Origin of the sequence: Rhizobium sp. SG741 (assembly GCF_012275435.1) — a bacterium.
In the GTDB taxonomy this organism is placed as follows: domain Bacteria; phylum Pseudomonadota; class Alphaproteobacteria; order Rhizobiales; family Rhizobiaceae; genus Rhizobium; species Rhizobium lusitanum.
The window spans coordinates 1-57,671 of the sequence record NZ_JAAZQP010000002.1; the positions used below are offsets into that span (position 1 = coordinate 1).

Here is a 57,671-nt window from a genome sequence, read left to right on the forward strand (position 1 = left end):
GCGGCGGCAGAACGACAAAAATCCATGCTGTTGTCGATGGTTGCGGCCGTCCCATCGCAGTCGAAATAACCCCCGGACAACGTGGCGACGCTCCCATCGCCGCCAACCTGCTTGCACCCCTGCCGCCCAGCCGTTTATGCGCAGCCGATACTGCCTATGACAGCGATGCCTTTCGCCGCTTCCTCATTCAGCGAGGAACCTGCCCCGTCATCCCAAACAATCCAACCCGCAAACGCATCCAGCCTTTCGATCCGCAGGCCTATAAGCGAAGAAATATCATCGAACGCATGTTCTGCCGTCTCAAGGACTGGCGCCGCGTCGCAACACGATATGACAAGCTCGCCATCAACTTCGCAGCTACATGCTATATCGCTGCCACCATCATATGGTGGGTTTGATTGAGTCTCCACCCTAACCCACGGGAATGGCGACCAGCGCCGGGTCGTCGGCCGGCGGCAAGGGCGTCAGCGGAAAACACGGCTCACCGATTACCTGAACGCCGATCCCGAGCACGCTCACCTGTTCGACATTCGACTTGCTCACAGTCGTGGTCTGTGGAGCCTGCATCAGAAGAGGTCCCAGGAATGCGTCGTTGCGGCTTTTACGCCTGTGGCAAACATTCAATTTACAGCCGCTTCATTTGCGGATATATATTGTCCTTAATAAGGAGCATCGGCGCCCCGCCGGCATCAAGTGAGCTAGAATGATCCTCAAAAGCCAGGTCGAGTGGGCGTTGCATTGCTGCGCTATTCTCGCAGGTCTGCCGCAAGGGCGGTATCTTTCCACGAAAGCCTTGGCCGAGCTCCATGGCCTGCCGAAGGAATATCTTTCCAAGGCGTTGCAGAGCCTATCCCAGGCATCGCTGGTCGAGACGACGCTTGGGCCGAGCGGCGGTTATCGCCTGGCAAGACCGACTTCGGAGATCAATTTTCTCGATATCGTCGAGGCGGTGGAAGGGAAGTCGCGCACCTTCACCTGCTCCAATATCCGGGCAAACAACCCCTGCCGTCCGAAAGATTTCTGCGACAGCAAGCCCTGCTCGGTTGCACGCGTCATGTGGCAGGCCGACGAGGCTTGGCGCAACACGTTGAAGAGCGTTAGCCTCGCAGACCTCGTTGAGACCCTGTCGGAAGACGTCCCGGCCGACATCTGGAAAAACACCTTCGAGTGGGTTTTGCAGCGCGCCGGGTAAGACATCCATGGCCTGTTTCAACGGCCGAAGATCATTCGCATCGCCTTCAGCATCCTCAGCGTGCGTCGCTCCCGCTCATGCGGCAGCGCGTGCTCTGGCAGATGTCCGGTGTGCCGCGAAAGATGGGCGGCGATCTCCTCGGCAAGAGCGGGGCGCGCTGCAAACAGCGGTTCGAAGGCTGGCTGGCCGATGTCGTAGACCGTCACCCGCGTCAGCGCCTCCAGCGTGAAGGCCTCTTCCATGCCGGCTAACAGGCCAGTTTCGCCGAAGTAGTCGCCAGGCGAAAGCCGTTTCAGCTCCCGCCCCTCCTCGCGCATCACCACTATTCCTGCGCGGATCATCATCAGCGACGGCAGCGTCTGCCCCTCCTGCGCGATCACATCGCCCTTTTGGAATTCGCGCGTGACTGCCGCGTCCGCCAGGCTCTCCTGTTCTTGCGGTGTCAGGCTTGTAAAGATCGGGATCGCCCGGATGAGATCGAGTGGCGCCACTTCCGGCGGCTTCGCCGCCTCCTCGCTCGGAAGTGCCGCCACCACGGCGGTGACGGCCGGCGGCATGGCAAGCAGCAACCCGGCCGACTTGCAATGACGATAGAAGAGATCGATGACCTCGTTTCTCGCCCGGATGCGCACGGACGAACTCGTCACGCGAAACTGCAGCTCGATCTCCAGCGCGGTCGCATCCACGCTCTTCAGCGCCACGAGGGGCGGCGGCTCGCGGAGGATGGTGTTGCAGCCGGCAAGAACCGTGCACATCACATCCTCGACGATCGAAGGCATTTTGGTCGGGGCGACGCGGAACGTCATGGTGACGAGATGCGTCTCGTCGGGCTGGCTGACATTGGTGAGCGCAAGCTTGGCCAGCAGACTGTTCGGAAGGATGGCGATATTGTTGGCGCCGGTCAGGATGTGGGTGGAGCGCCATGTGCTGGCGATCACCCGCCCTTCAATTCCGTCGCCAAGCGCGATCCAATCTCCGAGTGAATAGGGCCGGCCGATTGTCAGCGCAATGCCGGAGAAGACGTCGCCGAGCGTATTCTGCAGGGCAAGGCCGAGGACGATCGCTACCACGCCCGAGGTCGCGACCAGCGTTCCGATCGGCACACCGAAGACGAAGGCGAGAACGGAAAGGGCGACGCAGAGATAGACCAGGCCGACGACAATATCCTGTAGCAGGCGAGCTTCGCGCGGGCGCCCCTCCAGCACCAGATAGATGCGTACGAAACCGATCAGCGCCCACGAGAGATGCAGCCACCAGAGGGATTTCGCCAGGATGACGTTGAGCGAACGGGCATCGTCGGTGCCATAGCCCTCGAAACTGTTGGGGGCGATCTTGCCGTTGAGAAGAATGGCAGTCATGACGCCGAAGAAGATGATCTGCACCACGAGCCGGGTATAGGCCGAAGCGCGCGGGATCAGATGCCAGACGAGGATTCCCGCAAGGCCCACGCCGATCAGCGAGGTAAGAGGTGAATTGGCTACCACATCGGGAAGCAATTGCGACACAGCGAGCTCCTCTCCTGCGCTTCAAAGAACGCCGCACCCACGCAGAGCCAGTGCGGCGCGCTTTCAGCACTCACTTCTTAAGGGGATAGGTGAGCTCTTTCTGACTGGTATCGACGACGAAGACGGCCAGCAGCTTGGCGGGCGCGGTCTTGCTGTCATTGGCGCTGACGCCGTGGCGGTCGCCCGGCATTTCGGAAAAGCTTTCGCCAGCCTTATAGACTTTCACCGGGCCGTCATTGACCTGGCTTTTGATCGCTCCTTCAAGAACCGTGGCATAGATGAAGGCCGAGCTCGGATGGGTATGACCCTCGGAAAAGCCGCCCGGCCCGTATTCCACGAGGATGCCCTTGATGCTCTTGCCGGGAACGTTCGGCAGTTCGTGCTCGTAGACGAGGCTGACTTTGGCGGCGTGGTTGTCGTCTGCCTTCGCAGCGCCTGCGGCGGCGAGCAGCATGCTGAGTGCGATAAGTTGCGTTCTGAACATCTCGATCTCCTTTTGGTGAATAGCATGCCAGGCAGCTAAACCGCCGGGCACGCGGGGTTACATCAAAGATTGCAGTTCACTTCGGCTGGCCGGCCTTGGCGAACCATTGCTCGAAGGTGATGTGGCCGAGGCGCGGATTGTTGTCGGAAACGAGCGAGCCATCGTTCAGTTTGGCGCCGAAGTAGCGAGCCTCCGGATCTGCCTCAACCTTACGGGCATCGCCCATTGCTTTCAGATAGCGGGCAACAAGCTTGTTCAGCCGGACGCGCTCAGGCCCCGAGATCTCCAAAATCCCATTGATCGGCTCGGCTGTCGCAACGGCGGCCATATTGTCGGCCACATCGTCCGAGGCGATCGGCTGGACGTAGGCTGGCGACAGATGCACGGTGTCTCCGATCGTGCCGGACTGGGCGATGCCACTGAGGAATTCCATGAATTGCGTCGAGTGGACGATCGTATAGGGAATGCCGGCCCCCCGGACGATCTTTTCCTGAGCGACCTTGGCCCGCATATAGCCGCTGTCAGGTATGCGATCGACGCCGACGATGGAAAGCGCGATGTGATGCTTGACGCCGGCGGTCTTCTCGGCGGCAAGCAGGTTGCGGCCCGAGGTCTCGAAGAATTCGAGCACGGCCTTGTCCTCGAAGGACGGCGAGTTTGCGAGGTCGATGACGACGGAGGCTCCGGCAAGCGCTTCAGCTAGTCCCTCGCCGGTGATCGTATTGACGCCGGTGTTTGGAGCGGCGGCAATGACTTCATGGCCTTGCTTGCGAAGGCGGTCGGCTGTCTTTGAACCGATCAGGCCGGTTCCGCCAATGATAACGATTTTCATAAGCTTCTCCATTCGCGGCCGCTCAGCGCGCCGCATTGTCCATTCGTTTCTGGATGGTGGTTGTGGATTCAGGCCGCGTAGATCTTATCGGCCAACAAGCGTCAGTAGTCCCAGAAGGCCGGTACCCAGCGAAAGGCGTCGCCATCGACCGCCACCCGACCAACGGAGGGGAATGGCAGGTGAGTGGCTACCAGCTGCTCGCCAGTCGCCGCCAGTTCCTGCAAGAGACGGATCCGAACGCGAGCCGCCTCTTCGGGGTCGTGTTCGAAACCGTTAAACCAGTCGGGGTGGTCGAACCCGACCGTGAACACGGCGTCGCCGGCAAACGTCAGCCGATCGCCGCCGGATGCCAGGCGGACCACGCTGTGTCCGGGGGTGTGGCCGCCGGTGCGATGGACAACCACCCCAGGCGCCACCTCGTACTCATCATCGAACAACCGCAGTTGGCTGCCGTACTCTTTCGCGAACCGCTTGGCGGCCAACCGAAGCGCATCCGGGAAGCCTGGCGGCATGGAGACATGGGTGAAGTCGGGCGCCTCCCAGAATTTGACCTCGGCGGCCGCGACGTGAATCCGCAGGTCCGGACGCAGCCGGTCCTTTACCCCGTCGACGAGCAGCCCGCCAATGTGGTCCATGTGCATGTGGGTAAGCACCACGTCGGTTACGGACGCAAGATCGATACCGGCGGCCTCCAGTCGCTTGATCAACTGCCCGGCCCGCGGCAAGTTCAGGTTCGGGTCCAATCCCAGTCCAGCATCGATGAGTATGGTCTGCTCGCCGCTGTGCACCACGACCACGTTCAGCGACCAGTCGAAAGCGTCCGGCGGCAAGAACATGTCGTTCAGCCAGGCCGCCCGGACGGCCGGGTCGGCGTTGTGCGCCAACATCGTGGTGGGGAGCGGCAGCACTCCATCGCTGATCACCAGCACCTCGATTTCGCCGACGCGCACCGCGTAGCGTGATGGAACCAGCTCGTCCTTGGCTGGCTTACCGGGATGGGAGATAGTGTCTACGGTCATGTCTGTCTCCTGTGGAACACGGTCTTGGAACCGGGCAGGCCGGTTACACCGATAATGACGGTTGTCGTAAGATGTCTTCTGTCGCAGCTGCCCATACGGACAGGCATCGTTTGATGGGTCCTCGGGCGAGAGGCTTAGTTCAGGCCGGCCTTGTCGAGACCATAGGCCTTGTCGGCCGAACCGGGCACGGCCTTGAAGGCGATGCTGGCACGGTTCCAGGCGTTGATCGCCATCACGAGGAAAGTGAGATCGGAAATCTCCTTTTCCGAAAGCTGGCCGCGCACACGCTCATAGATTTCGTCCGGCACGCCGCCTTCCGGCAGCTTCGTCAGCGCTTCCGTCCATGCAAGTGCCGCGCGCTCGCGGGGCACGAACAGGTTGGATTCGCGCCAGATGGCGATGTGGTAGAGGCGCAGTTCGGTCTCACCGTGGATCTTGGCTTCCTTGACATGCATATCGAGGCAGAAGGCGCAGCCATTGATCTGCGAAGCGCGGATCTGCACGAGATCGTGAATCCTGTCCTCGATCACGCTGTTCTTCAGCGCCATGCTGAATTCCATGAATTTCTTGAACAATTCGGGGGACTGTTGGGCATAGTTCAAACGCTGGGTCATCGTCTCTCTCCTATTAAGGATATTCTCTATCCTTATGGATACAAAATATCCGTAATTGCTGGACTGTAAAGCCTTCCCGGCCTATGCTGCGTGCATAAGGCTTATGTCGAAAAGTATGGGGGACAGCGAAATGGATATCGTTTCGGCGTTGCGCACATTTCTGCGGGTAGCGGAAACCGGCTCGTTTTCCGCCGCAGCCGCCGATCTCAATCTGACGCAGCCGGCGGTATCGCGGCAGGTTGCGGCGCTGGAAAAACACTTCAATACGAGGCTTCTGCACCGCACGACGAGCGGCCTGTCTCCGACGGCGGAAGGCGAGCGCGTACTGCCGATCGCGCTGCGGATCTTGGGCAATGTCGACGATCTTGGCGACGCCCTATGCCCGGATGGCACGCGCACATCAGGCAAGGTGAAGCTCGCCCTGCCCGCTCCCCTCGGCCTTCTCCTCAGCGACCGGCTGGTGGACCTGCTCAGCGCGCACCCGAACCTGTCGCTCGAACTCGCCTTCCGGGAGCAGGCCTCCGCTCTCATTGAAGAGGGTATCGATCTCGAAGTACGCATCGGCGCCGTGGCCGACAGCAGCCTCATCTGCCGCCGTATCGGCTGGACGACGGCATTCCTCGTCGCAGCTCCGTCCTACATCGCTCGGCGCTCGCCGCCGAAGGTCCCTGCCGATATCTCAGCCCATGACTGCATCTGCTACGCCAGGGGCGGCCACGGCCGCGCCTGGCTTTTCTCCGATGGATCCGAGGATATCGCGGTGCCGATATCGCCGCGGCTGGTGGCGGACAATGCCCTCTCCATTCACCGCGCCGCCCTTGCGGGTGCCGGCCTTGCCATCCTTTCCCACATCATCGCCGTGCCGGATATATACGCCGGCCGGCTGATCCACTTGATGGAGGACTTCCCCCCGGCAAGGCTGCCGATCTACCTCGTCTACCCCTCGCGCCGGAACATTCCCCAACGCGTCAAGATCGTCCTCGATTTCCTGACCGCCCTCATCGATGCCGATCCCTCCATGTCGGAGCGAACCACCACGACGCCCTGCGAGACGCCGCATATGCCGGCGGCATGACTGCACCGTGGAAGGGCTCGCCTGGCCATCGGAAAGAAGGACTTGGCGTTTGCGTTCATGACGCTGTCCCACTCGTCCTCGGAGGTTTCGTGGACTGACCTCGAAATGATGAAGCCTGCGTTGCTGACCAGACCGTCGACAGGCCCAAACTTGCTCTCTGCGAAATCATAGATGGTGTTCACATGGTCCGATTTCGTGACATCGCCAGCGATCGAGGCCACCTCGTCTGCACCACTCGCCGCGAGCTCCAGAACGTTGGCGACAGATCCGTTACGCAGACGCGCGCGCCCGTTGCTGCGAGCTTGCTGACGACCGAGCGACCCACGCCGCCGGCAGCGCCCGAGACCACGATTGTCCTGCCAGCCAGATCCAATGGCATGATGCTTCCTTCTCCCACCTAAACGCCTGTATTTGCCGCGGCAAGTCGCTGCGGATTTGGTCGAAAATCAACACACGTCTCGTCCGTATGTTCTGACAGGCGTTTCGCATTTTTGCGCCGCCATTGTTCAGGCGTCTGTCAGGCTCTTGCGGCATGTCATGGAAACTTCACAGAAGGACGGGCTGAAAGAGCAATGACTGTATTTCGCAAGGTGGCCCTCGCCGCCCTTGGCGCCATCGGAATTCTGGGCGCGAGTTGCGCGGCTTATGCTGGCCTCCTGCAGGCCACCGGTAACTTTCATTCGGTGATTGATGGCCAATTTTACCGCTCGGCTCAGCCAACGTCCGATGAGCTCATCTCCTACATACGGACACACGGAATCAAGACAGTCATCAATCTGCGCGGAACACATCCAGGTGCTGCGTGGTATGACGATGAAGTCACGACGGCTCGTGGCCTTGGCATAACGCATATCGATTTTGGTATGTCGGCTTCGAAAATTATCTCGCCTGAAAAGGCGCAGCGGCTTGTCGAGTTGATGGCCTCGGCCCCGAAACCCATCCTTATTCACTGCCTCTCGGGTTCTGATCGCAGCGGTTTGGCCGCAGCACTTTATGTCAGGAAGATTGCCGGGTTGGATGAGGCCAGAGCTGAAGAGCAACTATCCTTCTATTATGGGCATGTGGGCATACCCGTAGTTTCAGCGGCCTACGCAATGGACAGGAGCTGGGAAGATGTCGAGGCTCAAGACAAAAAGCAGGCGCAGGCCGAGCTTGTAAACGGTGCCACTGTGCGATAGCGACGGAAGCTGAGCGGCGACTTTTTTGAAGTGAATGCGTCCAGCAGGGCGTCGATGGTAGCTCGCAGGCCTTCGGCACGACCGAGAGACGCATCAGGCTGGTCTTGTCCGCTGCCCATCCAGCAACGTCGCTGGCTAGAGATACCCCTCGGGCACGCTGGATCATCGGCAACAAGAGAAAATTGAGATCGGATAATATCGTGCGACAGGTTCAGGCTCTTGGGGCCACACACAAGCACACTGTCATGCGCCTTTTTGTCGTTGGCATGATATGCGCGCTTCTCGATTTTATGGCTTTCGTGGTGCTGATCCGAGTTGGCATCGACCCGATGAAAGCTCACGTTCTGAGCTTCGTCTGTGGTGTTCTCTTATATTTTGTCTGCATCGCGACCGGGATCTTGGCGCGGATCGATCCCGCTGTGGACAGCAATTCCAGTTCGCAGCAGCTGGCAATTTTCCTCTTCCTGAGGCTTTTGACGCTCAGTCTGAGAGGCGGAATCTTCGTTGTCGCAATGACAACCCTCAATCTTCCGGTCGTTCTTTCCGGCGCCTCCGTGGTGCTTGCAAGTGCTGCCATTGGTTTGCTGGGCGACACGCTTTTCTTATGGCCGACCATATCCATTGAAAGGCGAAAGCTGTTCGCGGCGGTTGGCCTCATCATCTATCTTCTTTCACTTCGCCTCGTATTTCTCGGTTTCGCCAACCTTCTGCCTGAAGAGGCCTACTATTGGAATTATGCGCAGCATCTGGACATCGGTTATCTTGATCATCCGCCGATGGTCGCGTGGTTGATCTGGCTGGGAACCATGCTCTTTGGAGATAACGAGTTCGGTGTTCGCGTCGGCGCATATATCTGTTGGCTGTTGACCGCCGGTTTTTCCTTCTATCTCGCGCGGAATCTCTTCGATAAGGCGACGGCAATAGCGTGCGCTCTGCTGGTTGCCGTGCTCCCATTTTATTTTTCAACCGGCTTTCTGATGATGCCAGACGCGCCGCTGGCTGCAGCCTGGGTGGCCACGCTGTATTTTCTGGAGCGAGCTCTCCTTGGTGAGAAGCGTCTTGCCTGGTTCGGGGCTGGCCTGTCGTTTGGTATAGGCCTGCTGTCGAAGTATACGATACTGCTATTGGGGCCGGCAGCGTTGCTGTTCGTTTTGATCAACCCGAGATCGCGCCGCTGGCTTGGTCGAAGAGAGCCATATCTTGCCGCTGCAATCTCGGCCCTGTTATTTTCGCCAGTGGTTTACTGGAATGCAACGCACCAATGGATGTCCTTCGCATTCCAGGGGTCGAGACGCGTGGGTGAGGCATTTCAATTCACTTTGCCATCTCTCATCGTCAGCGCCGCTGTTCTATTGACCCCCACCGGCCTCATCGCCGCGGCCGCCAGCCTGAAGGAAAATGTCTCTGCACTCCGATCGCGACCAGGCACGACCAGAGCGCTTTTCATTCTCCTCTTCACGCTTATCCCGCTTAGTGTGTTTGTTCTCTTCAGCCTTTTCCATGAGAACAAGCCGAATTGGACCGGCCCTCTGTGGCTCGCGGTCCTTCCCTTCGTCGCATCCGTGCTTGCCCGAGCGGCAGGAGAAGAGCGGTGGCTGGGACGGCGCCTGAGACGCGCATGGATACCGACGATCGGAATCACAACGGCTGTTTATGCGGTGCTTTTTCATTACGTGGTTCTGGGTTTACCCGGGATCGGCTACATTCATAACATCCGCACACTACCGGTCGCGTGGAGCGAATTCGGCGAGGCGGTCGGCGCAATTGAGGCCACGGTAGCCAAGGAGAATGCAGCTCCCGTCGTGCTGATCGGTACGGACAACTACTTCCTTGCCAGCGAAATGGCCTTCTATGCGCGCCAAGCACAACGCATTCGAGACAATTCAATAGGGCTGAGCGCCATTGGCGGCAGCAGTCTGATGTATGACGTCTGGCATCCGGCCAAAACAGTGCGAGGAAGTACAGCAGTGCTCGTTTCCCTGAAACGAAACGAGTTGGAGCAAGACGACATCCCTCGATACTTCTCGCGTCTGACCGACATTCAAGAGCAGGTCGTGCGAAAGAACGGCGTCATCGTCGGGAGCTTCTATTATCGCGTGGGTTATAATCTTGGTGGTTGCGAGAATGCAGGCATGCAGTGCGCCTCGTCGTCGGGAGGCTAAACATTTCCTGCGCCGGCTACATGTGCTATGGGTGGGTAGGTCCCAAACTTCGACGCGAATTCAGAGTATTGTCAGGTGATCGTGGCATATAGGCGATATCGAAGTCGCTCCGGCGTCATGGCGGGCCAATGGGCGAGGAAGATTCGTGGGAGCAAATTGGCTTCATGAGCCGCTGAAGCGGTCGCATGTGTTCGGCTCGAACCTTCCGCGAATTCGTCGACAGGACTCGCTCTTCCCTCCAAGGAATATTAGACCCATATGACTTCATCTCGTTTGGCTCCCATCAGCGCATGGCCTGGGGATTTGGCAATCTTAAAGGGCGAAATCCCACGGCAGGAGGGCTTTGAGCTCTCCATCGTCATACCGACCTTCAATGAACGTGAAAACATCGTCCCGCTCATCGAACGCCTTCGGGCTGCGCTTGTCGGTATCGCATGGGAGGTGATTTTCGTTGATGACGATTCAAGCGACAAGACCGTCGATGTTGTGCGAAGCCTGTCTCTAACCGATCGGCGTATCCGAGGGATCCGGCGGATTCATCGGCGCGGGCTTGCCGGTGCTTGCCTAGAGGGCATTCTCTCGACATCGGCGCCTATAGTTGCCGTCATGGATGCTGATCTGCAGCACGATGAAACACGGCTGGTAGCCATGCTTGCCATGATGCGCAGCAATCGGACCGATCTGGTGGTTGCAACGAGATATGGCGGGGAAGGCTCGTCGGCTGAGGGGTTCACTGGCGTCCGCCAAGTGGGAAGTCAGATGGCCATCCGGATTGCAAGGCGTCTGTTGAGAATCGAGACGTCCGATCCGATGAGCGGATTTTTCATGGTCAAACGCGCGCTGATCGACGAGCTTGCTCCGAAGCTCTCGCAGCAAGGCTTCAAGATCCTGCTGGATATTATTGCGTCATCGCCCGTTCCCTTGAAAATTGGGGAGATTTCATACGTGTTTCGGCCGCGGATTCACGGCGAGAGCAAACTGGATGCATTGGTGGTATTCGAATATCTTGGGCTCCTCGTCGCAAAATGGTCGGGCGATATTATTTCCTCGCGAATGCTATTGTTCGGCTTGGTCGGCCTTAGCGGTGTTGTCGTTCACCTGACTATCTTGCGGCTGCTGCTGCTGGGGGGGCTGGAGTTTCCAGTCAGCCAGGCTGCCGCCATGTTGGCCGCAGTCGTCTCGAATTACACGTTCAACAATGCCCTCACATATAGAGATCGACGCCGCCGCGGCGTGCGATTCCTGACAGGCTTGATGTTGTTCTCGGCATTTTGCAGCATTGGAGTTCTCGCAGGGACCGGTGTGTCGTCACTTTTTTACAGTCGGGAGCCGCAATGGTGGCTCGCCGGCCTGGCGGGAGCCGTCATTGGTGCAGGCTGGAATTATATTACCAGCTCCATGATTACCTGGCGGCGAGCAGGCTGATTGGAGGCTTCGGCTTAATCCGGACAGGGACACAGAACGAGCGGAGTTGTGGACCTACCTATGAGAGCAATCGACAACGCGATTTCGTGCCGGGTTGCCACAGCGGCGGTACGACATTGACGATGGTCGGAAGCGCCAAGTGTTTGCGGTGCAGATGAAACAGGTGAGCGATCGGGCCTATTGATTGCTAACCCCGGGTCATCTCTGAGGTTCTAGGAATAGGCCGCATCATGGAAATCGATCTCCAGGCGTTGCACCAGGCCGAAAATCATGCTCAGACGTTTGCGCTCGGCGGCATCCAGCGTCTCGCCGGCTTCGTCCAGCACGGTCTTCAACCATCGCGCCTGCGCCTCGAATGCCGGTTCGGCGTGGAGCGCAACCCATTCCTTCAGAAGCGGATCGTTGATCGTGCATCTGCTGGCGGTCTTCGACCAGGTCCAGTACATCCATTCGGCGGCAAACATCGCCGCAATCGTATCGAGGAAGCCGCCATTGCGCGCGATCGCCAGCATCCCGTCGCGGAAAGCGGCGACATCCTCGCGGCTGGTGTCATAGCTGGCCGGATCAATGCCACGGACGACGAAGGTCTTTTCGAAATAGGCGATCTGCTGATTGGCTAAAGCGTCGAGCACGCCGATCAGCCAGCGCTTCTGCGCCATCGTCTCCGCTTTGGCGGTGGCATAGGCGAAGATCGCGATCGCGGTATCGACAAAGGCGCCTTCGAAAACCAGATAGCGCTCGAAAGCTGCGACTGGCAGTCGATCAGCCTTGATGTCCTCGACAAATCGATGATGAACCATGGCATCGAATATATCGCGGTTTTCTTCGAGCATCTGGTCGGAGAGGCTTTGCGTCATGATTGCTCACGCCTCCAGGCCGGGCGCAGCAGCGGCCACAAAAGCTGCGACGCGGGCTGGATCGACTGGGTTCCACCAGACACCCCCCTCTTTCAGCGAGGAGGCGACAATGACGCCGTTCGTACGCTTGAGGATTTCAACGATATTGTCCTTGGTGACGCCGGATCCGACGAGCAGCGGCAGATGCGTTGCCGCGCCGATTTCCTCGATCTCTTCAATCGTCGCGCTATTGCCCGTTCGCTGGCCGGTGGCAATCACCACGTCGGCATCGAAGAAGGCAAGATCGCGCGTCAATTCATCGATCGTCCGGTCTGCGGTGATGGCATGCGCGCCATGCTTCACGTGGCTGTCGGCAAAAACCCTTATATGCTCGGCGCGCAGCAGCGACCGATAACGCATCGCCTCGGCAGCCCGGCCCTCCATAAAGCCCTCATTGGCGACATAGGCATTGGCCCATTGATTGACGCGGATGAAGCGCGCGCCTCCGGCCATGGCAATCGCGAAGGCGGGGATAGGCGCATTGGCAAGCACATTGATGCCAAGCGGCACACCGACGGCACGGGCAATGCGATCCGTGATAACAGACATGAAGGCGGCCGTCTCGTGTCCGATGTCTTCGGGCTTGGAGAAGGGAATATCACCGTGGTTTTCAATGATCAGCCCATGCATGCCACCTTTGACAAGCGCTTCCGCATCGCGCATGCAGGCGTCATAGATGGTGTCCATCGCGGCACTGCGATAACGCGGCGCGCCCGGAAAGGCCGGGCAATGAATCATGCCGATCAGCGCCTTGTCAGTCCCGAATATTTCCCTTATGGCGCTTGAAGCTCTGTCCGATATCAGTTGCATTTCTCTTTCCCTTCCGAAGGTGTGCCATGCGTGCCTATGTCATCGGTAACGTCGCCATCGACGAAACCATATCCGTATTATCGATGCCCGAAGCGGGCGCCTCTATCCTTGGTCGGGAGGAAACCCGCGACCTAGGTGGCAAGGGCGCCAACCAGGCAGTCGTGATGAGCCGGACCGGCCTCTCCACGACGCTCGTCGCAGCTGTCGGCGAGGATTTTCGCGCCCAGACGATCCGCGACCAGCTTGCCGGAGAAACCCTGCATGCCCGGCTGTCGGGCAGTCCTGCCCGCTCCAGCGACTTTTCCATCATCTTCACCACTCCCGACGGCGAAAACGCCATCGTAACCACCACGGCTTCCGCCGAAGCGCTGTCCCTTTCCGAGGCTCTTGCGCCGCTGGACGACGCCGCAGCCGGCGACCTCGTCGTGTTGCAAGGCAACCTCAGCCAGGATGTCACTCGAGGCATCCTTACCGAAGCAAGGCGCCGCGGGCTCACCACGGCCTTCAACCCCTCGCCGCTTCGACCCTACTTCACCGACCTCTGGCCGCTGATCGACATTGCCTTCCTCAACAAAGGCGAGGCGGAAAGCTTGACCGGATCCTCGGGCGAGAACGCCATTCGCCACCTTGCCGAAGCCGGTGTTGCCCAGACCGTTCTGACGCTCGGCGGCGAAGGTGCGATCCTTGCACATGCAAAGCAAATCGTCGCAACCGTCCCCGCGCTTACCACTGACGTCGTGGACACGACCGGTGCCGGCGATACATTCATGGCCATCGCCCTCGCCTCGGCGGCGCTCAGAGACGCCGCGCTCGACATCAGGGCTATCGGCCATGCGACGGCGGCTGCGGCCATTACCGTCAGCCGGCGGGGAACAAGATCCGCATTCCCCAGCCGCCAGGAGCTTGCCGATATTCTTGCCGGCGGCTGAGCCTACGACCTCTCGGTCAGCCAACCGAGAATGTTCTTCCAAAGGCGTCCGTAACCCTCCCATTCGCAGAAGGCCGGCGATAGCCAGTGCGGCCCGATATCCGACGTCCACGCAGCCGTGCGGCCCTTGCCGAATTTGCCTGTGACGAGCAGCGGATGACCGCCTTGGTCGTCCGGCAGGCGGGCAATGACTTCGATGTCGGCCCGTTCCCGCACCTCGACCTCATTGACACCCAGGAGCAGAGGCCATTCCTTCGGCATGCCGGTGACGGTCGCATGATCCGGCTTTTCGATGACGGCCGTGGTCCCTTCCGGGATTTCGACGCGGTCGTCATAAGGCAGGCATGTGACCGGCAGCACATCCTCGACGGCGGTGCGACGCCAGCGGGCCTTGCCGTCAATCCCCTGGAACGAAAAGTAGCCGCCGACCATCAGCAGGCCGCCGCCCTTCTCGACCCAGGCCTTGAGCAGCTTCAGGCGGTTCGGCACGGTCTTGGAATGCAGCCAGACATCCGGTGGCAGAAGAAGAGAATTCGCACCGATATCGGAAAGAATGATGGCATCATAGACATCAAGTCCCGCCATCTCGAAGGGCAGCTTTTCGACCGCTTCGTGGGCGGGCATATAGGTCAACTCATACTCGCTGCCTGCGAGAGCCTTGACGAGCGGCTCGGCGCCGAGATGAAAAGTGACGCTTCCGAATTGGTCGAACCCTTTGTAGTGCGTCGCCGAACTGACCCAGCTTTCGCCGACCAGAAGAACCTTCTTCGTCATGATGTTTCCATTTCTGTCTTTTCTTGATGGTTAGATCGTCGCTTCGAAGACCGAGCGTGGATTGGCGCGCATGAAAATGTCGAGCATCTTGTCATCCAAGCCGTGGCGTTTCAGTCGGGGCAGGAAGTGGCGCAGGATATAGGCATAGCCATTGCCGCCATAGTGCTTGAGCATCATCTTCAGGAAGACGTCGTGCGACAGCAGTATCCGGCCGGCATGGCCCATCTCGACCAATTTGACGATCGCGCGGGCCACCTCCTCATCGCTCGGGCACTGCACCTGCTGGTCGGCATAGAAGAAATCCATGCCGATCATGTCGTATTCGAGGAAGGCGCCGCGGGCGGCCAGCTCCGACTGATAGATGAGATCGTCATGCGACGGGTTCATGTGGCAAAGGACGGTATGCCTGAGATCAGCGCCCTCGGACGAGACGATGTCGAGGACCTTGTGACCCAAACGAAACCAGCCGGGCAAATGCACCATGAGGGGCAGGCCGGTGCGTGTCTGCGCCTGCGCTGCGCCACGCAGCGACTTTTCCTCCTGCGCGGTAAAGTCGGAAGAGACGCCGATCTCGCCGATGAGGCCGATCCTGACATCGGTATTGTCCGCCCCGACCGTGGCTTCAAGGACGATTTCGTCGGCGATATCACCGATCGACATGTCGGCGACCCTTGCCGGATGCGAGGAGCCGAGATAGAAGCCGGCCCCCATGACAATGTTCAATCCCGTCGCCTTCGATATGCGCCGCATCGCCAGCGGATCCCGTCCGATGCCCTGGCAGGTAGGTTCGACGACGGTCTGGCCGCCAAGCCCCGCGAAATCCTGAAGCTCGGTGACAGCAAGCTTTTCATCATCGAGCGTAATATTATGCTTGTTGACGAAGGGATCCTGCCGAAGCTCACTCAAGATTTCCATGCAGACGAAGCCTTCGGCAAGGTATTGCCGTTCGGGCGTCTTCGGCGCATGCCACCAGCAGCGGCAATCGTTGAGGATATGCTCGTGCATCAGCGTGACGCCGAGGTCGGATACCGGAATTGGTCCGTCCACGGTCATTACCATGCCGGAGCGCACATGACCTGGTGAAAGCTCGTCGATCTTCATGTCAGGCTTTCCTCTTGCGGGCGAACCGGAAATTGGTGGTGAAGATGCGAGTGTTGAGCCAGATGGCGACGAGGATGATCGCGCCGGTGACGATCTGGGTGAAGAAGGGCGAAATATGCATCAGGATCAGGCCGTTGCCGATGACGGCGATGGTCATGGTCCCGAGCACCGTGCCGATCATCGTCCCACGCCCGCCCATCAATGACGTGCCCCCGAGGACGACCGCCGCAATCACCTGCAGTTCGAAACCGACGGCGGCATTCGACGAGCCGGAACCGAGACGCGCCGCGATCAACAATCCGGCCAGCGCGGACGCAAGGCCCGATACCAGATAGACCGAGGCAACGATCCATTTGGCGGGCATGCCGACACGGCGAGCCGCCTCCATGTTGGAACCGACCGCCACGATCTGCCGGCCGTATTTCGTGGCCGCAATGACGACATAGCCGACGACCGCAATGACGATTGCGATCAGCGCCGGCACCGGAAAGCCCGCCAGTTCGCCGCGCCCCATGTAGAAGAAGCCCGGGACGTCATTGATGGGGATCGAATATCCCTGCGTCAGATAGAGCGCCACGCCGCGCAGGATGGAGAGCCCGGCCAGGGTGACGATGAAGGCCGGAATGTCCTGATAGGCAATGAACCAGCCCTGCAGCAGGCCAATAATACCGCCGAACAGAAGCATGCCGAGCGACACGATGGGCCAGGGCAGGCCCGTGGCGAGCGTGATCGCGGCAACCGCATTTATGAGCGCCAGCATGGAGCCGACCGACAGGTCGATGCCCCCGGTGACGATAACCATGGTCATCGCGATCGCCACGATGAGAATGGGGGCGGCCTGACGCACGATGTTGAGAATATTGCCGGCGGTCATGAAGGTGGTGGTCGTCAGCGAAAAGAAGACGAGGCAGGCCAGGAAGAAAAAGGCGATGGATAGAACCTGGGCATGCTCGCCGAAGAAATCGGCCAGCGGCGAACCCTTGGCGCGTTCGGTATAGAGGGTCAATGTCCTTCTCCCCCGACGATGAGCTTAACGAGATCCTCGAGATTGGTCTTACCGATATCGCGCTCGGCGACCTTGGTGCCCTCGTACATGACCGCGATCCTGTCACAGACCCTGAAGAGATCCTGCAGGCGATGGGTGATGAGGACGACGGAAACGCCTTTGGCCTTGACCCGATTGATCAGGGAAAGGACCGCCTCGACCTCAGCCACTGCCAGAGCCGATGTTGGCTCATCCATGATCAGAACCTGCGGATTGAAAGAGGCAGCGCGCGCAATCGCGATCGCCTGGCGCTGGCCGCCGGACAGTTTCTCGACCTTGGCCGAAAGGCGCGGAATGCGGATTTCCAAGGCATCCAACATCCCGCGAGCCTCGACCAACATTCTCTTGCGGTCAAGAAACGGCCCCCTGGTCAGCTCGCGCCCGAGGAAGAGATTGCCGACGACATCGATATGATCGCAGAGGCTTAAGTCCTGGAAAACCATCTCGATATGGCGGTCGCGAGCGTCCGCCGGACCGGAAAGGCGGACCTCTTCGCCGTTCAATGAAATCGTCCCCTCATCCGGCAGATAAGTGCCGGAGATAATCTTGGTAAGCGTTGACTTGCCTGCGGCGTTATCGCCCACAAGGCCGAGGCACTCGCCGGGAAAAAGATCAAGATCAACGCCGCGGAGCGCCTGATGCGAGCCGAAAGTCTTTCGGATGCCCCGCAAGGAGACGGCCGGCCTCGGCATCGATCGGCCGGGAGGCTGCGAGGAGGCTTGCGCCTCCCCGGCTCCGGCATGAACAGGCCGATTCTCTGTGATCATTTGAAAACAGCCCGGTACGGCTCGACATTCTCCTTCGTCACGATCGTGATCGGCACGGAGATGCTTTTTTGGACGCTGCCGCCGGACGTCAGCTTGGCAAGCGCTTCGACAGCCGCCTTGCCTTCGCCTGCCGGATCCTGCTGAACCACGGCAACAACATAGCCCGCATCGAGGCCGGCGATGGCCTGCGCGGTGAGATCCCAGCCAAACACCTTGATGCTTCCTTGCTTGCCTTGGCTTTGGACGGCGGCGATCGCTCCAAGAAGAGCCGGTTCGCCGGTCGCGTAGATTGCCGTCATGTCGGGATTGCCGGTGATGAGATTTTCGGCGGCAGCCAGCGCGTTATCCTGGATATTCTGGCCATCGACAACGCCAACCGTCTCGATCCCATCACCCTTGATGGCGTCTTCAAAGCCTTTCTGACGAACGTTCTGGATATAGGAGTTCAAGGCGCCGACAATTCCGACCTTTGCCTTGCCGCCCATGTTTTTCTTCACGTAGTCGAGGAAATGGGCGCCGATGTCGGCACCTGCCTTGCCGTTGTCGACGCCGATCTGCGATTTCTGTGGGCCTTCCGGCAGGATAGCGTCAATCGCGACGGTTGGAATACCTGCGTCGGAGGCCAGTTTGACGGCCGGCATGATGCCGTTCACGTCGATGGCGACAACGATCAGGCCGTCCACTTTCTGCTGGATATAAGTCTCGATGGCGCTGTTTTGCGCCGCGGCGTCATTGTTGGCGTTGAAGATGACCAGCTTGTCGCCCGATGCATCGGCCGCCTTCTGCGCACCTTCGTTGATCTGGTTGAAAAAGAGGGCCTGCTGGTTGATCTGCACAAGCGCATAGGTCTTGCCCGCGGCATGAGCAAGCGATGCGCTCATGGCGACACCGGCAAGGGCTGTGAAAGCGAGCGCGGTATTGAACGCCCGACGTCTGATCTGTTTCATCATGTTCTCATCCTCTGGTTTCGTTATCTTTGCTTATTGTTACCGTTGCTTATTATGGGTCGACGGCGGTGCAACGGAGTTCCGCACGACGATTTCGACCGGCACCAGTTCCTCGGTGGCAAGCACCTCGCTCTCTTGCCAGTTTGTTTCTAGAAGAAGGGATAGGGCACGCCGGCCGATGGCACGCACCGGCTGGCGGATCGCCGTCAAAGGCGGTGCAAAGAGATGCAAGGGGCTGACATCGTCGAAACCGATGATCGACAGATCATTGGGAATGGAGATGCCGTGTTCGCGCAGCACTTCGATCATGCCGATCGCGATTTCGTCCGAGCTGGCAAAAATGGCCGTCGCAGGGGATCCTTCCTCAAGGAAGCGCCGTGCCATCTCCCGGCCGCAAGCGACCGTATATTCGCCGCTATAGCGCCGGATCGAAAATGCCTCGCCAAACCGTTCCTGCAGACCGCTGCGCAATCCATTGAAGCGGCGCTGCGTGCTGATCATCGCGTCGGGGCCTCCGACAAAAAGCACGTTACGATGACCGAATTCGGCTAGGTGACGGCCCGCGAGATAACCACCCTGCAAGTTGTCGGAAAAAAGCTTGGGCACCATCGCGAGCGGCACGTCTTCGTCGACAACGATGACCTTCCCGGTTCGATTGATGAGTGCCGCCAGTTCGCCGTCGTCCGGATGGTTGGTCACGAAAACAAGGCCGTCGACATGATTATGCTCAAGCAGCCGAAGATAGGCGACTTCACGCCCGGTGCGATTGAGGGTCGCATATAGCGAGACCGCAAGGCCCAGATCATTGGCTGCCTCCTCGACGGCGGCAACCATGGTGGCAAAAAAGGGATTCGCGATGTCGGGGACGACGAGCCCGATCGTATCGGAACGGCCACGGCTCAAACGACGCGCATGAGGGTTGGGCTGATATTTTAGCGCGGAGATCGCTTCGTCGATGCGTTGCTTGGTTGCGGCCGGCAGATCGAGTGACCCATTCAGCATGCGCGAGACGGTTGTCACCGATACCCCGGCGGCTTTCGCCACATCTTTCAAACCGGGAGCTCGTTCATGCGCCATTGTCTTGTAAACCGCTTTAGTAAATCGCTTTACTAATCCTGTTTGACAATCGCGGATCTGTCAAGCGCCGCACTGCGTGTTCATTCGTTGACAAACACGGCGTGTCCGTCGGCCAAGCATTCCAACTAATGGATTCATTGACTTAGGTGTTCGCTCCACGCCGCTCGACGGATGCAGCATAAGCATCAAGGAACTCACCTATTGAGGGTCGAACACCTTGCTCACCAATTTGAAGGGGCTGGCGACCGTGGCTCCCGCCGCGTCGAAAATGAAGGCGCCGACCTGTCCAGCGGATCTGCGGTTGGCCGGCTCATCGAGCGATGCCAGTTGCGGATAAAGTTTGGCAAGGCTCACAAAACGATCATGGCCGAGCCCATCGGATCCTTTGACGGATGTGATGTCGATGACCTTAACCCCGAACCTAACTGCCGCTTCCCTGACTTGCGGATCATCGATATCCAGACGTCCTACCCTCGGATGGTTGGCATCAAGAAAGCTGGACGCGGCAAGCGCACGGTCGTCTTTCGAAACTAGCAGGTTTAGCGGTATCTTCAGTTTGCCGATCACATCCATCTGCCGGCGAAAGACGTCGGCATCGATGTCAGGTGCGGCAAGCACGATGCGCAGCTTCGACAGGACATCGTCCCGGCCTTCGAGCTTGAGCTGCCGCACGGTTTCCATGATCAAAAATCCACCCATGCTGTGCCCAAACAGGATGATATCCCCGCTGTTTCGATCAGCCGAGATCGAGACCAGAAGCGAGGCGAGATAATCTCGGGAATAGAGTACGGATTCGCGATCGGCGACGTAGCCCGTCAATGCCCCTTGCGACGGCCATGCGAATAGAATCGGAACCACGTCCATCTTTGCGTCGGCCGCCATTTGCGCCAACCGGAAGAGCGATTCCTGAAATGTATAGTTATAGCCATGGACAAATATGGCGACGGGCCGGTGCCGCATCTGTTGGGTGGCCACATCCTTGTCAAAGACCGGTGCCGTCAGTGTGCTTTGAGAGGTGACAACGAAATCGGTTTTTGCATTCGGCGCACCCTTTGGCCATTCGATCGTCGAAGCCTTGTGAGCCGGCGGGATCGATATCGTATATTTGGTGTAATTCAGATCATCAGCGCGTCCCACGGAAAACCCGTTGTCGTTTCCCTCGTCCTTTGTCCTCGTCGTCGCTGCGTAGAGGGTAACTTCTTGTGTACCGGCGCTCTTTGCCGAGACGACCTTGAGAACCTCAGGCCCAGGACGTCCGGCACATGCACCGAGGATGAGAAGGATGCCAAGCGGGAAAAGCAACCGTGGGAAACGACGAAAGGAGGCGAGAAACTGCATTGTGCTGAAATCCGATAAAATCACTATTTCGTGGATTGTACCGATGTCGGCTGCTCAACAGCTTTGCCGACACCGTTCTCGCTTAGCTTCAGCCCTCTGCTTGGATCAAATCCCATGCCGATGAGCCCGAGTTAGGCCGAGCGACATGGAATTTCCAGCGCACCGCCGTCCGGACCGGCGATGCGCTATGCCTCATCAAGTGTGTGGCACGCCTTCACTCCCATGGGGTGACGTGCGCTTGATCCTGAACCACGCGACATAGAGCGCCGGCAGGAAGAGCAGCGTCAGGACGGTGCCGACCACGATGCCGCCCATCATGGCGTAGGCCATCGGTCCCCAGAACACTTCCCTCGATATCGGGATCAGCGCGAGCGTGGCGGCCGCTGCAGTCAAAAGGATCGGCCGCATTCGATGCTCTGTCGCCTCGATGACGGCTTGCCAGGGGGGCACGCCGCTCTCTCTTAGATGCTCGATCTGCACGATCAGGATGACTGAGTTGCGGATCAGAATGCCGATCAGTGCGAGAATGCCGAGGATCGCCACGAACCCCATGGGCGCATTGCTCGACAGTAGCGCGATGACGACGCCGATCAGTGCCAGCGGGGCAACGGCGAAGACCAGAAACAGGCGGTGGAAGCTCTGAAGCTGGATCATCAGGATGGTCGCCATTGCGAACAACATCATCGGCGCCACCGCTGCGATCGGGCCTTGCGCCTTGCCGCTTTCCTCGACGGCGCCGCCCACGGCGACCGAGTATCCGACAGGGAGGGTCTTTTCGAACTCGGCCACCTTCGGCTCCAGCTGCGTGACGATCGTTGCCGGCTGGATCGCGCCGACGACGCCGGCCTTGATCGTGATCGTGGGCACCCTGTTACGCCGCCAGACAACCGGCTGCTCGAGCTCGTAGCGGAATGTCGCGACCGCTGACAGCGGCACCGATTTGCCATTGGAGCCAGGCAATTGCAGGTTCTGCAACGTATCGATCGATCCGCGTTCCGATCCCTGGGCGCGGCCGATCACATCGACGAGATAGATGTCGTCACGGACTTGCGTGGTGCTGGAGCCCTCGACAATACCGTTGAGCGCCGTTGAGATGTCCTCTGACGTCACCCCAAGCTGCCGTGCCTTGTCCTGAAGAACATCGACCTTGACGACACGTGCGGGCTCATTCCAATCGAAGGTCAGGGCCGCGAGAGAGGGGTTCGTGCCGACGATGCCCGCAAGCTTCTGCGCAAGATCGCGGACGGTCTGAATGTCCGGGCCACTCACTCTGTACTGCACGGGCTTGCCGACCGGCGGGCCGATATCGAGAAGCTTTACGAACGCGTCCGTTCCGGGGAAGGTCTTGTTGAGATAGGCCTGAAGATCGGCCCGAACCTTGTCACGGACGTCCAGTCCCTTGGTGACGATGACCGTCTGGCCGAAGCTGACGTCGGCGGGCTGAACATCGAACGACAACAGGAAGCGCGGGGCGCCCTGGCCGACATAACTGGACCAATGGTCGATCGACTGATTTCCGACCAGCATGTCCTTTTCGAACTGCGCCATCTGGCGATTCGTCTCGCCGATCGAGCTGTTTTGCGGCAGATTCCAGTCGACTACGAGCTCGGGCCGGTCGGAAGACGGAAAGAACTGCTGCTGGACGAAGCCCATTCCGGCGACGGAAAGCCCAAAAGCGGCAACCGTGATGATGATCGTGACGTAGCGGAAGCGCATGGCAAGATCGAGCGCGGCCGCAAAGATCGACGCGAACCTGCCCTTCTTCTCGTGATGCTGCTTCATCGTTTTCGGCAGGATGCTGACACCGAGCAGCGGCGTGAACAGGACCGCCACGATCCAGGAGACGAGGAGCGAGACAGCAATGACGACGAATAGCGTAAAGGTGAATTCACCGGCGGCGCTGTCGTTGAGGCCGATCGGAATGAAGCCGGCGACCGTGACCAGCGTGCCGGTCAGCATCGGAAAGGCGGTGGAGGTATAGACGTAAGTGGCTGCCTTGCGCAGGTCGTCTCCCAATTCCAGCCGCGCCACCATCATTTCCACCGCGATCATGGCATCGTCGACGAGAAGGCCAAGCGCGATGATAAGCGCGCCCAAGGAGATACGCTGCAGCGATATTCCCGAATAGGCCATGACCAGGAAGGTAATCGCCAGCACCAAGGGGATCGAGATCGCCACCACGAGACCGGCGCGAAGCCCGAGGCTGATAAAGCTGATGGCGAGAACGATGACTATCGCTTCGAACAGTGCGCGCGTGAAGCCCGACACCGCCTCATCGACCACGGCCGGCTGATCGGACACTTGATGGACGTCGACGCCGATAGGCAAATCGCCGACGATGACGCCCATCTCCTTTTCGAGGGCCTTGCCGAATTCCAGCAGGTTCGATCCGTCCTTCATGCCGATCGCCAGACCGATTGCCGGCTGGCCGTTGAAACGGAAGAGCGAAGACGGCGGATCGACATAGCCGCGTTTGATCGTCGCGATATCCGTCAGCGGGAAGAAGCGATCGTTGACGCGAAGGTTGATGGCGCGCAGGCTCTCCTCGGACGTGAACTGCCCTCCGACGCGCAAAGCGATGCGCTCGGGGCCCGCTTCCACAAAGCCCGACGCCGTCACTGCGTTCTGCGCTTGCAACGTCGAAATCACAGCTTGCCGATCGATGCCGAGAGCTGCGATCTTGCGGGTCGAGAATTCCAGGTAGATTGCCTCGTCCTGAGCGCCGATGACGTCGACTTTACCGACATTGGGCACAGTCAGGATCTTCGAACGGGCGTCCTCGACCCGGTCGCGCAGCTGTCGCTGCGAGAGGCCGTCGCTGGTGAAGGCAAAGATGTTACCGAAGACATCACCGAACCGGTCGTTGAAGAACGGGCCGACGACGCCGGACGGGAAGTCGCCCTTGATATCGGCGATCATGTTGCGGATGCGCACCCAGGTTCCGGCGACATCCTTCGCTTTCGTTGTTGCCAGGAGGTCGACAAAGACAATCGTCTGTCCGGCGGTCGTGATACTGCGCGTCACATCGAGCGACGGCAGTTCCTGGAGCTTCTTTTCGATGCGATCGGTGACCTGCTTCGTCACATCCTCGGCGGATGCGCCCGGCCATTGGGCCTGGATGACCATCGTCTTGATCGTGAAATTCGGATCTTCCTCGCGTCCCAGGCTGACGTAGGAGAAAACCCCGGCGATGATGAAGACGATCATGAAATACCAGACGAGGGAGCGATGCTCGAGCGCCCAATCGGAGAGGTTAAACGTCTTCAAGGGGTCGTCTCCTGATTAATTCTGACTTGCTGGCCTTCGGAGAGGTGATTGACACCGGCTATCGCGATACGGTCGCCGGGCTTCAGCCCCGACAGAACGGTGACCGGGCTTTCGTCGCCATCCGGTTTTGCGATTTCCACCGAGTGCAGCGAAACCGTTTTTTTCTCCGGATCGACGACCCAGACGCTCGCCTTGCCATCTTTCTGCAGAATTGCCGGTGGCGGGACGGAGATCGTCGGCGAGGCATCGGTCGTTGCCGTGACGGTGACGACCGAGCCGAGCCGGAAGGCCGACGGCGGATTGTTCAGACCGATCTTGATACGCTGCGTGCGGGTTGCCGCCTCGGCTTCCGGAGCGATCTCGCGAACCGTGCCGCTGGCGCGAATGGTGGTGTCGAGCTGAAGGGCGATCTCGAACGGCGAGCCCATCTTCAGACCCTGCATGTCGGCTTCCGGAATATCAACGACCACGTCGCGGAGGTCCGGCTGGGCGACCGTCAGAACGGTATCGCCCGCGGACACCACCTGTCCGACTTCCGCCGATGTCGCCGTGACGACACCATCGAACTCGGCTTTCAACTGCGCATATCCAAGCTGTTCTTCTGCCTTTGCAAGATTAGCCTGCGCCTTGGCAACGGCGGCGCTGGCGGTTTTCTCGGCCTGCTGTGCGCTCTCGAGAGCTGCCTCGCTGCCGGATTTCGCGTCCGCAAGCGCCTGCTGCCGTTGCGCGGTCGTGGAGGCGTTGGCCAATTGCGCCTGGCTGTTCGAAAGATCGGCCTGCGCGCTGCGAACCGCGAGCTGCAGCGACAATGGGTCGATGGCGGCGACGACTTGTCCCTTGGTGACGACGTCTCCAACCCCGACCTCTCTGGCAATGAGGCGGCCGAGTACCCGGAAGCCGAGATCGGTTTGAATGCGGGGCTGTACGACGCCTGCCAGCTTCAGAGTGGCGGCCGCTTGCGGCTGTACCACGACCGACAACAGTGGACGGATTTTCTCCGGTGGAGCATCGGTTTTCTGCCCGCAGGAGGCAAGGGCGACGGCTATTGCGGAGATCGCAATGATCGAGCGTCTATTCATTATTTCGTCTCCGGTGTGGCCGATACCTGCTGCCCGGGCCGGAGGAACTTGCCTCCTTCAACGACGACCAGCTCCTTTGGCTCAAGGCCGCTGCTGACGGCGAACTTGCCCGTTTGATACTCGGCGACATCGATCTTCTTCATCGAGACCGTCTGCTTGGATGGATCGACAACCCAGACGGCAGGTGTGCCGCCGCTCGAGGTCATTGCACTCCATGGCAGCAGGATCGCCTGGCGTGGCTGCGCCGTGAACGTGCCGACGACCACCGCACCGAGCGGCATGCCGTCGCCGCTTTTATCGAGGCCCACTTTCACGCGGATCGTGCCCGTGGCGGAATCGATTGTGGGAGACACCTCGCGAACGGGCACCGATATCCGTTTTTCGGGGCTCGACAGAAGGCTTACCTGAACATCCGCTTTGGACTTTTGAAGGAACAGCGATTCGAATACGTTAAAGACCGCATCGCGCGGTCCGTCATGGGCAAGCGTAAACACCGACTGGGCGGCTTGTGCCACCTGCCCCACCTCGGCATTGCGCGCCGTAATCACACCATCGGCATCTGCCCGCAACTCCGTGAACGAAAGCGCATCCCTGGCGGTCCCGAGCTGAGCCTGCGCCGCGTCGAGCGTGCCTTGCGCGGTCAGAAGCGCTTCCTGCGCCGCGTCATAGCTGGCGCGGGTCGTCACTTGATTTGCGAAAAGACTTTTCTGGCGATCCGAGGCAAGTTTGGCCTGCATCAGCTGAGCTTCGGCCGAATGGAGGCTCGCCGTTGCGACATCGACATCCGCTTGCTGCTCCTGGGGATCGATCTTCGCCAGAACCTGACCGGCCTTGACCTTGGAACCGACGTCCACCGATCGCTCAATGATCCGGCCGCTGACGCGGAAAGACAATTCCGATTGAATCCGCGCCCTGACTTCGCCGGTCACCGCCGTATTGGGGGCATAGCTGGAGAGCTCGGCGCTCACGGTGCGCACTTCCCGGCTGACAGCGGAGTGATCACCGCTTTTTTCGCTACATGACGAAAGAATGGCTGCCGACATCGCCAGCCACATTAGATTTCTGGAAATTCCCATGAAGGCCCCGATCGAACACCGAACCACTTTACGTTTTCGGACAGATAAACTTGACTAACCGATTAGTCAATGAGATGGTTTCTCGTCAGCATTGGAATGCCTGTCGGAGGGATAATGGCGGAGAAAAAAAAGCTCGGGGTGCGTGCGCAGCGAAAGGCTGCCAGGCCGTTGGAGATCTTGGACGCCGCTTTTGAGGAATTCGTTGCTCATGGCTATGTGGCAACCCGCGTCGAAGATATCGCTGCTCGGGTCGGAGTGACCAAAGGAACAGTGTATTTCTATTTTGAGACGAAAGAGGTTCTTTTCGAGGCAATGTTCAAGCACATGGCGGTCCCGTTTGCCGATATAAGAGCTCAGCTGAAGACGCTCACCGGCCCCTACCCGGACCGCATCAAGGCATTCTTCTATTTCTTTTACGAACGGATCGTCCTCGACCGCAGATCGAGAGAAATGCTGCGCTTCATCATATCAGAAGGGTCGCGGTTTCCGCAGGTGGTTGATCGCCACTATGAGGAAACCATCGCGCCAATGTTCGATGCAGCAAGGGAGCTCTTCGAAGAGGGAGTAGCCGCAGGCGAACTGCGGGCTTCTGCCGCTTTGCAAATCCCCGAACTTACCCTCAGTCCTGCGATAATGCTGAGCTTTTGGTACATGTTGTTCGCCGATCGAAAACCTCGCGACGTAAAAGCCTTCATCGACGGACACGTTGACCTGCTTCTCAACGGGATGGTGACACGAGCCGAACGCACAATAAAATAGGGTTCACAGGGTGCCGATTACGCCGCCCGCCACGAGCGCTGAAGGTCGGCAAATGGGATAAGCACGGCCGGTTCCGGAGCTTCTTGAACAAACCCATAGCCCAGCCGGAACGAGAAGCGCCATAAAAGTCCGTTGCAAGTATCCAGCACCAAGCAACCTGCTCCTAGCTTTTCAGCCCAAAGCGCTTTTCAAGCTGTTCCCAGCTTTCGTCCATCGCATAGGTGGACGAAAGATAGGGGATCCCTAAGTGACCATAGAGGATCGATAGCTGCCCTTCCGCCTTTTTCTCGTCAACACCCGCGATTTGCTGAAGATAAATGGCCGACACGAGGCCGGTAGGGTCGGCACCGGTTTCACAATGAACAAGGATCGGCTTTGGTGAATCGCGCAGAATGGCGACTAGCCGGTTGGCCTGCGCTGGTGTTACTTCCTTAGATGGTGGCAACGCAAAATCAATATGGGAGATACCGGCATGCTGTGAGGCACCGATCTCGTCCTTATACCAAAGGGCGTCGCTCCTGCCTCTAAGGTTGATGATGGTCCGGATACCATAGTGCTTCACATAATTGTCAATATCGGCCTGGGAAGGCTGCGCGGAACGATAGAGCTGACCCGGCACCACCTCGTCGAAATTATCCGTAAGCTGGATCGCACTCAGATGCGAGCCGAGAAGCACCATCGAGATACCGGCGATCCAAATAGATGTCTTTAGTAGTTTGATCATGGTCTCATTCTCGTTTCTGCGGAAAATCCAGTATGACGCCGCCCGATGCTGAGGCGAACCGATGCCGGTACTCTTTCTTGATCTTCGCTGCTTGCATCGGCTCTTGCCGTCGAAAGATGCAGGACATCGAAAGTCCGCAAGCTTCGCAGATCATTATGTCCTCAAGGCGGTAATATTCTTACATTTTCGTAAGTATAGCTTGGAGCTCAAGCGCTATCGTAGCCAGTGGTGTCCGCACGGGAACGGCGACGGAAGGAAGAAAGCCGCTGTTTGCGTCTTGCAATATGCGCTTGCGATGATTTTGGGTTCGTATTCGGTCAACGCGTGATGAGATGAATGCGCGATCCCGCAGGTCACTGGTCGATGGCCAGATCCATGTTGTGAAGTCACGCGATTGCCGCAACCAGACTGAGGCCCGGCCCGTTACCCGGAGAGTGCCTGCTGCGTTCTGCTCTATAAAATCGCCTTAGAACCGCTTCGGATTCCTCCGGCCGGATGCCGGGACGTGTGTCTTCGACAAGCACAGTTCCTTGGCCGTCTTGCGCAGGTTGCGACGCTTTTTACGCAAGTCAGCCAATATCACGTCGTCATGGAACTCGACCCGCGCTTTGTCCTCTCCGCTGACGCGCTCTCGCATTTGTACTCGAAGTCGTCGACCGCCGACAAGCTCGTGCCGCTCAGCATGCTGGGCACCCTGCAAACAGGCGTGCCGCCGGTCTCCATCAATCACCAGGGCGATTGAGCGAGGATATCACGGTTGACCCGCACGCCGACGATCATGGTCGCAAGATCTGTCCCGCCGGGATCGGAGATGAAATATTTTGGATCGATCGCCGGATATTCCGTCGGGTCCGCCAAGCGCAGCATGATCTCGCCCCGGCTGTTCGGTCGCTGGAGCACCCAACTGGCGTTCAAGCCCGATCGGCTGCTCCACCGCGCCAAAAATAACACGACATCACCGTCATACAGTTTTCAAGCTTTGCCCATTGACAGACGGCCACCCCGCGGCAATCATTCGTATACAAACGAAGGGCGGCCAAGACCCTTGGGAACAGAGCCTATGAGAATCCTGACAACGCGCGGCTGCGACCGCCCGATTTCGCGTGGCGTCCTGCCATCCTCTGCGGTTGGCGGGATTGTTCCGGGACGGCAGGGAACGACGAGCCCTTCCATTGCTTTCGCGTCAGGAAGGGAGCTGCGGTGAAGACTCGTCCGATCGCTCTTACTGTCAATGGCCACTGCCACACGCTCGACCTGCCTCCCGAAACGCCTCTCCTCTATATCCTGCGCAACGATCTCGGTCTCAACGGGCCGAAATTCGGATGCGGCCTCGGCGAATGCGGCGCCTGTGCGGTGCTGATCGGCAAGCGCGCCGTGCGGGCCTGCACGATATCGGTTGCCGCCGCCGAGGGACGCGCCATCGTCACCCTCGAGGGTCTTGGCACAAAGGACAAGCCGCATCCGGTGCAACAGGCCTTCATCGAGCAACAGGCCGCGCAATGCGGCTATTGCCTGAACGGCATGATTATCGCGACCACGGCCCTGCTCCTGCGCGACGCGCAGCCGGACGAAAGTGCCATTCGCGCAGCCCTCAGCCGCCACCTCTGTCGCTGCGGCACGCATATCGAGATTCTCGCAGCGGCCCGGCGGGCCAGCGAACTGATGGCTGCCCTCCCCTTGTGGGTGATCGCGGAGGATGCGCCATGACCGCACTGCAAGAGACGCCCCGCACCCGCTATCTCGAAGCGGATGAAATCCTGCTGGTGGTCAAGCCTGGAGACGCGCTTCAGCCCGACATTTTCCTTGCCCTTCATCGCGATGGGACCGCAAGCGCCTTCAACGGCCATGTCGATCTTGGCACAGGCATCCGGACGGCTCTGGCGCAGATCGTCGCGGAAGAGCTCGATCTGCCTTTCGAGCGGGTCCGGATGGTGCTCGGCAGCACGACGGCGGCACCCGATCAGGGTGCGACGATCGCCAGCGAAACGATCCAGGTCACGGCGATACCGCTGCGCCAGGCGGCGGCAACCGCGCGGCAATGGCTTCTCGAACAAGCTGCCCTTCGATATGGCGAAGTACCGCAGACACTCACGGTCGAAGAAGGCATCATTCACCCCGAAGCACCGGCCAATTGGTCGATCACCTTCGGCGAGCTGATCGCCGGGCGCCATGAGCGGATCGCCATCGACGTTACCGCGCCATTGAAGCGGGTGGAAAACTACAGGATCGTCGGCAAGCCGCAGCCACGCAACGACATCGCCGCCAAGGCGACGGGGCAATGGACCTATGTCCATGATGTCCGCGTGCCGGACATGTTGCATGGCCGCGTCGTCCGCCCGCCCTATGTCGGCTTCGACCAAGGCCCGCATGTTGGCCATAGCCTGATCTCCGTCAACGAGGCCTCGATCTCGGATATTCCCGGCTTGGTCGGCGTCGTGGCGATCGGCGATTTCGTCGGCATCATCGCCACGCGCGAGGAAAACGCTGCCGAGGCCGCGCGCCGGCTCGAGGTCGTATGGCGCGATCCGCCACTTCTGCCCGACCTCAACAATCCCGAGCAGGCGCTGCGCGACAATCCGGCCAAGAAGCGCATTCTAGCCGATCAGGGCGATGTCGAGCGCGCACTCGAAGGCGCGTCGCCGCGTTTTGATCGCAGCTACGTCTGGCCCTATCAGATGCACGGCTCTATCGGCCCATCCTGCGCCGTTGCCGATTGGCGCCCGGAGCGATTGGTCGTCTGGTCCGGAACGCAAAACCCATATCCGATGCGCCGTGATCTGGCGCTTCTTCTTGACATGCCGGAAGAGGCTGTTCTCGTCGAGCGGCTGGAGGCGGCCGGCTGCTACGGCCGCAATTGCGCTGACGACGTGACCGCCGATGCCGCCCTTTTGTCGCGCGCAGTCGGCCGGCCGGTGCGCGTGCAGCTCACCCGCGAACAGGAGCATGGCTGGGAACCGAAGGGCGCCGCGCAGGTGATCGATGTGCGCGGCGGGCTCGATTTCGAAGGCGGGCCGGCGGCCTATGATTTCGAGACGCGCTATCCGTCGAACCTGTCGCCGACGCTTGCCCTGATCCTGACCGGCAAAGCCTCGAACATCGCGGCAACATCGGACATGGGCGACCGCACGGCGATCCCGCCCTATGCTTTCAGCAATATGCGCATCGCCGTGCAGGACATGCCGCCGATCGCGCGGGCGTCGTGGTTTCGCGGCGTCTCAGCCATGCCGAACAGCTTCGCGCATGAAAGCTATATCGACGAACTCGCCTTCGCGGCCAAAGTCGATCCAATCGAATACCGGCTGCGCTACCTGAAGGATCCAAGAGCGGTCGATCTGGTCCATGCGGTGAGCGCGCGCGCCGGCTGGACGCCGCGCACTGAGCCGGGAACGATGGGCGGCGAAGGCGACCTGCTCTATGGCCGGGGCTTTGCTTACGCGCTCTATGTCCACGGCAAGTTTCCGGGAACGCCGGCCGCCTGGTCGGCCTGGGTCGCCGATGTCGCCGTCAACCGCAAGACCGGCGAAATCGCGGTCACGCGCGTGACGGTCGGCCAGGATTCCGGCATGATGATCAATCCGGATGGCGTGCGTCACCAGATCCACGGCAATGTCATCCAGTCCACCAGCCGCGTGCTGAAGGAGAAGGTGGATTTCTCCAGCACCGCGGTCGAGAGCGCGGAGTGGGGCGGCTATCCGATCATCACCTTCCCGGAAGTGCCTGAGATCGACGTGCTGATGCTTTTGCGGCAGGACGAAGAACCGCGTGGCGCCGGTGAATCCGCGTCGGTCCCATCGGCTGCAGCCATCGTCAACGCCGTCTTCGACGCCACCGGCATTCGGTTCCGCGAACTGCCGCTGACACCCGAACGCGTGCTAGCAGCCCTTGGCGAAACACCTCCCGCACTCGCTCCGCCGACACCGGTCAAGAAACCATGGTGGCGGCGCGGATCGACGCTCGCAGGCGCAGGCGGCATCGTCGCAGGCGTGCTTGCCGGCGGCATTCTCGCCGCCTCGCCCTGGCGCGGGGCCTATCCCGAGATCACGCGACCGGACGCCGGCACCTACAGCGCCGCCACGATCGAACGCGGACGGCTGGCGGCGGCGGTCGGTGCCTGCAATGTCTGTCACACCGGACCGGACGGAACACCCTTTGCCGGCGGCCGCGCCTTCGACACGCCGTTTGGCGTGATCCATGCCACGAACATCACGCCCGACGCCAAAAGCGGCATCGGCGCCTGGTCCTATCCAGCCTTCGAACGGGCGATGCGACAAGGCGTGCGCCGTGATGGAAAACATCTCTATCCCGTGCATCCCTATCCGTCCTTTGCCGGTGCCACCGATGCGGATCTTCAGGCGCTCTATGCCTTCCTGATGACGCAGGCACCTTCTGCCACAAAGACCAAGGACAACGCCTTGCGCTTTCCCTTCAACATCCGGCCATTGCTGGCCGGCTGGAACATGCTCTTTCCCGGCGGAATGACAGTGCCGGCGGACGCAACGAAAGGTGAAGCCTGGAGCCGCGGCGCCTATCTCGTCGAAACCCTCGGCCATTGCGGCGCCTGCCATACGCCGCGCAACGTGCTCGGCGCCGAGAAGAAGGGCGAGTTCCATCTTGCGGGCGGTGTCGCGGAGGGCTGGAATGCACCGGCGCTGAACGGTGCCGGTCTTGCCCCCGTCGGCTGGAGCCAAACCGCTCTCTACGACTATCTGCGCACCGGCACCGCCAAGGGCCATGGCAGCGCCGGCGGGCCGATGGGCGCGGTCGTCAAGGCGCTTGCTCCCCTTCCCGACAGCGATATCCAGGCCATGGCGACGTATCTGGCAAGTTTCTCTGGCCAAACCGAAGACGGTGCGGCCGCGCAGCAAACGACCGCGCTCGCTGCCACAAAGGCGGCCGAGGCGATGGCGGCACGCATCGCGCCGGTGGGAGCAAGGCTATTCGAGGGTGCCTGTTCAGCCTGTCACACCGAAACTTCACCGCTCGGATCGCTCACCTTCAATAGCAACCTGCACGCTGACCGACCCGACAATGTCCTGCTGACGATGATGCACGGGGCGGAAGCTCCGGCGCTGCTTGCCCAGAAGGCAGGTGCCGATGCCGCCGAGATCATGTCCATGCCGGCTTATGGCGAAAGCCTGAGTGATCGCCAACTGACCGACCTCGCCACCTATCTACGCGCCCGCTTCGCCCCCGATAGACCCTCCTGGCAGGAGCTTGGTGCCGCCATCGAACGCGCTCGCGCCGCCCAGCCGATGGATTGAGGTGGGAGCGAATGCGCACGATGGAGGAGGCCGGAAAAATGGAAAGGACTGAGCAGACAGCGCCGGACTGGTTTGCAGCTCCGCAATCCCGTTTCCGTCCAGCCGCCTACTGGTTCTGGCACAGTCTGCCGTCTCCAGACGAGATGAGGGCGCAACTGACGGACTTTCGCGACAAGGGTTACGGCACGATCCTCATCCAGGCGCGCCTTGCACTCCCGCGCTCGGTCTACCTCTCGCCTGCCTTTCTGCAGGCCTATGCGCAGGCAGTCGCGATTATGGGCGACCTCGGCCTCACCGCCGGGCTGTACGATGACTACAACTGGACGAGCGGTCAGGCCGGCGGGCGCACGGTCGAAGGCGCGGACCACTTGCGCGAACGGCATCTCTTCTGGGCAGCCGAAGAGACGCCCACAGGCGAAATCGACGGGATCGAGGCGCCATTCGCGGCCGCATTAGGCCCGGATATTGCCGATTGGCTATATGACGGCGGTGTGCCGCGCTTCGGTGACTGGCAACGCGTCGCCGCCTTGCTGCATCCCGTCGATGCGCCGTCTCCGGACCTGATCCTGGACGTGAGCGATCGGGTTCGCATTGTGGGGACAGACGAGGGCTGCCGCTTCTCTTACGATGGCCAAATTCCGAAGGGATGGAGGCTGACGGTGTTCGCCTCGGCGCGCTGCCTAACCTCTCGGCTCATCAACTATCTTCTGCCGGAAGCCGGCCAACGGTTCGTGGACGTCGGCCTCCAACCCTATGCGGATGCGCTCGGCAGACTGATGCCGAAGCCGCTTGAATTCCTGTTCTTCGACCAGCCGGGTCCCGGCTTCTATCGCTGGCGACAGCAGACCGGCAACCTTGGCAACAGCCCGCTCTATGCGCCGCTGCTGGAAGCCGCGGTCGAGACGGCAAGCGGAACCGCGTTCGGCACTGTGTTGCTGTCGTTGGTGACGGACCTGGGTCCGTCGACCGCACGGCTGCGCTGTCTCTTCTACGGAACCTATACCCGGCTAATGTATGATGGCTTTTTCCAGCCGCTGAAGGCGTTTGCGCGAAGGCATGGCCTGTCCCTGACCGGACATGAGATCCTGCCACATGTCGGCAGCTTCGCGCTCAATGGCGGCTTCTCCTCGATCGACCCGCGGGTCACCCCTGCTGTCGACTTTTTCGGCCTCGACGCATTGCGTGACGAGACTGCCGTCGATGCCAATAATTTCGCGGCACAACTCGCGCCGAAGCTCGGCGATTCCGTTGCTCGCGCCCACGGACGTTCGCGGACGATCGTCGAACTCTACACGACCGCCACCCGCACCGAGCGACGCGGTGCCGGGCAATGGGAGCTGACGCCAGCAACGCTGCGCGCGCAATCGATACGGCTGCATCTGCTAGGCGCCCGCCAGGTGCTGATGCACGCGCTCTACCAGACCGACGGCGACGATGATGACGACAGGCTGTTCGTCAATCCGCGTTTCGACTTCGCGCCCGGCCTGAATTTCGAGCCCTGGTGGCCGCATCATGCCACCATTGCTGATGAGACCGCACGGCTCTCGGCTTTCCTCGAGGATACGGCACCGCTTGCGCCCATTGCACTCTTCTACCCGCTCCACACGGCATGGGCGGAAGGGCCGCGCCATGCACACGCCCGGCATTTCGGCAGATGGTGCGAGGCTCTTGCCGAAAACGGCTGCGACTACATGGTGATCGACGAAAAGAGCCTGATAGATGCCGAGATCCGTGACGGGCGGCTGCATGTCAACGGTCTCCGTTTTGCAGCCCTCGCCCTGCCGGCGGTCAGAATTCTCGGGAGCGTTCGGACCACCCGCATACTCGGCGAGTTTGTTGCCGCGGGTGGCGAGCTGTGGACTTCGGGCGACGCTCCGGAAGGCGCATGCGACGGAAGCTTGTCAATCAGCTCGACAGCCCATCTCGACACCGAACCGGACGCGCAGATGATCACCCAACTGCTGAACAGGTTGCCGGCGCAAGGTCCGACAATATCCTTCTCCGGCAAAATAGGCCGCCACATCGCGAGTGATCGCGAGGATTTTTTGCGCGTTGTGCTCTTCAACGAAGGAAACGACGCGGACGACCTGCTGATATCGCTTGGCGCTGGCATGGAATACGAAATCTGGGACGCGGTTAAGGGGACGCACACGCCGATCGCAACGGCAACATCCTTGAGCATCACCCTCGAGCCGCAACAACTCGTGTGTCTTCGCCTACGCGAAAGTCCGGCAGCATCCGGAGCAATCGCGCCCCTGTTCAAACAACCGAATCCATCGCGTGCGGTGGCTCTCGATCGCGGCTGGACGTTCAGGACATCGGAAGGCGGCGATGCCCTCGCGATCAATGTCGATGAAGGCTGGCAGGTGCAGGGTTTTGCGAATTTCTCCGGCATCGGCCTCTATCGCCTTACATTCGATCTCGACGCCGCCGCCGATATTATCCTGGATCTCCCCTCGGTGGCGACGGCCGTCACGGTTCGCATCGATGGGCGTGATGCTGGCATGCGCTGCTTTCCGCCCTTTCGGATTGCTCTCGGCTGCCTGTCCGCGGGGCCGCACGATCTTGAACTTGCGGTCAGCAACACGGCTGCCAATCGCTATTATGCCGGAACGCCCTATGCCGGCTCGGTCTGGCCCGATGAAAGCGGCTTGACGGCAGCGCCGAGGCTGCTCTTCTACGACCCGTTCAGTGTGAAGGAATGAATGTAATGCCCGGCCATGTCACGATCCCACTTGCCCGCGCCTGGAACAGCTGGTCGTCCCGCCCGGCGGAATTGACCTTCCTTCCGCTTGGCCTGCGCATTACGCCGGTGCTCTATTCGACCCGCGCGCGACGGGCGAGCGCCATCGAACCGCGCCACGATCCCGTCCGTTTCGGCCGCCACACGATCGACAATAGTCTGATCGAGCTCGAAACGGAGCTTGGCGGAACGTCGATACGGTTTCAGGCGAGTGCGTCGGATCCTTTCGCCGTCCGGGGACAATGGGAAGCGCCTCAGCTCGGTGAGTGGGGGACGCGGTTCTGGTTGACGCTGGCCATATCGTCCGATGGCGGCGAAGTGGTTCGCTACGACGCGGAAAAGGGCGCCGCCATCATCAAGATCGACCGCCGCTTCGCGGCCATCGTCACCCGCGCACCGGCAATCCAGGTGACAGGTCACGACAGCATCGATGCCCTGCGCGCCGACTTCGAGACCAACGGCTATTTCTATACCGCGACCCGCAGCGACAGCGCACCGGTACTCGGTCTTCGCTTCAACATGGAAATGATGCGCGAAGGCGCCTACGCCGCTGCGGTCGCCGACAGCGAGGACCTGGCGGTCCTGAATGCGCGCGCCTGCCTCGAAGCGGCCTCCCGACCGGCGCCTTCTCTGCATGACGGACAATTTGCCGGCGCGCTCGATGCCGTGCGCGATGTCGTCGGCTGGAACACGATCTGGGACAAGGTCAACCATCGCCCCTACACCGCCGTCACCCGGATCTGGAACCTCGGCGAGTTCGCCGTCTGGTACAATGATCAGACATTCGCGGCCTTGCTGGCCGGCGTTTTCGACACCGATATCGCCCGCGAGAACATGGCTGCGGCGCTCGCCGGCGCCACACCGCAGGGCAATATCGCCTGCATCGTCACCTCGAACGACGCCTGGGTCGACCGCAGCCAGCCGCCGCATGGCAGCCTTGTTGCCTGGCTGCTGTATCTGAGAAATGGCGAGCGCTCGATGATCGAGGCGAGCTATGAGGCGCTCGCGAGAAATCAGCGCTGGTGGCGAAGCCATCGCGATCCCGATGATTTCGGACTTATCTCCTGCGGCACCAGCGATGTCGGTGAAGGGCTCTATAAAGGGACGATTTTCGGCGCCCGCAACGAGACTGGAATGGACAATTCCGCGACGCATGACGAGGCCGTCTACGATCCCGTCACCCGAACCCTCTCGACCTACGATCTCGGATTGAACTGCGCCCTGGCGCTCGACGCGGAAATGTTGTCGCACATGGCCGCCCTTCTCGGCCGCGCCGAAGAGGCCGATGAGTTCGCGGCACTCGCAGACCGGAGCCGGCGATTGATCCGAGAGCATCTCTGGGATGCCGATCGCGGCATCTTCGCCAATCGCCAGCGCAAGGGCGGCTTCGTCCGCTCGCTGTCGCCGACAAGTTTCTATCCCCTGATGTGCGGCGCGGCGAACGCTGAACAGGCCTCGCACCTCCTGGCATATCTTGCAGATCCCGCGACCTTCGGCGGTGCCTTCGTGCTGCCGAATGCCACGCGCAACGATCCGGCCTTTGCCGAAAACGTCTATTGGCGCGGCCGCATCTGGCCGAATGTCAACTTCATGGTATGGCTTGGGCTCAAGCGTTATCGCTTCGATGCCGAGGCCAGCCATCTGGCGAAGCAAAGCTATGATCTCTTCATGCAGTCCTGGCGGGACCGACGCATCGCCGCCGAGAACTACAATGCCACGACCGGCGAGGCGATGGACCAGGGCGATACCGATCCTTTCTACATCTGGGCGGCGCTGCTTCCCTTGATGGCGGTCGAGGAGCTCTGCGGCTTCGACCCATGGAACGGCTGGAGCCTTTGCAACAACGGTGCTGACGCAAATTTCGGTCCGCTGTTGTCACCCGCAGGACGTATCCATGTCAGCTCGGAAAACGGCGTGCTGACGGTGACGCGCGATGGTGTGCCGTTCCTGTCGACAAATAATCTTGGGCGGTTCACCCATCTCGTCGTCGGGGATGGCTACATTTCCTGCCGCATCGAAAGCGCATCGCAGAGTGCGGCGGAACTGCATCTCGCCGGGATCGATGCAGGCGAGGTCGTGGCGGTGAAACTTGGCGAGATGGATGCCCAATGGCGCGCGGCCGACATCGGTATTGTCGTTGCTCTTCCCACAGCGGACAAGACCCGGGAATTTCACCTATGGCATCGCCGGCAAGTAAAATGAAGCCTAGATCACATCAACTCGTTGCCCGTGCTTGACAAGACAATATCTCCGCATTAATCGTTTGTGTACAAACAAAAAAGAATAGGGAACGACCGAAGAACTTATTTCGCGCCAGATGCGAAAACCTTGGAATTGGCGATCAATTCCGGGATGTATTCTTTCGCTCAAGAAACTATACGGAAATAGGCCGCGTTCCGAGAAAGCCGGCGATTTCCACTTCACTGATACGTATCCATTTCGATATCCGCTAGGACTGCAAGCAAGACGAAGCCTTCACCACCATCGGCAAATGGACCAAAAATCAGACAAAAGGGGAACATCAGGATGAACACCACACGACGTCAAACTCTGGGCCTGATCGGCGCCGGCGCCCTCGCCGCCGCCACATCGTCCCTGTTGTCGCGCCAGGCGCGCGCCGCCACCAAGATCACCGTTCTCAACTGGCAGGGCTACGGCACCGACGAAGCCTGGGCTCTCAAAGCCTTCACCGAAAAGACCGGCATCGAGGTCGTTCACGACTATTTCAGCTCTGAGCCGGAAATGCTGACGAAGCTCAGGACCAATCCCGGCGTCTACGATGTGGTGCTGATCAACAGCGCCCGTTCGCAGCAAGCGGCGAGCGAAGGTCTCATCTCTCCCATCGACTTCTCCAAGGTGCCGAATGCAACGGGCCTGTCGCCCGAACTGAAGAACCATGCGAACCTCCAGCTTGACGGCAAGACCAACGGCGTCTCCTGGGTCTGGGGCATCACTTCGCTTGCCATCACCGAGGGGTCGCCCAAGCCGGACAGCTATGCAGCGCTTGGCGATCCCGCCCATAAGGGCCGAGTCGCCCTGTTCGACGATGCCGTCACCGGCGTTGCGATCGGCGCACTGTTGTCCGGCCAGGACATGAACAATCCGAAGGACCTCGCCGTCGTCACCGAGAAGCTGAAGGCATTCAAGCCGAACATCAAGCTGCTCTGGTCGAGCGAAGACGAATGGAACAAGGCATTCGCCGCCAAGGAATTCGACCTTTCGATCTTCTGGTCGGGTGCGGCCGTCCGCTCCAAGCGCAACAGCAAGCTGCCGGTCGAATTCGTGGTTCCGAAGGAAGGCGGCATCGGCTGGCTGGACAGCCTGTCTGTCCCGGCGACGAGCACCAATCCGGATGCTGGCCTTGCCTTCATCAACTACATGATCGACCCTGACTTCTATTTCCAATGGGCAACCAAGGTCGGGGCGCCGGCTTCGGCCAATGCTGCCGCCATGGAAAAACTGCCGGCCGACGATCTCAACCGGGTGATCCACAAGCCGGAATATCTGAAGACGATGACGATTCAGTCGGCCCTGCCCGACGATCGCCGCGAAGCTTTCAATAACCTCTGGCAGGAAGTGAAAGCCTTCTATGCAGCCTGAGGCAGTTTCTGCATCGACGACGCGCGGACCGGAAGGTTCGCGCGCCCGGCCAGGCATCCCCGGTTGGCTCGCGACGCTGGTGCTGCTGCTGCCCACCTATGGATGGCTCTTCATCGCGGTTCTCCTGCCGCTTTGCACGATGTTCGTGTTCAGCTTCATGAATGCGACACCGATGGGCAAGGCCCCCATCGTCTTCACGCTCAGGCAATACCAGGTCTTCTCCACACAGCCCTATCTCCTGGGCATCGCCTGGACGTCGCTGCTGATGGGTTTCTGGACGACATTTGCCTGTGCTGTCCTTGGTTTCTTCGCGGCGCTGGCGCTGGCGCGCGCCACCATCGGCCGTACGCGCGAAACCCTGCTGATCCTCATCCTGCTGCCGTTCTGGACGAATGGTCTCGTGCGCATCTTCTCCTGGACGATGGTGCTGCGCGAAGGCGGCTTTCTCGACGATGTGCTGCACTGGGTCTGGCCGGGAGCCGGTTCGATCGGCTTTCTCTACACCAGATCGGCAATCGTGGTCGGCCTCGTGCACGGTTATCTGCCCTACATGATCCTGACCTGCTACATAGCACTGGTCACGATCGACGATGCGATCATCGAGGCCGCCGCAAGCCTCGGCGCCCGCTGGTGGACGATCCTCTTCCGCATCCTCATACCGATGGCGGCACCCGGCCTGATCTCCGGCGCCGTGCTGACTTTCGTGCCGGTGCTGGGCTCCTTCATGGAGCCGCGCATTCTTGGCGGCCGTGTCGGCGTCACCATGGGTACGGTCATCGAGGACCAGTTCACCCAAGCCTTCAACTGGCCGCTGGGTGCAGCACTATCCTTCACGATGCTCGCCGTCGTGCTTGCGATCTTCGCGACGTTTTCGGGCGTGCTTCGGCGCGGCAGCGGGGCCGTCGCATGATCGGTCTTGCGCGCTTCTATCTCGCTGCCATCCTGGTCTTCCTCTATCTGCCGATCGTGGTGATGATGGCTATGGGCTTCAACGAGTCCTCGCTCTATGAGCTGCCGTTTCACTTCTCGACCAAATGGTATGTGGCTCTTGCAGGCAACGACCAGCTGATTTCAGCCGGGATCAACAGCATCGTCATTGCCGTCATCACCGCTGTCGTCTCGACAATCCTCGGAACGATGGCCTCGGTGGCGCTTGCCCGGCGAACATTCAAGGGGAAAACGCTGTTACAGCTCATGCTGCTGCCGCCGATCGCCATTCCCTGGCTGATCACCGGAACGGCCATGCTCGTCTTCTTCTTCTGGACCGGTATCGGACGCGGCATGCATGCACTGCTGATCGGCCATGTGGCGCTCGCCATTCCCTACGTGGTTCTCGTCGTCGGAACCGGCTTCCAGACGATCCGGGCCGATCTTGAAGAGGCGGCCATGAGCCTGGGTTCGACACCGATCCATGCATTCTTTTCGGTGACGCTGCCGCTTCTCGCCCCGAGCATCCTTGGCGCGGCCCTCTTTGCTTTCGCCGTTTCGCTCGACCAATTCGTCATTTCCTATTTCCTCGCAACGCCCGGCTTCACCACCTTGCCGGTGCAAATCTATTCGGCGATCCGCAAGGGCTTCACGCCAGAGATCAACGCCATCTCGACGATCCTCTTGATCGGTTCGATGGCCGCCATCCTCGTCTTTGCGATCTTTGCCAGGCCCGGAGGCGTCAGTGACAAACGTTGAAGTATCATCGGTCGCCAAGACCTACGGCCGGACACCGGTGCTGGCCGACATCTCGACGGATTTCACGGAAGGATCCTTCACCAGCCTGCTCGGTCCCTCCGGCTCCGGCAAGACGACGCTTCTGCGCATCATCGCCGGCTTCATCACACCCGACAGCGGCAAGGTCGCGATCGGCGGCCAGGACGTGACAGAGACACCGGTCTGGGCGCGCAATATCGGCATGGTCTTCCAGTCCTATGCGTTGTTCCCGCATATGACGGTCGCCGAAAACGTCGCCTTCGGCCTGGCGCGGCGCGGTATTCGCGGTGCGGAGGCCAGGCAACAGGTCGATCGCGCCCTGGAAATGGTACGCCTGCCGGGCTTCGGCGATCGCAAACCGAAGCAGCTCTCCGGCGGGCAGCAGCAACGCGTGGCGCTTGCCCGTGCCATGGTCATCAAGCCGAGCGTCCTGCTGCTGGATGAACCGCTCTCGGCGCTCGACCGGCGACTGCGGCAGGAGATGCAGGTCGAACTGCTTCGCATCCAGCGCGAGACCGGGCTGACAACGATCTTCGTCACCCATGACCAGGAAGAGGCGCTGACGCTCTCCGACAAGGTCGCGATCCTCGATCGTGGTCGTATTGTCCAGATCGGCGCTCCTGCGGAGGTCTATGAGCGCCCGAAAACGCGCTTTGCAGCGCAGTTCCTCGGCGATTCCAATTTTCTGAACGGCACGATTGCCAATGGTGGTGTCAGGCTTGCGGATGGCACGCTGGTGCGCTGCCATGGCCCGCTTTCGTCCACAGGCAACAGCGCGACGCTCGCCGTGCGGCCGGAAAAGATGTCGATCCTCCCAGCAGGTACATCGCCCGAAGCGGGCCTCAACGCCTTGGCGGCTCGCATCGAGACTGTGATCTATGCCGGCCCGGCGCTCACCTATGTGCTGGTAACGCCGGATGGAACTTCGCTGAAACTCTTCGCGCAAAATCGCGATGGCACCGTGCTCGCAAGCGGAACGGACGTGACCCTCGCCTGGTCGCCGGACCACACCATTGCCGTCGAGGATTGAAGATGACAGCGCCGTCGCTCACCAATTCCCGCCATATCGTCATCGACATGCAGCGGCTTTTTGCCGAAGAAACGGTCTGGCACACGCCGGCGGTGACCGAGATCCTACCGAACGTGCTTGATCTGACGCACGCCTTTGCCGACCGGACGCTGTTTGCCAAATTCATGGTGCCTGCCGCACCAAGCCACGCAACGGGGCGGTGGCGAACCTATTACGAGCGCTGGTCGATGCTGACGACGGGAACGATGGATCCGGCGATGCAGGATCTGGTCGCCCCGCTCGCGGCCTTGGCTGAGCCTCGGAACGTGATCGAGAAGACCACCTATTCCATTTTCGGCGCGCCGGGTTTTCATGAGCGGATGATCGCAGAGGGTGTCGATACGCTAATTTTCAGCGGCGTGGAGACGGATGTCTGCGTTCTGGCGAGCCTGTTTCACGCGATCGATGCCGGCTTTCATGTCATCGTCGCGAGCGATGCGATCGGCAGTTCGACGCCGCTGTCACATGCGGCAACCCTCGAACATATATTGTCGCGCATGCCCGAGCAGGTCGAATTTCGGACCACGGCCGAGCTGGTCACTGCCGCATCCCACGCTTGAATAGGAAATACTCGAAACCGCTTCTACGGTTTCGAGCCTGATCGATGCGCTCAGCCGACGAAGGCGCGCTCGATGACGAAGGTGGCCGGGGCATTGTTGGCGCCTTCAACGAGACCGAAGGATTCCAGAACAGCCTTGGTATCCTTCAGCATCGCCGCCGAGCCGCAGATCATGCCGCGATCCTCGTCTGGATTGATGCGCGGCAGGCCAGTCTGTTCGAAGAATTCGCCGCTGGTCAGAAGGTCGGTGATGCGGCCCATGCGCGCAAAGGGCTCACGCGTCGTCGTCGTATGCAGACGAAGGCGATCGCCGACGAGTTCGCCGATCAGCGGATCGTCCTTCAGCGCCTCGACCATCTCCGTGATGTAAGTGAGTTCGTCTACGTCCCGGCAGGTCTGGACGAGAACAATCTCCTCGAATTTCTCGTAGGTCTCCGGATCGCGGATCAGGCTTGCGAAAGGCGCGACACCGGTACCGGTCGACAGGAGGTAGAGCCGCTTGCCTGGGATCAGCGCGTCGAGCACCAGCGTGCCGGTCGGCTTCTTGCGCATCAGCACGGTGTCGCCGGGCACGATCTTCTGCAGATGCTCCGTCAGCGGGCCGCCCGGAACCTTGATGGAATAGAATTCGATCTCCTCGTCCCAGAAGGGGCTGGCGATCGAGTAGGCACGGAAAACAGGACGCTCGGCATTCGGCAGGCCGATCATGATGAATTCGCCGGAACGGAAACGGAATTCCGCCGGGCGCGTGATGCGGAACTTGAAGAGCCGGTCGGTGAAATGCCGTACCTCGGTCACCGTCTGCACAAAGACATTGGCGGGCACCGGAAAGGCCGGCGCGGTACTCGCCTGCTGACTGTCGGTGATGACTGCTTCTTCCGCTGACAAGCTCATCCGTTTTCCCTCGTCTTATTTATTTATTTCATTTGTACACGAATGAATTTTATCGCGCAATCCATTCCTTCCACCGAGAACGCGATGTTTTGTCATAATCGAAGACGTAAGGATGGAATCGAGGGTTTGACGGCAGCCGCTCAGCAGATTTTCTGCAGCAGTTCGAGGAACATCATCCGCTCGCCGGAGGTCAGCGGCGCCAATGTCTCCTCGGTCGCCGCGACCGCCGCGCCGACATTCGCGGCGATGACCGCGAGGCCATCTTCGGTCAGCGACAGGACGACCCGGCGCCCATCATTTTGGTCCGGCGCGGTGGCAACGAAACCGCGCTTCACCAGGCGGTCTACGACCCCTTTGACGGTCGCGACATCCATCGCCGTTTCGCGCCCGAGCTGGTTCTGCGAGCAGGGTTGGATTTCCTTAAGCTTCGAAAGCGCCGACCATTGCGTCGTCGTCAACTTGTCGCCGATGGCATTGGCGAAGATCGCGACATGCCGCTGGTTCGCCTGCCGGAGAAAGAACCCGACCTGCCGATCGACATGGTATGCGGGTGCGGCGGATTGTCTGTCTTCATGAGATTTCTGCATTTGTCCCGCCCCGGATCTGCGCATATGGTTGCGATGTGGATAAGCTGTTCCAGATTCAAAAGATTAGAGCGTCATTGTCGGTTGATGTAAACGCTCGAGGTCCCAAGCCTCTACTTTGAACACCATATTTGTCAACGCCATAGCCCGACCGATAACAGGGCTGGTCGCAGGCGGCGGCAAAGTCCATCCAGGCCGACGGCAGCATTTTTGCCAGGGCTCCCCACCGTCGCTTGACAGGACGGAAAGACCGGCTGATACTCATTCGCATACAAATGAAAAATTGGGAACAATGACGGTCAAATATCCGTCCATGGGCTAATGGCAGCACCACCGGACAAGCGGCCGTGTTAAAAGGAGAGTGCCATGGTCAAGCAACGCGTGGAAAGCGTCGCAAACGGCAAGATACGCTGCGATGCCTGTCCCGTCATGTGCTACATCTCCGACGGCCGGTCCGGCGCCTGCGATCGCTATGCCAATGTCGGCGGCGAGCTGATCCGCGTCGATCCGCTGACGATCATCGAGAACACCATTTCCGAAGGCGGCAATGTCGTGCCGTTCCTGGCCCAGCCGGGCGAGAGCGAATGGGACGGCGATATCGTCCACGCCACCAGAAGCTTCATCACCGCCGTCGGCGCCGGAACGACCTATCCCGATTATAAGCCGGCACCCTTCATCGTGTCGCAGCAGGAAAGCGGCGTCGACATGGTGACCGTCGTCACCGAAGGCATCTTCAGCTATTGCGGCGCCAAGGTGAAGATCGACACCGACCGCTTTCTCGGCCCCGAAGCCGCAACCGTGTTGGTCGACGGCGAAGCCATCGGTCACGTCACAACAGGCGAATACGGCTCGCAGATGCTGTCGCTCGGCGGTGTGCACCACCTGACCGGCGGTTCGAAGAAGGAAGGCCGCGTTACCTGCGACGCGCTCTTGAAGCTCTGTAATGGTGAAGCCGTCGACATGCAGGTCGACGGCGGGGTCAGCCTGACCATCAAGGCAGGCGCTGCTCCCGTTATCAACGACGTCGAGGAAAGCCGCATGCGCGTCGGCTGCGGCTCGGCGACCATTGGCATGTTCGCCAAGCAGTGGATGGGCCATGTCGATGAGGTGGTCGTTGTCGACGACCATATCACCGGCGTGCTCTCCGAACACCAGGCGGGACGCCTGCTCGACGTGCCAGCCACCGGCATTCGCATCAAGGGCCGGCGCTCGACGCCCGGCCGTTACTTCCAGGTCGCCGAGCCCGGCATCGGCTGGGGCGGCACCAACATCTCCGACCCCCTGACGATCCTCGGCGATTTCGACCCCAAGACGGCCTGGCCGGGCATGCGCATGCTGATGGTATCGACCACCGGCGAGCAGTACGGCTATTATATTCTCGACGACAATCTGCGACCGGAACTGCAGACAATTCTTCCCGCAGCCTTGCAGGAATCGGTCGAGATCATTGCCGAAAATTGCGAACCGGCACTCACCTCGGTCCTGTTCATCGGCGGTGCCGGCGGCAGCCTGCGGGCTGGTGTCACCACGAACCCTGTCCGCCTGACGCGCTCCGTCAAGGAAGCGCTGACCCATGTTTCCTGCGGCGGCGTTCCGGCCTACGTTTGGCCGGGCGGCGGCATCACCGTCATGGCCGATGTGACGCAGATGCCGAGCAATGCCTTCGGCTACGTGCCGACGCCCGCGCTCGTCGCGCCGATCGAATTCACCATGCGGCTCGATGATTACCGCGCGCTCGGCGGCCATATGGACGCCGTCATCCCGATCGAGCAGGCGCTGGAAATGGCCGAGCGTAGGGTCACACCGATCGGACGCGGCCCCTGGCCGACGGAAAGCAGAAATTTCCGGTGGGGCGGCTGACGACAAAGGGAGCGATAGCATGTCGCGGCCTGTTGCCCGATATCTCGATGGCGATCCAAACGGCCGGCTGCATTTGCAGCACGGACCGATCGACCTCGTCATTGGCGTCGATGACGGCAGTGCTGAACGCAAGGACGAAGCCGAACGGCGCGCCCGTGCCTTCACTGCTGCCATCGCCCGTTTCCAGACCGTCCTTGACGAACTGGTGAGCGAACTGCCCCTGCTTCGCACGGCAGCCGAACTTGCCGGCCCGATGCCCGAGGGCTCGGTTGCCCAACGCATGGTCACCGCGGTCCGGCCGTTTGCTGCTGACCATTTCATCACGCCGATGGCGGCAGTTGCCGGTGCCGTCGCGGACGAAATCCTGGCGGCGATGTTGGCCGCGTTCGACAAGGAAGACCGCCCTGCCCGCGCCTATGTCAACAATGGCGGCGACATTGCCGTGCATCTTGAAAGTGACGCGGAGTTTCATGTCCGTATGGCGCGCGAAGACGGAATTTCGCTCGGCGATTTCGCGCTCCATGCTTCCAGCCCCACACGCGGCATCGCCACCAGCGGACGCGGCGGACGCAGCCTGTCGATGGGCATTGCCGACTCGGCGACCGTATTGGCAGCGAATGCGGCGGCGGCCGACGCGGCGGTCACGATTGTTGCCAATGCCGTCGATCTCCCCGGCCATGCCGCCATCAGCCGGGCACGCGCCATCGATGTCGTCGACGACAGCGATCTCGGCGAGCGCCTGGTCGTCACCGGCTGCGGCCCCCTGACCGATGCGGAAATCGACATGGCACTTTCCTGTGGCCTTGCCAGAGCAGAGCGCTTCATCGCACTCGGCCTCATCGATCGCGCCGGCCTCTTTCTCGGGAACCAGGGCCTGCTCGCCATGCCGACCGCGGCCCGGCCATTTACAGCCTCACCTCTTTCAATCGATCAATCCATGGAGCGGTTTTCCAATGCCTGACGTCAAGATCCGCAAGTTCCTCACCATCGTGGAGGAGATTTATCACGAAGGCGGCAAGCCCGTCGCAAAGCCGCTGAAGCGGGGGGCGATCGTCGCGGTCATCGAGAACCCCTTCGCGGGCAGCTATCATGAGGAAATCACCGGTTTCATGAAGGATCTGGAGCCGCTCGGCCTCGATATGGCAAAACGGCTGGTCGCCGCGCTCGGCGGAAATGTTGCTGACGTCGAAGGATACGGCAAGGGCATCATCGTCGGTCAGGCCGGCGAACTGGAGCACGGCGCCCTCTGGCACGCGCCGGGCGGCTACGCCATGCGCGAAGTGCTCGGCGGCGCCAAGGCGATCGTGCCTTCCTCGAAGAAGGTCGGCGGGCCCGGCACGCGGCTCGACGTACCGGTTACCCATATCAACGCCTCCTATGTGCGAAGCCATTTCGACTCGATAGAAGTCGGCGTGCCGGACGGCCCGCGCGCTAATGAGATGGCGGTCGTGCTTGTCATGACCACCGGTCCGCGCGTCCATGCCCGCAGCGGCGGCCTTAAGGCCGAGGACATCAAGGGCGAGGACGGCCTGCGTTGAGCGCTGAGATCCGCAAGATCACCGTCTTCGTCGAGGAGACACTGACCGAGATGGGTCAAACCATCTCGCCATCCACGCGCAAGGCTGCTGCGGTCGCCGTCATCGCCAATCCCTTCGCCGGCCGTTATGTCGAGGATCTGACGCCGCTGATCGAGATCGGCGCGGAACTCGGCGGCCTGCTTGGCCGCAAATGCGTCGAGGTGCTCGGAATTTCGCCGGCGCAGGTCGAAAGCTATGGCAAGGCGGCGCTGGTCGGTGAGGATGGCGAGCTGGAACATGCGGCCGCCCTGCTGCATCCATCGCTCGGCAAGCCGCTGCGCGAGGCGGTGGAAAAAGGCGCCGCACTTGTGCCCTCCTCGAAAAAGCGCGGCGGCCCCGGCCGGCCCCTCGATATTCCGCTCGGGCACAAGGATGCCGCCTATGTGCGGTCGCATTTCGACGGGATGGAGGTGAGCCTCGCCGACGCGCCGCGTCCGGCGGAAATCATGGTGGCCGTCGCCCTTACCGATAGCGGCCGGCCGCTTGCCCGCGTCGGTGGGCTGAAGGCGTCGGATATCGAAGGCAAGGATGGTCTGCGCTAGGGGCATGCTCGAAGATCGCGCCGCTTGACAGCGGTTCGATCTCGTCCATAAATTCATTTGTATACAAACAATAATGGGAACAGTCGTGACTCAGTCTTTTCCGAATGAACCGTCGGGCCCGACACCTGAACAATCGCAGGTCGCGGGCATCGATGTCGGCGGCACGTTCACCGATCTCGTGCTCTTCGACACGGTCTCCGGCAAGGTCCGTCTCGCCAAGACGCCGACCACGCTCGACAATCAGGCTTTCGGCGTTCTCAACGCACTGGATGCGGCTGAGGCCGATATAGCGGCGCTCGACCTCATCGTGCACGGCACCACCACCACCACGAATGCCGTTCTGGAGCGCAACCTCTGCCGAACAGGTCTCATCACCACACGCGGCTTTCGCGACGTGCTGGAGCTCGGCCGGCGCACGCGCCCGAACCCCTACGGCATGAAGGGCGAGTTTCGCCCGATCATCCCGCGCGACCTCAGGCTCGAAGTTCCCGAACGCATGGATGCCGCCGGCAACGTGCTGATTCCCCTCGACGAGGAAGCGCTCCGCATTGCGCTCAAAGCCCTGGTGGATACAGGTTGCGAGTCGTTGGTCATTCACTTCCTGCATGCCTATGCCAATCCGGCGCATGAGTTGCGCGCCGGCGAGATCGCCGGCGAGATCTGGCCGAACGGCAATATCACGCTCGGCCATGCGCTTCTGTCCGAAAGCCGTGAGTTCGAGCGCGGCGTCACGGCGGCCGTCAATGCATCCGTGCAGCCGCTCCTGGCGCGCTACATCGAGCGCCTCGCCGATCAACTCGCCACCAAGGGTTACAGGCACGACGTTCTCGTCATGAACGGCAATGGCGGCATGGTGTCTGCGCGCCACGTCGCCAAGGAGGCCGCAAAGACCGTCATGTCCGGTCCCGCCTCCGGCGTCATGGCAGCGGCCTATACCGGCCGGCGCGCCGGCATCCCCAACCTCATCACCTATGATATGGGCGGCACGTCGACCGATGTTGCCCTGATCCGTAACGCCGAACCGGCTGTTTCCAACGAGATCGAGATCGAATATGCCATGCCGATCCATGTGCCGATGGTCGACGTGCGCACCGTCGGCGCCGGCGGCGGTTCGATCGCCAAGATCACCGCCGCGGGCCTGCTCCAGGTCGGCCCGGAAAGCGCCGGCGCCATGCCGGGGCCGATCTGCTACGGCCGCGGCGGCACGACGCCGACCATCTCCGATGCCAACCTGCTGCTCGGCCGCCTCAACCCTTCCAGGCTCAACTCGGTTCCCGGCAGCATTTCCATTGACGACATTCGTAACCTGTTCGAGGAAAAGCTCGGCCGTCCGCTCGGGCTCGACGCCACGGCGGCGGCGGCGGCCGTCATCCGCATCGCCAATGCCCGCATGGCGGACGCCGTGCGCATGGTCTCGGTCAGCCTCGGCGAGGATCCACGCGATTTCGCACTGTTCTCCTTCGGCGGAGCAGGCCCGCTGCACGCGACCGCGATCGCGCGGGAGCTCGGCATTCCAAGGGTGCTGACACCGTCCCGTCCGGGGATCACCAACGCGCTCGGCTGCGTCGTCGCCGATCTCCGGCACGATTTCGTCAATACGGTCAACCGCCCGCTCGATGTCGCCGATATGGACGCGGTGCACGCCCTCTTCGAAAAACAGTCGGCGGAAGGGCGTCGGCTGATCGGTAAGGAAGCGGTCGCCATTCGCGAGATCCGCGAGATTTACTCCGTCGATATGCAATTCATCGGCCAGACGCATCTGCTGCGCGTGCCGCTGCCGAGCGCAATGCCGACCAGGGCCGAACTGCAGGCACGGTTCGAGGAGGCTTATTTCAACCGCTTCCATGTCGAACTTCCCGAAATCCGCGCCAGCCTCGTCAACGTCAACACCTCGGTCATCGGCCGGCGCACCGAGATCGATCTGTCAATGCTGATCGATGCGGCCGGACGCAAGGCGACGCTCAGCGAAGCGCAGACCGGCATGCGGCCGGTCTGGTTCGACGGCTGGCGGGAAACTCCGATCTACTGGCGCGATCACCTGCCGCTCAAGGCAACCATATCCGGACCGGCGATCATCGAGCAGATGGACACGACCATCATCCTCGAGCCCGGCGACGTCGCCGCACAGGACGACGACGGCAATATCATCATCACGATCGGAGCCGGCCAATGAGCATCGACCCCATCACGCTGAGCGTCATCCAATCCGGCCTGCAGCAGGTCTGCGATGAGATGGACCTGACCTTCTCCCGAGCCGCCTTCTCGCCTGTCATCGCCGAGGCCAACGACCGTTCGGACGGCATCTATTCGGCCGAGGACGGCTCGCTGATCGCCCAGGGGGCCGGCGGCCTGCCGGTCTTTGTCGGCACCATGCAATATTCGACCCGCACGCTGATCGAGATGATCGCCTCCGGCAAGGCAGCGGCGCCGAAGCCGGGTGACATCTATATCGTCAACGACCCCTATCTCGGCGGCACGCATCTGATGGATGTGCGTTTTGCGATGCCCGTTTGTCGCGATGGCAAGATCTTTTGCTGGTTATCGAACACCGGTCACTGGCCGGATACGGGCGGCGCTGTCCCCGGCGGTTTCTCGGCGTCGGCCACCTCCGTCGAACAGGAGGGCCTGCGCCTGCCGCCGGTCCGGCTTTTCAAGGAAGGCAAGCTCGACACCGAGATCTATGCGATCATCTGCTCGAACATCCGTGTCTCCGAACAACGCATCGGTGACGTAAAGGCACAGGCGGCCGCCCTTCTTGTGGGGCAGGAACGGCTGGTGCGCATTCTCGAACGCTACGGCGACGATACGGTCGCCCAAGCGATCGGCGAGTTGCGCCGCCGCGCGGCCGAGCAGATGCGCGCCAATATCCGGCTGATCCCGGAAGGCACTTATCGTTCCGTCGCCTATATCGACAGTGACGGCGTCGTCAACGAGCCACTCGAAATCCGTCTGACGATCATCGCGACAGGCGATGAACTCTCCTTCGATTTCGAGGGATCGTCGAAGCCCTGCGCCGGACCGATGAACTCGGTGCTGGCGACGACGCTATCCTCCGTCTACCTCGCCATGCGCCATATCTTTCCTGATGTCCCGATCAGCGCCGGTGCCTTCGAGCCGTTGAAGGTGAAGACGCCAGAGGGAACCTTCCTCGACGCCCATTATCCGCGCCCGGTTTCCGGCTGTGCTGCGGAAGTCAGCCAGCGGATCGCCGAGGCGGTCTTTGCGGCATTGGTCGAGGCACTGCCCGATCGTGTGACGGCCTCGCCCGCCGGAAGTTCGGGCAATTTCGCGCTCGGTGGCCACGATCCAGAGCGCGGGCGCGGCTACGTCATGTACCAGATTTCCGGCGGCGGCTATGGCGGCAACAGCGATCACGACGGGCTTGCCAACGGCTGTTCGACCATCGGCATTTCCAAGGCACCGCCGGTCGAGATCATGGAACAGCAATTCCCCGTCCTCTACCATCGCTATGCCCTTCGCGAGGGGTCCGGCGGTGCCGGCAAGCATCGTGGCGGCTTCGGTCTCGACTACGAGATCGAACTCAGGCGCGGTGCTGCCACCGCAAGCTTCGTCATGGATCACGGTCGTTTCGGGCCGCAGGGCGCACTCGGTGGCAGCGACGGGCGGACGAACAGCGTCACGGTCTGGCGCGACGGCGAAGCGATGACGCCGGAGCATCTGTCGAAGGCGCAGGATATCGCGCTGAAACCCGGCGATCGCGTTCGCGTCGGCACACCGGGCGGCGGCGGCTACGGCGATCCGCTGACACGCGATCCGAAAGCGGTGAGCGAGGATGTGCGGCTCGGTCGTTATACGACGGCTGAAGCGCTCGATCTCTTCGGCGTTGTCGTGACGGCGGATTGCCATTCGGATACGACCGCCACCGAACGAGCCCGCGCCAGCCGCAAGGCGTAGACTGACAGCGATCGAGAAAAGAAAGATCTGGGAGACGACAGCATGAGCCGCGAGATTTTCGACTGGGCCGATCCGTTCCGGCTGGTGGAGCAACTGAGCGATGAAGAACGCATGGTGCTGGATACCGCGCATTCCTATGCGCAGGAGAAGCTTGCCCCCCGCGTGCTCGAAGCCTTCCGCCATGAAAAGACCGATCCGACGATCTTCCGCGAGATGGGCGAACTCGGCCTGCTCGGACCGACGATTGCGCCGGAATATGGCGGCGCCGGCCTCGGCTATGTCGCCTATGGCCTGATCGCCCGCGAGGTCGAGCGCGTCGACAGCGGCTATCGCTCGATGATGAGCGTGCAGTCCTCGCTGGTCATGGTGCCGATCGATGCTTTCGGCTCCGAGGCCCAGAAGCAGAAATACCTGCCGAAGCTTGCCACTGGCGAATGGATCGGCTGCTTCGGCCTCACCGAACCGAACCATGGCTCCGATCCAGGCTCGATGGTGACGCGGGCAAAGAAGGTCGATGGCGGCTATAGCCTGACCGGCGCCAAGACCTGGATCTCCAACGCACCGATCGCCGATGTCTTCGTCGTCTGGGCAAAGACCGAGGACGGCATCATCCGCGGCTTCATCCTCGAAAAGGGCTGGAAGGGACTGTCGGCACCCGCCATCCACGGCAAGGTGGGCCTGCGCGCCTCGATCACGGGCGAAGTGGTCATGGACAATGTCTTCGTGCCGGAGGAAAACCTGCTGCCGAATGTTTCCGGCCTCAAGGGTCCGTTCACCTGCCTCAACTCCGCCCGCTTCGGCATTGCCTGGGGTGCATTGGGTGCGGCCGAGGATTGCTATGCCAAGGCGCGGCAATATGTGCTCGACCGCAAGCAGTTCGACCGGCCGCTTGCCGCCAACCAGCTGATCCAGAAGAAGCTCGCCGACATGGTGACCGAGATCACCCTTGGCCTGCAGGGCTGCCTGCGTCTCGGACGCATGAAGGAAGACGGCCATCCGCCTGTGGAACTGACGTCGATCCTCAAGCGCAACAGCTGCGGCAAGGCGCTGGATATTGCCCGCGCCGCGCGCGACATGCTCGGCGGCAACGGCATTTCCGACGAGTTCGGCATTGCCCGCCACCTCGTCAACCTCGAGGTGGTCAACACCTACGAGGGAACCCATGACATCCACGCCCTCATCCTCGGCCGCGCCATCACAGGCATCGCCGCTTTTGCGAATTGAGGCCGGCTTTGCGGTCACGATTGACCTGAAAAAGGAGATGCTGTCCAGCGATGGCATTTCCTGCCGGTCTATTTCTCCGTCGCGTTCGATGATTTGTCATCATGATAGTTCAGGATGCGGCGCAACAGATAAAGCAGGGCCACTCGTTCGGCGGGATTGAGGTCAGCCATCGTCAACTCGCTGATGAGGCGGGCGGCCGGTATCATTTCCTCCAACAGGTGCTCGGCGGCCGGCGTCAGGGACATGATGATCTTGCGTCCGTCCTGCTCATCCCCGGAAGTCGTGATTAGGCCTCGTGCGGACAGTCGTTCGATGATGCCCCTGATCGTGCCCTGATCGACGGCCGTGGCCTTGACGAGTTCGGTCTGGGAACTTGGCCCATGATCGCGCAGCGCGCAGAGGGTGACGAACTGCACGGAGGTCAGATTGGGATCGGAGGCGTTTTCCTGGAAGATGGAGAGATGACGTTGATACACTCTGCGCAACAGGTGGCCCACCTGCTGCGTGACATCATAGTCGTCCGAATCCGGCCTATCGTGCTTCACATCAGCCATCCGCTGCCAAGATTAGTGTGTACACGCGAATTTCCACATTCTTCGAACGATTGGCAAGCTGGAAATACGGGATTTTCGCGCAATTTGCCTAAAAAATGCACAGAGAAAGATCTTGCATTTATAGTGAACACACCAGATCATACCTTCAGGCGACAAGCTATGGATCGCGATTGCACGCGCTCGAAATTCGATGCCGCCGATGACGTGCCGTAATAACAAGAATCAAAACAGATCAATCCAGAGAGGACGGAAATGAGAGGACTTTTTGCGATTATGGGTACGGCCCTTTGTCTGGCGGCCGGGACACAAGCGATGGCCGGTGAGATCAAGGTCGGCGAGATCAACAGCTATTCCGCGCTACCTGCGTTTACCGACCCTTACAAGAAGGGCTGGCAACTGGCGCTTGACGAGGTCAATGCGGCGGGCGGCATCAACGGCGACAAGCTCGTAATCATTTCCAAGGATGATGGTGGCAAGCCCGGCGACGCGCTGACGGCCGCAAACGAATTGGTCGCAAAGGAAGGGGTGGTGATGATCTCCGGCTCCTTCTTCTCGAATGTCGGCATGGCGGTTGCCGATTTCGCCAAGCAGAAGAAGGTCTTTTACCTGGCCGGAGAGCCTCTGACCGACGCGATGATCTGGTCGAAGGGGAACGACTATACTTTCCGGCTGCGCCCGCCAAACTACGTGCAGGCCGCCATGCTGGCGCAGGAAGCCGCCAAGCTGCCGGCGAAGCGCTGGGCGACCATCGCGCCGAACTATGAATACGGACAAAGCGCCGTGGCTGTGTTCAAGGAATTGCTCCAGAAGGCCCGACCCGATGTGGAGTTCGTCGGCGAGCAATGGCCGCCGCAAGGCAAGATCGATGCCGGCTCCGTGGCGCAGGCCATCGAGGCCGCCAAGCCGGATGCGATCCTCAATGTCGAGTTCGGCGCCGATCTGGTGAAGCTGGTGCGCGAGGGCACGACCCGCGATCTCTTCAAGGGCCGCTCGGTCGTTTCCTTCCTGACCGGCGAGCCGGAATATCTCGATCCGCTGAAGACAGATACGCCGGAAGGGTGGATCGTGACGGGCTACCCCTGGTATTCCGTCGACACATCAGCGCACAAGGCCTTTCTCGACGCTTACCAGAAGCGCTACAACGACTATCCTCGCCTGGGCTCGGTGGTCGGCTATTCGCTGGTCAAGTCGATGGCCGCCATTCTGACCAAGGCCAAGTCGACCGACACGGACGCGCTGATTGCCGCCGCCAAGGGTATTTCGGTCGACACGCCGTTTGGCCCGATCACCTATCGTGCCGCGGATCATCAATCGACGCTCGGCGCCTTCATCGGCAAGACCGCCCTCAAGGATGGAAAAGGCGTGATGGTCGATTTCCAGTACCATAGCGGCAACGACTTCCTGCCGAGCGAGGCCGACGCCGCCAAGCTCCGCCCCTAGCGGAACCGTCAAAGGCCGGCGGTCGCGGCTTTATGCCCTTCCGCCGGCGAAACGGGCATGTATTCCGTCATAACGCATCGCGCCGGCATTCATTCCGTGGATCGAATGCCACCCTTGTTAAATGGGCAGGGAGCCTCCGTTGGACCTTTATCTTCTGCAGTTCCTGACCGGGCTTTCCAATGCCGCCTCGCTGTTCCTGGTCGCCTCCGGACTATCGCTGATCTTCGGCGTGACGCGCATCGTCAATTTCGCTCATGGCGCCTTTTACATGTTGGGCGCCTATCTGGCCTACAGCCTGACGACCCGTTGGGAAAGCGCCTTCGGCTTCTGGGCAGCACTGCTTGTCTCCGCCGCCATCGTCGCAGCCTGCGGTGCTCTGCTGGAAATCCTGCTGCTGCGCCGTATCTACCGTGCTCCCGAACTGTTGCAGCTTCTGGCCACATTCGGCGTTACGCTCGTCGTCGAGGACGGCGTGCGGCTGATCTGGGGACCGGAGGACCTCGTCGGGCCACGGGCACCCGGATTGTCCGGCGCCGTCCAGATTCTCGGCCGACCCTTTCCAGCCTATGATCTCGTGCTCATCGCTCTCGGACCCGCCGTTCTCGGCCTGCTGTGGCTGCTGCTGCACCGCTCGCGCTGGGGCATTCTGGTGCGCGCGGCTACCCAGGACCGCGACATGGTCAGCGCGCTCGGAGTGAACCAGAAATGGCTTTTCACCGGGGTCTTTGCTCTCGGCGTCTTCCTGGCAGCCTTCGGCGGCGGCCTGCAAATCCCGCGCGATGCCGTCACGCACTTCATGGATCTGTCCGTCATCACCGAGGTATTTGTCGTGGTGGTAATCGGCGGGCTTGGCAGCATCGGCGGCGCCTTCCTGGCCGCCATCGTCGTCTCCGAGCTGAACGCCTTCGGCATCCTGGTGTTTCCAGGCATTTCCCTCGTGCTGATGTTCGTGGTCATGGCGGTCGTCCTTGTCCTGCGTCCCTGGGGCTTCTTCGGCAAGCCCCTGCCCGCCTCCCGCGCCGGCTATGCGGCAAGGACGACGTGGCGGCCGCTTGGCCCACGCAGCCGTGCCGCCGCCGTCGTGCTCATCCTTGGCGCTGTCCTGCTGCCGCTGGTGCTCGGCAATTACGGCCTCGGTGTCGCCAGCGAAGTCCTGATCGCCGTGATCTTCGCCATCAGCCTTCAGTTCATGATGTCGGTGGGGGGATTGGACTCCTTCGGCCATGCGGCAAGCCTCGGCCTCGGCGCCTATGGGGCGGCACTATCGGTCCAGTGGCTCGGCGCGCCGATGGAGCTTGCCCTCGTCATCGGGCCCCTCGTTGCGGCTGCCATATCCCTCGTCTCGGGTTGGTTCTGCGTCCGGCTGTCCAACATCTATTTTGCCATGCTCACCTTGGCCTTCGCGCAGATCTTCTGGTCGATCGCCTACCAGTGGGTCGACGTGACAGGTGGCGACAATGGCATCGTCGGCGTCTGGCCGTCCGAATGGGCAAGCGGACCCAAGGCCTTCTATTGGCTGACGCTCGCGGTGGCCGTCCTATCGGTCGGCTGTATCCGCTATCTGACCTTCGCGCCGTTCGGTCATGCCCTGAGGGCGCTACGGGATTCACCGCAGCGCGCGGCGGCAACCGGCATTCCGCGCCGCACCGTCCAGCATACCGCATTCGTCGTGTCGGCCTTCTTTGCTGGCCTTGCCGGCTCGCTTCTGGCCTTTCAGAAGGGAAGCATCTTTCCTGAGGTGCTTGGTATTCCGATGTCGATCGACGGGCTCGTCATGGTCCTGCTCGGCGGTTTCGGTACGGTATCGGGCGGCATCGTCGGCGCAATCGTCTACAAGACCGCCTCGATCTGGCTGATGAGCAATACCGATCTGTCCCGCATGATCCTCGGCGGCTTCATCATTCTCCTGGTCGTCGCATTTCCGGAAGGGATCGTCGGGACGCTGGGCCGAATATTGGGGACTCGCAAGCAACGGCTCCAGATCCTGCCGCAAACCCTTTCGCAACCGGCCGCCAAAATGGGGGATGCGCCATGACCCCACCGCTTCTGTCGGTATCGCATCTAAGCAAGA

The 57,671-nt window shown here is 60.8% G+C and carries 51 protein-coding genes and 2 pseudogenes (1 of these 53 running past the window's edge); 28 read left to right on the forward strand and 25 right to left on the reverse strand.

Annotation, left to right across the window (positions count from 1 at the left end; translation table 11 throughout):
• The coding region (locus tag FHT29_RS05410) for an IS5 family transposase (protein WP_168599306.1) at positions 1-398 on the forward strand (398 nt) is incomplete at its 5' end.
• 13 nt (positions 399-411) lie between these two features.
• On the opposite strand, the gene FHT29_RS05415 is transcribed toward FHT29_RS05410, so the two are convergent.
• Entirely contained in the window at positions 412-567 is a 156-nt protein-coding gene (locus tag FHT29_RS05415) for a hypothetical protein (RefSeq protein WP_168599307.1), read from the reverse strand.
• Between the two features lie 136 nt (positions 568-703).
• On the opposite strand from FHT29_RS05415, the gene FHT29_RS05420 reads away from it, so the two are divergent.
• The gene (locus tag FHT29_RS05420) at positions 704-1,192 is read left to right on the forward strand and encodes an Rrf2 family transcriptional regulator (protein WP_037197063.1); all 489 of its coding nucleotides are present in this window, start codon (positions 704-706) and stop codon (positions 1,190-1,192) included.
• Positions 1,193-1,209: 17 nt separating this feature from the next.
• Here the strand turns inward: FHT29_RS05420 and FHT29_RS05425 are convergent, their stop codons facing one another.
• The 5 genes from FHT29_RS05425 to FHT29_RS05445 all read right to left on the reverse strand — a co-directional run bounded on the left by FHT29_RS05425 (position 1,210) and on the right by FHT29_RS05445 (position 5,646).
• A complete protein-coding gene (locus FHT29_RS05425) occupies positions 1,210-2,688 on the reverse strand; it encodes a mechanosensitive ion channel family protein (RefSeq protein WP_168599554.1) in 1,479 nt (492 codons plus the stop codon).
• Between the two features lie 79 nt (positions 2,689-2,767).
• Positions 2,768-3,181, reverse strand: coding sequence for a cupin domain-containing protein (locus FHT29_RS05430; protein WP_047552693.1), 414 nt, complete (start codon positions 3,179-3,181; stop codon positions 2,768-2,770).
• A 76-nt stretch (positions 3,182-3,257) separates the two neighbouring features.
• A complete protein-coding gene (locus FHT29_RS05435) occupies positions 3,258-4,013 on the reverse strand; it encodes an SDR family oxidoreductase (RefSeq protein WP_168599308.1) in 756 nt (251 codons plus the stop codon).
• A gap of 101 nt (positions 4,014-4,114) precedes the next feature.
• Positions 4,115-5,032: an MBL fold metallo-hydrolase gene (locus tag FHT29_RS05440; RefSeq protein ID WP_037197068.1), complete on the reverse strand. Its 918-nt coding sequence runs from the start codon at positions 5,030-5,032 to the stop codon at positions 4,115-4,117.
• Between the two features lie 134 nt (positions 5,033-5,166).
• The gene (locus FHT29_RS05445) at positions 5,167-5,646 is read right to left on the reverse strand and encodes a carboxymuconolactone decarboxylase family protein (RefSeq protein ID WP_047552696.1); all 480 of its coding nucleotides are present in this window, start codon (positions 5,644-5,646) and stop codon (positions 5,167-5,169) included.
• Positions 5,647-5,776: 130 nt separating this feature from the next.
• On the opposite strand from FHT29_RS05445, the gene FHT29_RS05450 reads away from it, so the two are divergent.
• The gene (locus FHT29_RS05450) at positions 5,777-6,721 is read left to right on the forward strand and encodes a LysR family transcriptional regulator (protein ID WP_168599309.1); all 945 of its coding nucleotides are present in this window, start codon (positions 5,777-5,779) and stop codon (positions 6,719-6,721) included.
• Here FHT29_RS05450 and FHT29_RS35045 read toward each other — a convergent pair.
• Positions 6,700-7,095, reverse strand: a pseudogene (locus FHT29_RS35045) (SDR family oxidoreductase); the annotation flags it as partial. The gene FHT29_RS05450 and the pseudogene FHT29_RS35045 overlap by 22 nt on opposite strands.
• Before the next feature lie 198 nt (positions 7,096-7,293).
• Here FHT29_RS35045 and FHT29_RS05460 point away from each other — a divergent pair.
• The 3 genes from FHT29_RS05460 to FHT29_RS05470 all read left to right on the forward strand — a co-directional run bounded on the left by FHT29_RS05460 (position 7,294) and on the right by FHT29_RS05470 (position 11,486).
• On the forward strand, positions 7,294-7,899 hold the full coding sequence (locus FHT29_RS05460) for a dual specificity protein phosphatase family protein (RefSeq protein ID WP_168599310.1): 606 nt from the start codon (positions 7,294-7,296) through the stop codon (positions 7,897-7,899).
• A gap of 245 nt (positions 7,900-8,144) precedes the next feature.
• A complete protein-coding gene (locus tag FHT29_RS05465) occupies positions 8,145-10,061 on the forward strand; it encodes a glycosyltransferase family 39 protein (RefSeq protein ID WP_168599311.1) in 1,917 nt (638 codons plus the stop codon).
• Positions 10,062-10,319: 258 nt separating this feature from the next.
• A complete protein-coding gene (locus FHT29_RS05470; RefSeq protein WP_051963509.1) occupies positions 10,320-11,486 on the forward strand; it encodes a glycosyltransferase family 2 protein in 1,167 nt (388 codons plus the stop codon).
• 212 nt (positions 11,487-11,698) lie between these two features.
• Here FHT29_RS05470 and FHT29_RS05475 read toward each other — a convergent pair whose 3' ends face one another.
• Both FHT29_RS05475 and FHT29_RS05480 read right to left on the reverse strand, forming a co-directional pair.
• Positions 11,699-12,346 carry a TenA family protein gene (locus tag FHT29_RS05475; protein WP_348644860.1) on the reverse strand — a complete coding sequence of 216 codons (648 nt, stop codon included), beginning with the start codon at positions 12,344-12,346 and terminating at the stop codon, positions 11,699-11,701.
• Between the two features lie 3 nt (positions 12,347-12,349).
• The gene (locus FHT29_RS05480; RefSeq protein ID WP_037197073.1) at positions 12,350-13,192 is read right to left on the reverse strand and encodes a BtpA/SgcQ family protein; all 843 of its coding nucleotides are present in this window, start codon (positions 13,190-13,192) and stop codon (positions 12,350-12,352) included.
• A 26-nt stretch (positions 13,193-13,218) separates the two neighbouring features.
• Here FHT29_RS05480 and FHT29_RS05485 point away from each other — a divergent pair, with 26 nt between their 5' ends.
• A complete protein-coding gene (locus FHT29_RS05485; RefSeq protein ID WP_168599313.1) occupies positions 13,219-14,121 on the forward strand; it encodes a PfkB family carbohydrate kinase in 903 nt (300 codons plus the stop codon).
• 2 nt (positions 14,122-14,123) lie between these two features.
• Here the strand turns inward: FHT29_RS05485 and FHT29_RS05490 are convergent, their stop codons facing one another.
• From FHT29_RS05490 to FHT29_RS05535, 10 genes are all read right to left on the reverse strand, one after another.
• Positions 14,124-14,894 carry a glutamine amidotransferase gene (locus tag FHT29_RS05490; protein ID WP_113102471.1) on the reverse strand — a complete coding sequence of 257 codons (771 nt, stop codon included), beginning with the start codon at positions 14,892-14,894 and terminating at the stop codon, positions 14,124-14,126.
• A 30-nt stretch (positions 14,895-14,924) separates the two neighbouring features.
• Entirely contained in the window at positions 14,925-15,995 is a 1,071-nt protein-coding gene (locus FHT29_RS05495) for a phosphotriesterase (protein ID WP_210255388.1), read from the reverse strand.
• Between the two features lies 1 nt (position 15,996).
• The gene (locus FHT29_RS05500) at positions 15,997-17,001 is read right to left on the reverse strand and encodes an ABC transporter permease (protein WP_037197077.1); all 1,005 of its coding nucleotides are present in this window, start codon (positions 16,999-17,001) and stop codon (positions 15,997-15,999) included.
• Positions 16,998-17,807 (reverse strand): ATP-binding cassette domain-containing protein, encoded by an 810-nt coding sequence (locus tag FHT29_RS05505; RefSeq protein ID WP_168599314.1) that lies wholly within the window; start codon positions 17,805-17,807, stop codon positions 16,998-17,000. Before FHT29_RS05505 ends, FHT29_RS05500 begins: the two co-directional genes overlap by 4 nt.
• The gene (locus FHT29_RS05510; RefSeq protein WP_112441237.1) at positions 17,804-18,754 is read right to left on the reverse strand and encodes a substrate-binding domain-containing protein; all 951 of its coding nucleotides are present in this window, start codon (positions 18,752-18,754) and stop codon (positions 17,804-17,806) included. Before FHT29_RS05510 ends, FHT29_RS05505 begins: the two co-directional genes overlap by 4 nt.
• A gap of 39 nt (positions 18,755-18,793) precedes the next feature.
• Positions 18,794-19,831, reverse strand: coding sequence for a LacI family DNA-binding transcriptional regulator (locus tag FHT29_RS05515; RefSeq protein ID WP_047552716.1), 1,038 nt, complete (start codon positions 19,829-19,831; stop codon positions 18,794-18,796).
• Positions 19,832-20,029: 198 nt separating this feature from the next.
• Entirely contained in the window at positions 20,030-21,169 is a 1,140-nt protein-coding gene (locus FHT29_RS05520; protein WP_052211817.1) for an alpha/beta fold hydrolase, read from the reverse strand.
• A 195-nt stretch (positions 21,170-21,364) separates the two neighbouring features.
• Positions 21,365-24,436, reverse strand: a complete 3,072-nt coding sequence (locus tag FHT29_RS05525) for an efflux RND transporter permease subunit (protein WP_047552719.1) — start codon at positions 24,434-24,436, stop codon at positions 21,365-21,367.
• The gene (locus FHT29_RS05530; RefSeq protein ID WP_047639115.1) at positions 24,433-25,515 is read right to left on the reverse strand and encodes an efflux RND transporter periplasmic adaptor subunit; all 1,083 of its coding nucleotides are present in this window, start codon (positions 25,513-25,515) and stop codon (positions 24,433-24,435) included. The genes FHT29_RS05525 and FHT29_RS05530 overlap by 4 nt, the downstream gene beginning before the upstream one ends.
• The gene (locus FHT29_RS05535; protein WP_174157186.1) at positions 25,515-26,585 is read right to left on the reverse strand and encodes an efflux RND transporter periplasmic adaptor subunit; all 1,071 of its coding nucleotides are present in this window, start codon (positions 26,583-26,585) and stop codon (positions 25,515-25,517) included. Before FHT29_RS05535 ends, FHT29_RS05530 begins: the two co-directional genes overlap by 1 nt.
• A 120-nt stretch (positions 26,586-26,705) precedes the next feature.
• Here FHT29_RS05535 and FHT29_RS05540 point away from each other — a divergent pair, with 120 nt between their 5' ends.
• A complete protein-coding gene (locus FHT29_RS05540) occupies positions 26,706-27,350 on the forward strand; it encodes a TetR/AcrR family transcriptional regulator (protein ID WP_047639154.1) in 645 nt (214 codons plus the stop codon).
• Between the two features lie 163 nt (positions 27,351-27,513).
• Here the strand turns inward: FHT29_RS05540 and FHT29_RS05545 are convergent, their stop codons facing one another.
• Both FHT29_RS05545 and FHT29_RS34390 read right to left on the reverse strand, forming a co-directional pair.
• Entirely contained in the window at positions 27,514-28,074 is a 561-nt protein-coding gene (locus FHT29_RS05545; RefSeq protein ID WP_092575479.1) for a dual specificity protein phosphatase family protein, read from the reverse strand.
• A 353-nt stretch (positions 28,075-28,427) separates the two neighbouring features.
• Positions 28,428-28,601: pseudogene (locus FHT29_RS34390) on the reverse strand (ATP-binding protein); the annotation flags it as partial.
• Between FHT29_RS34390 and FHT29_RS05550 the strand changes: the two are divergent.
• Positions 28,580-28,816 carry a hypothetical protein gene (locus tag FHT29_RS05550; RefSeq protein ID WP_246702994.1) on the forward strand — a complete coding sequence of 79 codons (237 nt, stop codon included), beginning with the start codon at positions 28,580-28,582 and terminating at the stop codon, positions 28,814-28,816. The pseudogene FHT29_RS34390 and the gene FHT29_RS05550 overlap by 22 nt on opposite strands.
• Here the strand turns inward: FHT29_RS05550 and FHT29_RS05555 are convergent.
• A complete protein-coding gene (locus tag FHT29_RS05555; protein WP_246702995.1) occupies positions 28,801-28,989 on the reverse strand; it encodes a GMC oxidoreductase in 189 nt (62 codons plus the stop codon). The genes FHT29_RS05550 and FHT29_RS05555 overlap by 16 nt on opposite strands.
• Before the next feature lie 285 nt (positions 28,990-29,274).
• On the opposite strand from FHT29_RS05555, the gene FHT29_RS05560 reads away from it, so the two are divergent.
• The 9 genes from FHT29_RS05560 to FHT29_RS05600 all read left to right on the forward strand — a co-directional run bounded on the left by FHT29_RS05560 (position 29,275) and on the right by FHT29_RS05600 (position 43,011).
• A complete protein-coding gene (locus FHT29_RS05560; RefSeq protein ID WP_168596316.1) occupies positions 29,275-29,781 on the forward strand; it encodes a (2Fe-2S)-binding protein in 507 nt (168 codons plus the stop codon).
• Positions 29,778-33,335 carry a molybdopterin cofactor-binding domain-containing protein gene (locus tag FHT29_RS05565; RefSeq protein ID WP_168599315.1) on the forward strand — a complete coding sequence of 1,186 codons (3,558 nt, stop codon included), beginning with the start codon at positions 29,778-29,780 and terminating at the stop codon, positions 33,333-33,335. Before FHT29_RS05560 ends, FHT29_RS05565 begins: the two co-directional genes overlap by 4 nt.
• A gap of 38 nt (positions 33,336-33,373) precedes the next feature.
• Complete coding sequence (locus FHT29_RS05570; RefSeq protein WP_092575571.1) at positions 33,374-36,040, forward strand: hypothetical protein; 2,667 nt, start codon at positions 33,374-33,376, stop codon at positions 36,038-36,040.
• Between the two features lie 5 nt (positions 36,041-36,045).
• Positions 36,046-38,280 carry a trehalase family glycosidase gene (locus FHT29_RS05575; RefSeq protein ID WP_168599316.1) on the forward strand — a complete coding sequence of 745 codons (2,235 nt, stop codon included), beginning with the start codon at positions 36,046-36,048 and terminating at the stop codon, positions 38,278-38,280.
• A 324-nt stretch (positions 38,281-38,604) separates the two neighbouring features.
• Complete coding sequence (locus FHT29_RS05580; RefSeq protein WP_047639121.1) at positions 38,605-39,678, forward strand: extracellular solute-binding protein; 1,074 nt, start codon at positions 38,605-38,607, stop codon at positions 39,676-39,678.
• The gene (locus FHT29_RS05585) at positions 39,668-40,588 is read left to right on the forward strand and encodes an ABC transporter permease (RefSeq protein WP_080760437.1); all 921 of its coding nucleotides are present in this window, start codon (positions 39,668-39,670) and stop codon (positions 40,586-40,588) included. The genes FHT29_RS05580 and FHT29_RS05585 overlap by 11 nt, the downstream gene beginning before the upstream one ends.
• The gene (locus tag FHT29_RS05590; protein WP_037197090.1) at positions 40,585-41,364 is read left to right on the forward strand and encodes an ABC transporter permease; all 780 of its coding nucleotides are present in this window, start codon (positions 40,585-40,587) and stop codon (positions 41,362-41,364) included. The genes FHT29_RS05585 and FHT29_RS05590 overlap by 4 nt, the downstream gene beginning before the upstream one ends.
• Positions 41,351-42,412, forward strand: a complete 1,062-nt coding sequence (locus FHT29_RS05595) for an ABC transporter ATP-binding protein (protein ID WP_037197091.1) — start codon at positions 41,351-41,353, stop codon at positions 42,410-42,412. Before FHT29_RS05590 ends, FHT29_RS05595 begins: the two co-directional genes overlap by 14 nt.
• Positions 42,413-42,414: 2 nt before the next feature.
• A complete protein-coding gene (locus tag FHT29_RS05600; protein WP_037197092.1) occupies positions 42,415-43,011 on the forward strand; it encodes a cysteine hydrolase in 597 nt (198 codons plus the stop codon).
• Between the two features lie 50 nt (positions 43,012-43,061).
• On the opposite strand, the gene FHT29_RS05605 is transcribed toward FHT29_RS05600, so the two are convergent.
• Complete coding sequence (locus FHT29_RS05605) at positions 43,062-43,904, reverse strand: ferredoxin--NADP reductase (RefSeq protein ID WP_092575468.1); 843 nt, start codon at positions 43,902-43,904, stop codon at positions 43,062-43,064.
• Positions 43,905-44,044: 140 nt separating this feature from the next.
• The gene (locus FHT29_RS05610; protein WP_047552745.1) at positions 44,045-44,491 is read right to left on the reverse strand and encodes a MarR family winged helix-turn-helix transcriptional regulator; all 447 of its coding nucleotides are present in this window, start codon (positions 44,489-44,491) and stop codon (positions 44,045-44,047) included.
• A gap of 363 nt (positions 44,492-44,854) precedes the next feature.
• Between FHT29_RS05610 and FHT29_RS05615 the strand changes: the two genes are divergently transcribed.
• The 7 genes from FHT29_RS05615 to FHT29_RS05645 all read left to right on the forward strand — a co-directional run bounded on the left by FHT29_RS05615 (position 44,855) and on the right by FHT29_RS05645 (position 53,606).
• A complete protein-coding gene (locus tag FHT29_RS05615; protein WP_092575465.1) occupies positions 44,855-46,348 on the forward strand; it encodes a 6-hydroxynicotinate reductase in 1,494 nt (497 codons plus the stop codon).
• 19 nt (positions 46,349-46,367) lie between these two features.
• On the forward strand, positions 46,368-47,309 hold the full coding sequence (locus tag FHT29_RS05620) for a UPF0280 family protein (RefSeq protein WP_168599317.1): 942 nt from the start codon (positions 46,368-46,370) through the stop codon (positions 47,307-47,309).
• Positions 47,302-47,886, forward strand: coding sequence for an amino acid synthesis family protein (locus FHT29_RS05625; RefSeq protein ID WP_037197101.1), 585 nt, complete (start codon positions 47,302-47,304; stop codon positions 47,884-47,886). Before FHT29_RS05620 ends, FHT29_RS05625 begins: the two co-directional genes overlap by 8 nt.
• Positions 47,883-48,467 (forward strand): amino acid synthesis family protein, encoded by a 585-nt coding sequence (locus FHT29_RS05630; RefSeq protein ID WP_092575458.1) that lies wholly within the window; start codon positions 47,883-47,885, stop codon positions 48,465-48,467. Before FHT29_RS05625 ends, FHT29_RS05630 begins: the two co-directional genes overlap by 4 nt.
• A 73-nt stretch (positions 48,468-48,540) precedes the next feature.
• On the forward strand, positions 48,541-50,640 hold the full coding sequence (locus FHT29_RS05635) for a hydantoinase/oxoprolinase family protein (protein ID WP_210255389.1): 2,100 nt from the start codon (positions 48,541-48,543) through the stop codon (positions 50,638-50,640).
• Positions 50,637-52,382 (forward strand): hydantoinase B/oxoprolinase family protein, encoded by a 1,746-nt coding sequence (locus FHT29_RS05640; RefSeq protein WP_168599319.1) that lies wholly within the window; start codon positions 50,637-50,639, stop codon positions 52,380-52,382. Before FHT29_RS05635 ends, FHT29_RS05640 begins: the two co-directional genes overlap by 4 nt.
• A gap of 42 nt (positions 52,383-52,424) precedes the next feature.
• Positions 52,425-53,606 (forward strand): acyl-CoA dehydrogenase, encoded by a 1,182-nt coding sequence (locus FHT29_RS05645; RefSeq protein WP_168595435.1) that lies wholly within the window; start codon positions 52,425-52,427, stop codon positions 53,604-53,606.
• 68 nt (positions 53,607-53,674) lie between these two features.
• On the opposite strand, the gene FHT29_RS05650 is transcribed toward FHT29_RS05645, so the two are convergent.
• Positions 53,675-54,160, reverse strand: coding sequence for a MarR family winged helix-turn-helix transcriptional regulator (locus FHT29_RS05650; RefSeq protein WP_168596305.1), 486 nt, complete (start codon positions 54,158-54,160; stop codon positions 53,675-53,677).
• Between the two features lie 252 nt (positions 54,161-54,412).
• Here FHT29_RS05650 and FHT29_RS05655 point away from each other — a divergent pair, with 252 nt between their 5' ends.
• From FHT29_RS05655 to FHT29_RS05665, 3 genes are all read left to right on the forward strand, one after another.
• A complete protein-coding gene (locus FHT29_RS05655; protein ID WP_047558570.1) occupies positions 54,413-55,600 on the forward strand; it encodes an ABC transporter substrate-binding protein in 1,188 nt (395 codons plus the stop codon).
• 139 nt (positions 55,601-55,739) lie between these two features.
• A complete protein-coding gene (locus FHT29_RS05660; protein WP_246702996.1) occupies positions 55,740-57,635 on the forward strand; it encodes an ABC transporter permease in 1,896 nt (631 codons plus the stop codon).
• Positions 57,632-57,671, forward strand: partial view of an ABC transporter ATP-binding protein gene (locus tag FHT29_RS05665; RefSeq protein WP_168596302.1) — the beginning only. 743 nt of this gene lie beyond the right edge of the window; the window shows 40 of its 783 coding nt (coding positions 1-40); it begins with the start codon at positions 57,632-57,634; its stop codon lies beyond the right edge, outside the window. The genes FHT29_RS05660 and FHT29_RS05665 overlap by 4 nt, the downstream gene beginning before the upstream one ends.

What these genes read in the sequence shown, in the direction of transcription:
- FHT29_RS05415 (WP_168599307.1), bottom strand. Translation starts at nt 567, where the DNA reads ATGCAGGCTCCACAGACCACGACTGTGAGCAAGTCGAATGTCGAACAG.
- FHT29_RS05420 (WP_037197063.1), top strand. Translation starts at nt 704, where the DNA reads ATGATCCTCAAAAGCCAGGTCGAGTGGGCGTTGCATTGCTGCGCTATT.
- FHT29_RS05430 (WP_047552693.1), bottom strand. Translation starts at nt 3,181, where the DNA reads ATGTTCAGAACGCAACTTATCGCACTCAGCATGCTGCTCGCCGCCGCA.
- FHT29_RS05435 (WP_168599308.1), bottom strand. Translation starts at nt 4,013, where the DNA reads ATGAAAATCGTTATCATTGGCGGAACCGGCCTGATCGGTTCAAAGACA.
- FHT29_RS05440 (WP_037197068.1), bottom strand. Translation starts at nt 5,032, where the DNA reads ATGACCGTAGACACTATCTCCCATCCCGGTAAGCCAGCCAAGGACGAG.
- FHT29_RS05445 (WP_047552696.1), bottom strand. Translation starts at nt 5,646, where the DNA reads ATGACCCAGCGTTTGAACTATGCCCAACAGTCCCCCGAATTGTTCAAG.
- FHT29_RS05450 (WP_168599309.1), top strand. Translation starts at nt 5,777, where the DNA reads ATGGATATCGTTTCGGCGTTGCGCACATTTCTGCGGGTAGCGGAAACC.
- FHT29_RS05460 (WP_168599310.1), top strand. Translation starts at nt 7,294, where the DNA reads ATGACTGTATTTCGCAAGGTGGCCCTCGCCGCCCTTGGCGCCATCGGA.
- FHT29_RS05465 (WP_168599311.1), top strand. Translation starts at nt 8,145, where the DNA reads ATGCGCCTTTTTGTCGTTGGCATGATATGCGCGCTTCTCGATTTTATG.
- FHT29_RS05470 (WP_051963509.1), top strand. Translation starts at nt 10,320, where the DNA reads ATGACTTCATCTCGTTTGGCTCCCATCAGCGCATGGCCTGGGGATTTG.
- FHT29_RS05480 (WP_037197073.1), bottom strand. Translation starts at nt 13,192, where the DNA reads ATGCAACTGATATCGGACAGAGCTTCAAGCGCCATAAGGGAAATATTC.
- FHT29_RS05485 (WP_168599313.1), top strand. Translation starts at nt 13,219, where the DNA reads ATGCGTGCCTATGTCATCGGTAACGTCGCCATCGACGAAACCATATCC.
- FHT29_RS05490 (WP_113102471.1), bottom strand. Translation starts at nt 14,894, where the DNA reads ATGACGAAGAAGGTTCTTCTGGTCGGCGAAAGCTGGGTCAGTTCGGCG.
- FHT29_RS05495 (WP_210255388.1), bottom strand. Translation starts at nt 15,995, where the DNA reads ATGAAGATCGACGAGCTTTCACCAGGTCATGTGCGCTCCGGCATGGTA.
- FHT29_RS05505 (WP_168599314.1), bottom strand. Translation starts at nt 17,807, where the DNA reads ATGATCACAGAGAATCGGCCTGTTCATGCCGGAGCCGGGGAGGCGCAA.
- FHT29_RS05510 (WP_112441237.1), bottom strand. Translation starts at nt 18,754, where the DNA reads ATGAAACAGATCAGACGTCGGGCGTTCAATACCGCGCTCGCTTTCACA.
- FHT29_RS05515 (WP_047552716.1), bottom strand. Translation starts at nt 19,831, where the DNA reads ATGGCGCATGAACGAGCTCCCGGTTTGAAAGATGTGGCGAAAGCCGCC.
- FHT29_RS05520 (WP_052211817.1), bottom strand. Translation starts at nt 21,169, where the DNA reads ATGCAGTTTCTCGCCTCCTTTCGTCGTTTCCCACGGTTGCTTTTCCCG.
- FHT29_RS05530 (WP_047639115.1), bottom strand. Translation starts at nt 25,515, where the DNA reads ATGAATAGACGCTCGATCATTGCGATCTCCGCAATAGCCGTCGCCCTT.
- FHT29_RS05540 (WP_047639154.1), top strand. Translation starts at nt 26,706, where the DNA reads ATGGCGGAGAAAAAAAAGCTCGGGGTGCGTGCGCAGCGAAAGGCTGCC.
- FHT29_RS05545 (WP_092575479.1), bottom strand. Translation starts at nt 28,074, where the DNA reads ATGATCAAACTACTAAAGACATCTATTTGGATCGCCGGTATCTCGATG.
- FHT29_RS05565 (WP_168599315.1), top strand. Translation starts at nt 29,778, where the DNA reads ATGACCGCACTGCAAGAGACGCCCCGCACCCGCTATCTCGAAGCGGAT.
- FHT29_RS05570 (WP_092575571.1), top strand. Translation starts at nt 33,374, where the DNA reads ATGGAAAGGACTGAGCAGACAGCGCCGGACTGGTTTGCAGCTCCGCAA.
- FHT29_RS05575 (WP_168599316.1), top strand. Translation starts at nt 36,046, where the DNA reads ATGCCCGGCCATGTCACGATCCCACTTGCCCGCGCCTGGAACAGCTGG.
- FHT29_RS05580 (WP_047639121.1), top strand. Translation starts at nt 38,605, where the DNA reads ATGAACACCACACGACGTCAAACTCTGGGCCTGATCGGCGCCGGCGCC.
- FHT29_RS05585 (WP_080760437.1), top strand. Translation starts at nt 39,668, where the DNA reads ATGCAGCCTGAGGCAGTTTCTGCATCGACGACGCGCGGACCGGAAGGT.
- FHT29_RS05590 (WP_037197090.1), top strand. Translation starts at nt 40,585, where the DNA reads ATGATCGGTCTTGCGCGCTTCTATCTCGCTGCCATCCTGGTCTTCCTC.
- FHT29_RS05600 (WP_037197092.1), top strand. Translation starts at nt 42,415, where the DNA reads ATGACAGCGCCGTCGCTCACCAATTCCCGCCATATCGTCATCGACATG.
- FHT29_RS05605 (WP_092575468.1), bottom strand. Translation starts at nt 43,904, where the DNA reads ATGAGCTTGTCAGCGGAAGAAGCAGTCATCACCGACAGTCAGCAGGCG.
- FHT29_RS05610 (WP_047552745.1), bottom strand. Translation starts at nt 44,491, where the DNA reads ATGCAGAAATCTCATGAAGACAGACAATCCGCCGCACCCGCATACCAT.
- FHT29_RS05615 (WP_092575465.1), top strand. Translation starts at nt 44,855, where the DNA reads ATGGTCAAGCAACGCGTGGAAAGCGTCGCAAACGGCAAGATACGCTGC.
- FHT29_RS05620 (WP_168599317.1), top strand. Translation starts at nt 46,368, where the DNA reads ATGTCGCGGCCTGTTGCCCGATATCTCGATGGCGATCCAAACGGCCGG.
- FHT29_RS05625 (WP_037197101.1), top strand. Translation starts at nt 47,302, where the DNA reads ATGCCTGACGTCAAGATCCGCAAGTTCCTCACCATCGTGGAGGAGATT.
- FHT29_RS05635 (WP_210255389.1), top strand. Translation starts at nt 48,541, where the DNA reads ATGGGAACAGTCGTGACTCAGTCTTTTCCGAATGAACCGTCGGGCCCG.
- FHT29_RS05640 (WP_168599319.1), top strand. Translation starts at nt 50,637, where the DNA reads ATGAGCATCGACCCCATCACGCTGAGCGTCATCCAATCCGGCCTGCAG.
- FHT29_RS05645 (WP_168595435.1), top strand. Translation starts at nt 52,425, where the DNA reads ATGAGCCGCGAGATTTTCGACTGGGCCGATCCGTTCCGGCTGGTGGAG.
- FHT29_RS05650 (WP_168596305.1), bottom strand. Translation starts at nt 54,160, where the DNA reads ATGGCTGATGTGAAGCACGATAGGCCGGATTCGGACGACTATGATGTC.
- FHT29_RS05655 (WP_047558570.1), top strand. Translation starts at nt 54,413, where the DNA reads ATGAGAGGACTTTTTGCGATTATGGGTACGGCCCTTTGTCTGGCGGCC.